A 50869-nucleotide genomic window follows, 5' to 3' on the forward strand; every position below is an offset into this window, starting at 1 on the left:
AGAACCCCACCGGCACGACCAACCTCCCCGATCAGCGCGACAACCGCGGCCTAGGGGAAGCACGGGAAGGATACCGCATGGACACCGCAGACCCGCGGATGCTGTGCCCGCCAGCCAGCTTGCCCTCGTCAGCGCCTACCAAGCGCCACCTCGCCCCACCCTCCGATCCGTTGCGGTGTGTCCTTAGACCGGTTCTCTGTTCCAATCCTCTTCGGAGCCCTGATCAGAGCGCGCCTAAGCCGATTTTCCTCCGGTACGGTGGGCCAGCGATCGCAGCCTGCGCCGAAGGGTTGCCAGCCACGGCGTCGACCACACGACCTGGTTGGCTCGGTGACGGGCGTGCTCCCAGCTCCGCAGCGGCCGCAGACGGCCGGCGACGAGCTGATGTGTCGCGTCTTCGATCGTGAAAACGACCCGCCCCGCGAGCTCACGGTTGCGCTGGGCTTCGGGACCCGTCCACCGGACGGACCTCTCCCCAGTGACACCCAGACCCGGGTCCTGGTGGATCAAGGGCACGTCATAGGTGGCATCGACGATAGTTATGCCACGTTCACGCGCGTGGCGGATCATCCAGTTGTCCCAGGCCGGGCGTCCCACTGCGAATGGCGGGACTGCCTCGTACAGACCGCGCGGGAACAGGAACACGTCGATCGCCGCCTTGCCGTCAAGCTGCCCGTGGTCGGCCACATCCAGGAGCCAACGGTCGACGTCCTCCCGCTGGAAAGGCAGCGGCTCGGTCACGTCGAGATTCCGCCTCCGCGCCACGAGGAGGAACTGCCTGCGCTGCTGGGCCACGGCTGCGGCACCCGTCCGCAGATCAGCGGTCACCACGATGTCGGCGTTCAGGTAGCAGACCAGCGACGTGGACGCCTCTGCCTGGGCGGTGGCGAAGACGTCGTGGAGAAGTGGCGTGCCGTACCCGTTGCATTCCACACCAGGCCGATGCAGTACGCCGAGGTCGTGAGCCGCGTCGGCGACGCCGGGATCGTCCCCGAAGAGGATGACGGCGTCGGCAACACGCGCCCAGCTGGCCACGGCGTTGCGCTGCCGCACGTCGTCCAGGCCCCGGAAGGCCTTCGCGACGGCGAAGATGGTCAGTAGCGATGAATAGGGATTCACGTCGGGCTGCCAAGTGCTCACCTAGTGCCCCTTCAAGTCCCACGCATCCACAAGACCGGCTTCGTGCGCGGCCGCCCACGCGTCCTCGACAATCTTCCAGTTGGACTGATTGGCCAGCTCCACGTATCCAGCGCCGTCGTCCCACACTCGCCAGTAGGTCGCTTGCTCAGCCATGGGATCCCTCGGTTGACGCGTCGACCTAGTCGTAGCGAGCGACCTCATACCGCCGAGAGCGGCATGGCACTGTAGACGTTGGCGGGGAGCGGAGGTTGGTGCGGGTCGGCCATCCGTAGCCTTCGAGTTGGTGAACTCGGAGGCGTCGGGATGGCCGACTACGGGAGTCTACTTCGCGATCGGGTGACGTTGGCCGACCAGCACGGCCAGCCCAGCGATCCCGGCACGGTCGGCGGCCTGGGCCAGACGGCGTCCCTGCTGCGGGTGCAGCGCGCGGCTGCGCAGGTTCCGGGACTTGCGGGGCAGCGGCATCGCCGGTGACACGTCGTCGACCTCCAGCATAGCGCACAGGTGGGCGATGACGGCGCGGGCCTGCCCGATCAGCGACCCGGTCCCCTCCATCGACGCAGCCCAGACGCGCACCGTCACCGGGTCGGGCCGCATCGGGTCGCGGTGGCGGGCCCGGGCGAAGTCGCACCAGCGCACGGTCGTGGTTGACCACTTCCACGCGATCCGGCCTCGTCAACCAGGTGGTTGACGAGGTGCGTCGCCGCGTCCAGCACGAAATCCAAAAGCTGCTGTTGGTCGCCGTCGACGGCTCGACGACTGCGCCCACCAGCGCATCCGCCAAGCCCTCGACGTCGGCGATCCGTACTTCGAAGCGTCAGGGGCTGCACCCCCTCGATAGCTGCGTAGAGCCAACAATCCGCCCGATAATGTGCCCAATCTGATCAGCGTCGGCGACGGTGGTGTTTTGGACCGGATCGCCGTGACGGTTCGTCGGTCGATCAATCGAACAACGGCGCGCGCTCGGGCTGAGTTGGGGCTGTTGACATTCCGCTGCACCAGTTACCCGCGACGAACGACCATCGAGGCCCTTCCGGCAACGGGCGCGCAGCGAAGACTGCCCGTGGTCGCGTTGTCGGAAATGCGTAGCTCGACCCTGGTCGACGAAGCCGCGATTCGGGCTGACGGGCGCGGATGAACTCCCTATCATCCCGGCGATCAGGTGGATGAAGGCGGATGACAAAGCGTGCACTGATTACGGGGATCACCGGCCAGGACGGCTCGTACCTTGCGGAGCTTCTGCTAGAGCGCGGGTACCAGTTGCATGGGATCATCCGGCGCGCGTCATCGTTTAACACTGACCGGATTGATCACCTCTACCAAGATCCACATGAGGAGGACCGGCGCTTGGTCCTGCATTACGGGGATCTCACCGACGGTTCGCAGCTCGCACGTCAGATCCGCACCTTCGAGTCGGACGAGATCTACAACCTCGCCGCGCAGTCGCACGTCGCTGTCAACTTCGAACAGCCGGAGTACACCGGCGACGTTGATGGACTTGGAACGGTGCGTCTACTGGAGGCCATCTGCGAGTCGGGCGTTCCCTGCAAGCTGTACCAAGCTGGAACCTCGGAGATGTTCGGCGCGTCGCCGCCTCCACAGTCGGAGGAGACGCCGTTCTCGCCCAGATCGCCGTACGCCGCTGCCAAGCTCTACGCCTACTGGATGACGCGGAACCACCGCGAGGCCTACGACATGTTTGCGGTGACCGGCATCCTCTTCAACCACGAGAGTCCCCGTCGCGGGGAGACGTTCGTCACGCGCAAGGTGACGCGCGCAGTCGCACGCATCGTCGCTGGCACGCAGGACAAGGTTTACCTCGGCAACCTCGATGCTGAGCGGGACTGGGGTCACGCTCGCGACTACGTGGAAGCGATGTGGATGATGTTGCAGTGTCACAATCCGCGTGACTACGTCATCGGAACCGGCGAGGCACACACCGTCCGCGAACTCTGCCGAACCGCTTTCGGACACGTCGGACTCGATTGGGAGCCGTTCGTGGGGATCGATCCACGTTACTACCGGCCCACGGAAGTCGAACGCCTCCAGGCGGATCCGACGCGCGCCTTGAGCGCGCTCGGCTGGAAACCCCGGGTTACGTCAAAGGAGCTCGTCGAAGAGATGGTCGAAGCGGACCTCGCGGACGTCAATCTCGATATAGATGGCGCGTGGGCTCGTGTCGCCGAACGCTTCCCGGATTCCGCTCGTGTCTGATTCCGGTGCCGCGTTCGACCTGCAGGGAGCCCGCGTGTGGGTCGCGGGTCACCGGGGGCTCGTGGGTTCCGCTCTCGTGAGACGGCTGAGCGATGAACCCATAGCGGAGCTCATCACGGCGACCTCGGATGAGATGGACTTGCGGCGTCAGGAGGCCACAGAACGTTTCGTCTCCGATGTGCGTCCCGACCTCGTCCTGCTCGCTGCCGCCCGCGTGGGTGGCATCCACGCCAACAGGTCAGCGCAAGCGACGTTCCTCTACGAGAACCTCATGATAGTCGCCAACGTGATCGAAGCGACCCGTCAACACAGCGTTTCTAGGGTCGTCATTCTGGGATCCTCGTGCATCTACCCCCGCGCCGCTAAACAACCGATACGCGAAGACTCCCTGCTGACCGGTCCTCTCGAACCGACGAACGAGGGCTACGCCATCGCGAAGATCGCCGGACTCTCCCTCGCCAAGATGTATCGGCGCCAGCACGGCTTCGACGCGATCAGTCTCATGCCAACCAACCTCTATGGACCGGGCGACAACTTCGACTTCGAAACCTCGCACGTTCTTCCGGCGCTTCTTCGCAAAGTGCATGAGGCGAAGACGTCTGGAGCCCAAGACGTGACGATCTGGGGCACGGGCGAGCCGCGCCGGGAGTTCCTCCACGTCGACGACCTCGCTGATGCCGTCATGTTCGCCGTCCGGAACTACGCCGACGAGCAACATCTCAACGTAGGTACCGGATGCGACGTTTCCATCCGTGAACTCGCCGAGCTCATCGCCGATGTCGCCGGATGGGAAGGCCAGTTCGCCTTCGATACGTCGATGCCCGATGGTGCGCCGCGCAAGCTCTTGGACGTGACGCGTCTTCAGCAACTCGGCTGGTCGCCGTCGATCGACCTACGTTCGGGTGTAGAACAGACATACGACTGGTTCCTCAAGAACATCGCTGAGGCTCGGGGCGTCGCCTAAAAGAGGCGTTCCTGTCGTTTTCGTGGGTAACCCGGAGTTCGACAGTCGAGGTGTGGGGCTGGGCATGCGCACGTGGCGTCTTTGGGCGCGTAGGTGCGGGTTGTGGCCAGATTTCGGGCTCTCCCCGTATGAAATGTGGGTGATCTCACGCGCGTTGCACCCATGGGAGGGTGAGATTGATGGGGCCGCAGGAGAGCATCACGAGGGCGAGCGCGGCAGCGGCGGAGTGGAACGCGAACGCGCGCCGCACGATCAAACGCACTCTTTGGTTGAGGCCCTCGAGTCTCGCGTTCGAGAGACCGAGTCGGATCGCGGCGAGGATCCCGTCGCGGTGTTTGCGAATGGTGCGCCCGGCCTTGACGAACGGTTGCAGGCTCGAACGCTGTACGCGGGCGCACCAGCGATCGAGCATCTCGGCGACGTCGTGCTCGTCGAGTCCGCCAGCGAAGATGGCCCGCAGTTCTTCCTTCCGCTGGTAGGCGCGCCCAAGGGCACCGCCGTGCCGGCTGACCGCGGCCAGGGTCTGCGCCTGGCGTTGGGTGAGGGTCCCCGGGGTTCTTCAGCAGCGCCCAGCGGGCACCCTTGAACTTGCGGGCAATGTGGGAGGTCGGGCAGATGCCGCAGCTGCTGCCAGATGTCGCGGCGCACCACGTTGAGCGCGTCGGTGGCGACCTTCACGACATGGAAAGGATCGAAGCAGATGACCGCCTGCGGGGCATGCCCATCGGCGGTCACAGATTTTCGGAACGCCGGACCCATATCCATCGACACCGCCTCGACCTGGGCGCTACGGGCGGCTCCGAGCTCATCGAAGAAACCGTCGAGGGTCTTGGCGTCACGCCCTCGGCGCCCCACACGACCTTGTTGGTGTCGTGGTTGACGACCAGGGTCATGTAGTTGTGGTGGCGCTTCCAGCTGACTTCATCCACACCCATGTGGAACAGCCCGTCGAGCCGGCCGGGGTCCAACTCGTCGGCCACGACCCGGTCGCAGATCCGCCCCACCGTGTTCCAGTCGATGCGCACCAGTCGGCGCACCGCGTCCTTGTCCATCTTGGTGGCCAGCCACGCGACCAGACACTCGAAGTCGCGGGTGAACCGCGACCCGGCTCGGGCAAAGTTCACCGCTCCGACGCGCTGGCCATGCTGGGGGCACGACACCCATCGCAGCTCGCGGCAGACGACAGCACAACGCGGGTCGAGGTCTCGCCCAGATCCTGTGCCAGCTCGGCCATCTCGAGGAACATGCTTCGGTTTTCCCGAGCCCTCAATTGCGTATAGAGCAGGGAGTGAGCGAGGTCCCTCTTAGGAAGGCGCGGCTCACGCACCTACCGCGTCAGAACGGCCCGAGCGGCGGGCGCCCACCACACGCGGCTGGCAAGTGACAGCTGTACTCGGTGGTGCTACGCGCACCACCGAACACGGATCAGTTGACCGACGAGGGCCGTCATGCCCACGATGTTGTTGCGGTTCCTCGGTCCGATCCTGCTCGCCCTAGCCGTGCCATTCGTCCGCGGTCGCGTCAAGCGCTAACCAGGTGTAGCCAGGAGGAAGCCGTCAACAACACGGCGCTAGCACGTGCTACTTGACATAACGCTACTTATGGGGGTATGACAAGGTTGGGGGGCCTGTCGCAAGTCGGCGGCGTGCACGGCCGTCGAACGCCATCCACCTGAGAACGGTTCGCAACAGGCGCTAGGCTGTGTTGCGAACCGGTCGCAGGAGGAAGGCCGTGATCCGGGTGACCGCCGCCCTCGTGGGGGCGAGCCTGCTGCTGGTGGCCTGCGGCTCCGTCGGCGGGGCGCCGCCCCGCGAACGGCTGTTGGTCGTCACCACGGTCGCGCCGATCACCGACATCGTGGCGCAGGTCGCCGGCGACGACGTCGAGGTCCGTGGCCTGGTCCCGGAAGGCGTCGACAGCCACACGTTCGAGCCGTCGCCCGACGACGCCCGGCTGCTGGCCGAGGCGGACGCCATGATCGTCAACGGGCTCTTCCTGGAGGAGCCTTCGCTGGAGCTCGCCCGACCGAACCTGCCGGAGGGCGCCCCGATCGTCGCGCTCGCCGAGCGGACCATCGACCGCGACGAGTGGATCTTCGACGTGTCGTTCCCACGCGAAGAGGGCCGCCCCAACCCGCACCTGTGGACCGACCCGCGGCTGGCGCGCGCGTACGCCGGCCACGTCCGCGACGTGCTGAGCGAACTCGACCCCGACCACGCCGAGGGCTACGCCCGGCGCTTCGAGCTCTTCGCGGACATTCTGGACCGTCTCGACGCCGCCATCGCCCGCGCGTGGTCCACCGTCCCGACCGACCACCGCAAGCTCGTCACGTACCACGATTCGTGGCCGTACTTCGCCCGCCGCTACGGCATCGAGGTGGTCGCGGCGGTGCAGCCGTCCGACTTCTCGGAGCCGTCTGCGCGGGAGGTCCGCGACGTGATCGAGCAGGTCCGGGCGGCCGGTGTCCCGGCGATCTTCGGGTCGGAGGTGTTCCCCTCTCCGGTGCTGCGGCGAATCGCCGAGGAGAGCGGCGCGCGGTACGTCGACGATCTGGCAGACGACGATCTGCCGGGCGCGCCCGGCGACCCGGATCACTCCTACGTGGGCATGATGGTGGCCAACGTCCGGGCGATGGTGTCGGCTCTGGGCGGCGACCCGGCCGCTCTCGGCGAGCTCGACCCCACGCGATGAGTACGACCCCGGCGGTCGAGCTGCGCGGAGCCGACTGTGGCTACCGCGGAACGACTGTCCTGGCCGACGTCGACCTGTGCGTCCAGCCGGGGGAGTTCCTCGGCGCGGTCGGCCCGTCGGGATCCGGCAAGACCACCCTGATCCGGGCGTTGACCGGCCGCTGCGACGTCGAGGGCACGGTCCACGTCTTCGGCCGTCCGGTCGACCCGCGACGGCCGGGCGTGCGCCTGGGATACGTCCCCCAGGTCGGAGGCGTCGATCTGGCCTTCCCGATCAGCGTCGGCGAGATCGTCCTGCAGGGGCTCGGCGACCGCGGCAGCCCCCTCCCGCGCGGCCGCGCCGCCGATCGTCGTGCGGTCGGCGACCTGCTGGAGCGGCTGCACATCGGCCAGCTGAGCGGGCGGCCGCTGGGGGAGCTGTCCGGTGGGGAGCTGCAGCGGACGTTGCTGGCACGCGCGCTGATCGGCCGCCCACAGCTGCTCCTGCTCGACGAGCCCACGTCGGGCGTGGACCTCAAGACCCGCCACGACGTGCTCCACCTGCTGGGGGACCTGCACGAGCAGGGGATGACGATCGTGCTCACCACCCATGACCTCAACTTCGTCGCGGCGCACCTGCCGCGGATCGTGTGCCTGGCGGGCCGGGTCGTGGCCGACGGGGCGCCGGCCGAGGTCTTCCGCCCCGACGTGATCCGCGCCACGTACGGTGCCGAAGTCAAGGTGATCGCCGACCACGGCCTGGTGTTCGTCGCCGACCCCACCCACCTGCTGACCCCGCGCAGCCACCACGACCCCCACGACCACCGCCTCGCTCCGGTCCCGGGTGAGCCGTGAGCTGGCTGACCGGCCCGCTGTGGGACTACGCGTTCTTCCGTGACGCGTTGGCGGTCGCGATCCTCGCTGGCGGGATCGCCGGGGCGCTCGGCGCCTACGTGGTCGTGCGGCGCATGTCCTACATCGCCCACGGCCTGTCGCACGCGGTGCTCGGCGGGGCGGCGGTGGCCGGGGCGCTCCGGGTCAACGTCCTACTGGGCGCGGGCATCTGGGCGTTCGTGTCGGCGCTGCTGATCGAGCGGGTCGCTCGCCGGCGCGGTCTGTACGCCGACACCGCGATCGGGATCGTCACCACCGCCTCGTTCGCGATCGGTATCGCGGTGATCAGCGCGGCGGGGCGGTGGCAACGCAACCTCGAGAGCTTCCTGTTCGGCAACGTCCTGGGGGTCGACGACACCGACATCGTCCTGGCGGTCGTGGTCGCGGTCGCCGTGGCGGCGGTCCTCATCGGGCGGTACCGCCCGCTGCTGTTCGTGACCTTCGACCGGGACGTCGCCGCCATCCACGGCGTCCGGGTCGACCGCTACGAGGTGCTGTTCGCGCTCCTGCTCACCGCCGGGGTGGTCGCGTCGATGCGGATCCTGGGTGTCCTGCTCGTCGCGGCCGCCGTGGTGATCCCTCCGGCGACCGCCCGGGTGCTCACCGACCGCTTCGAGGTCCTCGTCCCGCTCGGGGCGGCCCTGGGTGCGGCATCCGCTGTCCCTGGCCTGTACCTGTCCTGGTACGCGGGCATCGCGTCGGGCGCGGCGATCGTGCTGGTCCAGGCCGGGATTCTCGCGGTTGCCGCCGCGGTCCGAGCCGGACAGGAACGGCGACGCCCGCGGCGTCGCCAGCGGTCGCCGGCCGGGGCGGTCCCGACCTAACAGGTGACCGAGAGGACTACAGCCCCAGGTCCAGCTGCGTCGGCGGTGGCGGGGACGGTGCGGCGGTCACGCCGAGGGTGGTCAGCGGCGCGTCGGTCCGCGCGGGGCGGGGCGGGACGCGCCGGGCACGGCGTGGGGAGGCTGTCACGCCCCCGTGCCGCTTGACCAGGTCGGCGATCAGGTCGGCGATACGGGCCTGCTCCCGCTTGGGGGCGTAGGAACGCGGGTAGAGGCGCCGGTAACGCTCGACCAGATCCGGACGGTGGGTCTCCAGCCAGGGCAGGAACTGCTCCTTCACTCCCGGGCGGAGATGCAGCACGATCGGAGAGATCGACCGCGCCCCGGCCTGCACGCACGCTGCGACGACCGCCTCCAGCTGTTCCGGGGCGTCGGAGACCCCGGGGATCACCGGCGCGACCAGCACGCCGGCACCGATCCCGGCCTCGCGCAGGGCCGCCACGGCCTCGACCCGGCTGGTCGGGTGGGGGGTGCCCGGCTCGGTCGCGCGCCACACGTCGTCGTCGAGCGTCCCGATCGAGAAGTTGACCGCCACGTCGGTGCGCTCATCGGCGTCGCGGAGCAGATCGAGGTCGCGCAGGACCAGCGATGACTTTGTCAGGATCGAGAACGGGTTGGCGTGCTCGGTCAGGACCTCGAGCACGCCACGCGTGAGGCGGTAGCGACCCTCGGCCCGCTGGTAGGGGTCGGTGTTGGTCCCCATCGCGATGTGCTCGCCCGACCAGCGGCGCGGGTGGATCTCGGCGCGGAGGGCTTCAGCTGCGTTGACTTTGACCACGATGACCCGCTCGAAGTCCCTCCCGGCGTCGAGGTTGAGGTACTCGTGGGTCGGCCGAGCGAAGCAGTTGTGACTGACGACACCGTTGGCGATGAAGTCACCCGTCTCCGTCGTGATGTCGTACATCGGCACGTCGACGTGCAGCGCGTCGACGGCGACGACGTCGAGCTCGGCATCGCTGTTCAAGGCGACGCCGTGGATCACGCGCTTCCGCCTGATGGCCGGGTCCACCGTGTGGAAGAAACGCAGGTGCTCGCGCAGTCCGCCGCGCAGTCGGATGGAACGGCATCCGTCCGGCCGCGGCGGCTCGGGCACGGCGTCGAAGCCGAACGCTTCGAGAGATGCGCTGATCCGGTCGAGGATCTCGTCGTCGATGTTGACGATCCTCAGGATCCCGCGGCTGTAGCTGCCCTGCGCGTCGAAGATCCCGGCGAGGAGCCCGCGCGTCCACGCCTCCGACGGCTCCTCGGGCCACGCGATGAGCGCCCGCACCGCGGCGACAGCCGGGCCGGACGAGGTCCTGATCGCCTTCATCGCCCGACGGTCGCCGGCCGCAGGTGAGAAGTCGAACTCGCGCGTCGCGATGGCGTCTCGGGTGAGGTAGCGACGGACTCGGGCCAGAGCCCGGACGTCGGTGAACGCCAGAGCGAAGTGGTGGTGGACCGCGCCGCCGGTGGGAGGGCGGTCCGGATAGGAGTACGTCGCGAGGTGGCCGTCGCCGCGGACGATCCCGCACAGGTAGCCCCGCCGGTACTCCGCCGTCTCCTTCGGCGGCTCGGCGAACGCGCCGGTGCCGACCAGCGCGTCGTTCGTCGTCAGGTGGGGACGTCGGCTGGCACCGCTGGTCGCACCCCAGACGTGCTTCCACCCGCCTTCCGTCAGGAAGCGGTGGTCGCCGCTCGCGATCAGCTGCGTGCCGTCGGAGAGGAGGATCCGGTACGCCGGCTTCACGGTGCGCCAGTGCGCCGTGACGCGGGTCGGCACATACCGCCGGTCGTTGCCTATCCGCAGGGTGCCGTACACGGTATCGCCGACGCGCAGGTCGGCGATCGGCTTCGCCGTGCCATCCGCCATGAGCACAGGCGTCTCGCCGGTCAGGCAGTAGGAGCACGCGTGGCTGCAGCCCCGGTAGACGTTGATCGTGAAGCGGAACGGCACGCGCGAGGCGGCCGAGACCTCGTTGATGATCCGCTTCGCGCGGACGTGGATGAACTCGAGTCCGGCGAACTCGGGATGACGGACCCGTTCGGCGGCGTCTGCGAACAGCGGCAGCTGCGGCCCCTGCCCGCCCACCGCCTCCCACCGCAGCTGCTGTCGCTTCGCGTTGTGGTCCACACCCACAGCCTAGCCGAACGTACGTTCACGCGGTGGTCCGGGTGCTGCTGTCCGCCGACGCCGGCTCGGGGGGCGGCGTGCTCAGTCGAGGAACCCGTGCTCGCGCAACCAGTCCTCGGCCACCGCCGAGGGATCCTCCTTGTCGACCTCGACGCGCTTGTTCAGCTCGGTCAGGCCGTTGGTCGTGATCTGAGCGGTGACGGAGTTCACCAGCTCGCGGAACGGCTCGCCGTACGCATCCAGGATCCCGTCGCGGACGACCGGGACGATGTTCTGGGGGAGCTGCAGGTTCTTGTCGTCCTCGAGAAGCACGAAGTCGTTCGCGGCGACGACGCCCTGCGTGGTGAACAGGTTGGCTGCGTCCACCTCGCCGCGCGCGAGCGCCGCGACCGTGACGGGGCCGCCGGCGTCCAGCTCCTTGAACTCGACGTCCAAGCCGTACACCTCCCGCAGGCCGCGGAGGCACGACAGCCGCTCGGGGCACTCCGGGCTAGCGCCGAAGGTGATCGTCCCCGGCACCGTCGCCAGGTCGCTGATCGTGTCCAGGTCGTGCTGCTCGGCGAACTCCCGCGTCACTGCGACCGCGTCGACGTCCTGCGCCGACGCCATCTGTAGGGATGTGATCCCCTCGTCGCGGTACTCCTCCTGCAGCGCGTCGTAGACCTCCTGCTCTTCGCGGAGGTCGACCTGCTCACCCTGGCGCTGGAAGCGGAGCGCGTTCCCGGTGTACTCGATGATCATGTCGATGTCGCCTCTGGCCAGGGCCGGCTGGGTCACCTCCCGCGATCCGATCCCCTGTTTGGTCGCAACCGGATAGCCGTGCGCGTCGAGCCCCTGGGCGTAGATCTCGGCGAGGATCTCGCTCTCCGGGAAGTTGAACGACCCGATGTCGATGGTGGGGCCCTCCTGCCGAGCGGGCGGGCTCTGGCCGTCGGCGCCGGGGCCTGCGCCGGTCCCGCCGCCACCGCAGGCGGCCAGCAGCGCCGCGACGGCCGCCACTGGCACGACGGTGGCCCGCCAGTGCGTGTACCTGCGAATCATGGTGCGCCTTCGGTTGGAGGGGACGCCGCCGAACACTACCGCGGTAGTAGAAGTCCGACGCTGACGGCCGTGCTGCGACACCCGCGAAGTGTCACGTTCACACCGCTCGCGCGGTTTGGGCCACCGATCCAGCGCTGGTCCGCTGGATGCCGGTGGGGACCGCCGCCCGTTCAAGCAGATCGAAGAGCCGTTCAGTGACCAGGGCCACGACCGCGATCAGGGCGATGCCACCGAGCATCTCGGCGAAGTCCCGCTGGTAGAACCCGTCGATCACGTACCGACCCAGACCGCCGCCGGCGACGAGAGCCCCGATCGGCGCCGTCGCGACGATCTGCACCGCTGCGACCCGCACAGCTGCGAGGATGACCGGCGAAGCGAGCGGTAGCTCGACGTGCAGCAGGACGTCGCGTTCCCGCAGGCCCATCCCACGCGCGGCTTCGACCGCGGCGGGATCAGCGTCGCGGACCGCGGTGTAGGCGTTGGTGAACATCGGGTGGAGGCCGACGAGGAACAGGGCCACGAACGTCGGCCAGTACTCCATCCGCAACCCCAGCGCCAGCGTGATCAGGAGCGCGATCACCAGCAGCCCGAGCGTGGGGACGGCTCGGCCGAGGTTCGCGATCGCGGCGGCGATCGTCCCACCGCGCCGTGCGTGTCCGGTGACCACGCCGGTGGGGACAGCCAGCGCTGCGGCCGCGAGGATCGCGGGGACGGTCACCTGCGCATGCTCCACGAGCCGCGTGGGGATGCCCTGCCGTCCGGCCCAGTTCGCAGGCTCGACCAGCCACCGCAGCACCTCGAAGACGATCACGCAGCCCCGCCGCGCCGTGCCCACGGGGTCAGGGCACGCTCGATGCCCAGAAGCAGGCCGTCGAAGGCGACCGCGAGTAGGAAGGACAGCACCGTCCCGACCATCAGTGGGGTGAGGAACCACCGGCGCAAGCCGTCGAAGATGAAGTGTCCCAGCCCCCCCAGGGCGATCAGCCCGGTGATCGTGACGAGCCCAACGGTGGTGACGGTCGCGATGCGCACGCCAGCCACGATCACCGGCACGGCCAGCGGCAGCTCGATCTCCCACAGCAGGCGCGCACGGCTGTATCCCATCCCCACGGCCGCTTCGTGGACGTCGGCAGGGACGGCGTCCAGCGCGGCGACCGTGTTGCGCACCAGCATGATCAGGGTGTAGGCAACCAGGCCGATCTCGGCCGTCAGGATGCTCAAGCCGGTGAACGGGACAAGCGCGGGGAAGACCGCGATCGACGGGATCGTGTACATCACGCTCGTCGCCGCCGTGATCGGGCGGTAGGTGCGTCGGAAGCGCACGGCGAGGACCGACAGGACCAGGGCGATCGCGAACCCGATCGTCACCGCGATCACCGTCAGGACGACGTGCTCGACGAGTCGATCCCAGACGTCGCCGCGGTGGCGGACGATCCACGCCCAGTCGATCGTCCACTCGATCAGGCCGCCATTCTGGGCCGCGAGCGTCACTCGAGCAGCTCTCGACTGATCTGGTCGACGAAGAGCATCCCCACGTAGCGGTCATCGTTGTAGACCACGGCCACGTGGTTGCGGGTGTGGATGATCGCGTCGAGCGCGCGACGCAGCGTCCCGGACACTTCGACCCACACCCGGAAGTCCCGCGTGTGGTGTTCGCCGATCGGGCGGCCGGGTTCCAGGTCGTGGCCCCACAGCCAGCCGCGGAGTCGGTCGCCGTCCAGGACCCCGACCCAGTCCAACCCGTGGTCGGCCATCACCTGCTTGGCGTCTTCAATCGGAGCGGCGGCATCCACGACCGGTCCGCGGGGGAGGTCCACGTCGGCCAGACCGATCAACGACAGCCGTTTCAGGCCCCGTTCCTCCCCGAGGAAGTCCTGCACGAACGGGCTGGCAGGGTCGCGCAGGATCTCCGCCGGCGTGCCGTACTGCTCGAGGACGCCACCGATGTTCAACATCGCAATCCGATCGCCCAGACGGATCGCCTCGTCGATGTCGTGGGTGACGAACACGATCGTCTTGTGCAGCGACGCCTGCAGCCGCAACAGCTCATCCTGCAGCCGCGTGCGCACGATCGGATCCACCGCCCCGAACGGCTCGTCCATCAGCAGCACCGGTGGGTCGGCTGCCAGAGCGCGAGCAACGCCGACCCGTTGGCGTTGACCGCCCGACAGCTCCGAGGGGTAGCGGTCGGCCACGTCGGCCGGCAGGTCCATCACCTCCACCAGGTCCTGCACCCGCCGGCGGATGCGTTCGCCGTCCCAACCGAGTAGACGCGGCACGGTGGCGATGTTGCGGACGACCGTCTGGTGGGGGAACAAGCCGATCTGCTGGATCACGTACCCGATCTCGCGTCGAAGCTCGTGCGGCGCGAGGGCTGTCACGTCGCGGCCGCCGACCTCGATCATCCCCGACGAGGGTTCGATCAGACGGTTGATCATCTTCAGCGTGGTGGTCTTCCCGCATCCGGACGGACCGACGAGCACGACGATCTCGCCCGCAGGGATGTCCAGGCTGAGGCGGTCCACCGCCGCTGGGGGGCCCCCGGCGAAGCGTTTCGTGACCTGCTTCAGCCGGATCATGGCGTCGCTCACGGCGGGCTGATCGCCTCGTACGCCGCTGCGGTCACGACCCCGTACAGCAGGTGCGGGATGATGTCCGACACCCACGCTGACACGCCCCACTGGCGTGGATCGGTCACATCCAGCGTGGTCGCGGGGACGTCACTGCCTGCCATGGCTGCCAGGCCGAGCGCCACCCCCGCAACCGGGACAGGGACCTCGGCGGTGCGTGGCCGGACGACCCCGTACACCGCCCCGATGCCGATGCCGGTCACGTAGCCCAGGAGCGCGCCCAACCCTTGGCTGCGGTTCTGTGCGGTCTGATCATCGCCTCGAGGGGCGAGGTCGGCCCCTGCCTCATCGGCGAGCCGCTGGGCGGTCTGGGCGGGGATCTTGCTGGACGGCCGTCCCCGCACCGCCATGTCCAGGTAGGTCACGACGTTGAGCGCCGCTGTCCCGGCGGCTCCGGCGAGGATCCCGCGCTGCAGGTCTGTGGCGATCGTCACGACATCCTCCTTCGGCACGCTTCAGCTGCTCTCCGCGGCGGCGACCAGGTCCCGACCCGCCGTCGTCGTTCGGTACAGATGACGGCGTCCGGTGAGGAACGCCAGCCCGTACAACAGGCCCGCCGCCACCAGCAGCGCACGGTAGCCCACCACGATGGCGCCGTACTCGAGCACCCCACCGAGCATCGCGCCGAGCAGGTTCGCGCCGAACGCCGTGGTGGACGCGCCGACGTGCTTGAAACGCTGCGCGAACACAAGGTTGGCGACGAAGATCGGAGCGAACGCCAACGCCGACGCCGCCGCGAACCGGGTCACGGGCTCGAGCTCCAACAACGCGCGCTGCGGCACCGCCAGTGCGATCCCGAACGCCACGGCCAGCACGACGTACAGGCGCGCAGGGGCACGGAACTGGACGCGTTTGGCCACCTCGATCGCGAGGTAGACCGCGAGGAGCACGCCGGCGAACACCAGCGCGTTGACGAACCACGTCGTGCCGAACAGCAAGGCGAACTGCACGACGTACATGGTCTCGAGGAGCAGGAACGCCGCGCCCATGAAGAACAGGTCGAGGTAGCGCCCCACGGTCCGAAGCGGACCGCCGGCCACGCGCACCGCCGCCACCGAAGCGGCCAGGATCAGGCCCAGGGCCAGCAGGTACATGCCGGGCAGGCGTCGGGTGCGCAGGTACAGGAACGGTCGATCGTCTTGGACCGGCGGGGGTGCGGCGTCCGCGCCCACCCAGAAACTCGGGCAGCGCAGCACCGTGGGATCATCGCTGGCGGTCAGGAGCGCCAAGCCCACGTCGGTGCCGACCGCGTCGATGCACGGTGGCCGGCCGAACGACTGTTGCAACGTGCGCGCGAGACGGTCGATCAGCCACCCCTCGCGATAGTAGTTGTACATGGCGAACACCCCGCCTGGCGCGAGGTGGGCACGCGCTTCGTCGATCGCTTCGCGGGTGAACAGGTAGCTCTCCAAGCGCAGCGAGGACTGGCCCGAGACCAACGTCAGCGAGTCGGGCAGCGCGAACAGGATCAGGTCGTAGCGGCGGTCGGTGCGTTCCAGGAACGCCCGTCCGTCGTCGACATGTACGGTCACACGATCGTCTTGGTAGGGCCGGTCGGGGTTCAGGTCGCGGCCCAGCTGCTGCAACCGTGGATCGATCTCCACGGCATCGACGCGGTCGGCGCCCTCCGCCAGCGCGATGGCGACGTCGGATCCGTTCCCCGCCCCGACCACGAGGACGTCGCGCGGTGCGGCTCCCGGGCGCCGCTCGTAGGGCAGGAAGTAGATCGGCTCGATCTCTCGCCGGAGCGCCGTGGACTCGATCACCTGGTGGGGGATGCCGTTGACGTTGACGCGGACCTGCTCGCTGTCCCCGGACCCGAACCGGCGGGTCGTGATCTCGTAGTACGGCGACCAGATGGTGTCAGGCGTGAACGACTCGATCGCGAGGAACCCGCCCAACGCCACCAGGGCGGTGAGCTGCACGGCGCCGGCGCGGCGACCCAGGAGGACGACCAGCAGGACCGCGACCACCAGGCCCCAGGCCAGGGGAGGGGCGTGCAGGAACGACAGCAACGAGAACGCTGCGATCCCGAGGATGGCCCCGAGGATGTCGAGCCGGTAGGCCTCGAGCGGCTCGAAGCGTTCGAAGACGCGCGCGACGCCTTCTGCGAGCAGCGCCATGACCGCGGCGGCGGCAGCGAACACGACCGGGAGCGTGATCCACATCGGCAGACCGGACGCGGTGATGCGCCCGAAGTACAGCACGTCGCTCCCGCTGCGGTCGATCTCGACGGGGAACACCGACACGAACGCGACGAGCGCCGCCAGCGCGACCGGGGCCCAGCGCAGACCGTCACCGTCGTGGCGCGCCCGCAGAAACCCGATCCCGATCCCGAGGAACGAGCCGAGGAGCACGAAGTTCGAGAAGTAGGACAGGTACATCACGTTCGCGCCGGTCCAGCGGATCAGCGCTAGCTCGGTCAGCAGCAGCGTGAAGCTGAGCAGGATCAAGCGAAGTCGGTCGCTCACGCGGTCAGTCGGCGGCCGACAGGTCGACCTCGTAGGCCTCCCACAGCAGGTCCGAGCCGCGCTGGCGGTGCCTGGCCGCCTGCCCGAGCAGTTCGAGCGCGTCGCGTCGCAACCGTTCGACCTCGTCGCTGTCGGGGATCGCCCCCCGGCACTGCGCCAGGAGCGCGTCGATGGAGGCCGCGAGCTTACGATGGTCTTGGCGCAGGCGCGCCACCGACGGTTCCAGGCGTGGAGCCTCCGCCAGGATCTGGTCGAACAGCCCACCAGGCGCCTCGGTCTGGTCGGTGTGGTCGTCGAGGGTCGCGCGCAGACGGGTCAAGGCCGCTGCGACCAGGTCGCGCCACGGCTCAGGCCGGCCGGCCGTGGCGGCGAGCGCCTGCTCGAGCTGGACCAGGGCAGCGTGGAGCTGGCGTCGCCGGTGGCGGACCGAACCGAGTTCGGGGCGCGCGTCGAGCTGCATGGCGGGTCCTTTCCGGCCTGTTAAGTGAGCGACACGGACCGCCCCGTCGTCAAGTGCCAACTGCTGTGGTCGGTCGTCCCGGCCCGTGTGACGCTACTGCCTACACTCGCGCCGCATCCGGCGAGGAGCTCACATGCGGGTCTGGACGGGGAAGCCCTACCCACTGGGGGCTACCTACGACGGAGTCGGAACGAACTTCTCGCTGTTCTCCGAGATCGCCGAACGGGTCCAGTTGTGCCTGTTCGACGACGACGGCGCCGAGACGCGGGTGGATCTCCCCGAGGTCTTCGGCTTCTGCTGGCACGGGTACCTGCCCGACGTCGGCCCGGGCCAGCGGTACGGGTTCCGTGTGCTCGGCCCCTACGCCCCCGAGGCCGGGCACCGCTGCAACCCCCACAAGCTCCTCCTCGACCCCTACGGCAAGGCCGTCGATGGGCAGGTGACGTGGAACGAGGCGGTGTTCGGGTACCGGTTCGGGCGGGAGGACGTCCGCAACGACGACGACAGCGCCCCGTTCATGCCGAAGTCGGTGATCGTCAACCCCTTCTTCGACTGGGGGAACGACTACCACCCGCAGACGCCGTGGCACGAGACAGTGATCTACGAGACGCACGTCAAGGGTCTGACGCGCCTGCATCCCGACGTCCCCGAGGACGTGCGCGGCACCTACGCCGGGTTCACCAGCGACGCGGTGATCGAGCACCTCAAGAGTCTCGGCGTCACGGCGGTGGAGCTGATGCCGGTTCACCAGTTCATCCACTCCGACCGGCTGCTGTCCCACGGGCTGCGCAACTACTGGGGGTACGACTCGATCGGGTACTTCGCCCCGCACAACGAGTACGCCGCCAGCGCCCACGTCGGCGGGCAGGTGCAGGAGTTCAAGCAGCTGGTCAAAGCCCTGCACGGCGAAGGCATCGAGGTGATCCTCGACGTCGTGTACAACCACACCGCGGAGGGCAACCATCTGGGGCCCACGCTGAGCTTCCGGGGGATCGACAACGCCGCCTACTACCGGCTCGTCGACGACGACCCGCGCTACTACATCGACTACACCGGCACCGGCAACTCGATGAACATGCGCCACCCACACGTGCTGCAACTGATCATGGACTCGTTGCGGTACTGGGTCCTCGAGATGCACGTCGACGGGTTCCGCTTCGACCTCGCGGCGACCCTGGCTCGCGAGCTGCACGACGTCGATCGCCTCTCGGCGTTCTTCGACCTGATCCAGCAGGACCCGGTCGTCAGCCAGGTCAAGTTGATCGCCGAGCCGTGGGACGTGGGGCAGGGCGGCTACCAGGTCGGCAACTTCCCGCCCGGGTGGTCGGAGTGGAACGGCAAGTACCGCGACACCGTCCGGGATCACTGGCGCGGGGAAGAGGCCACGCTGGGGGAGTTCGCCAACCGGTTCACAGGATCGTCGGACCTGTACGAGTCCTCCACCCGGCGACCGTTCGCGAGCATCAACTTCGTCACCGCCCACGATGGCTTCACGCTGCGCGACCTCGTTTCCTACGACCACAAGCACAACGAGGCCAACCAGGAGGGCAACCGCGACGGCGAGGATCACAATCGGTCGTGGAACTGCGGCGCGGAAGGGCCGACCGACGATCCCGACGTCCTTGCGTGCCGGGCGAAGCAGCAGCGCAACTTCCTGGTCACGTTGTTGCTGTCGCAGGGCGTGCCGATGTTGCTGGGTGGGGACGAGATCGGCCGGACCCAGCACGGCAACAACAACGCCTACTGCCAGGACAACGAGATCTCCTGGTACGACTGGGACGAGGTCGACGAGCAGCTGCTGGCGTTCAGCCGCTGGCTGATCGGCTTCCGCCACGAGCACCCGGTGTTCCGCCGCCGCCGCTGGTTCGAAGGACGGTCCATCCGCGGCACGCAGCTGTCCGACATCGGCTGGTTCCGGCCGGACGGAACCGAGATGACCGACGAGGACTGGCAGTCGGGGTTCGCCAAGTCGCTGGGTGTGTTCCTGAACGGGGCGGGGATCCCCAGCCCGGGTCCCCGCGGGGAGCAGATCGTCGACGACAGCTTCTACATCGTGTTCAACGGGCACAACCAGCAGCTCGACGTGACGCTCCCCCCCGAGTGCGGCGGCGAGCGGTGGACCGTGGTGTTGGACACCACGCAGCCGGTCCCCGAGGAGGGCGAAGAGGTCAAGACCGGCGAGTCGCTAACGGTGCCGGCCCGCTCCGTGGTCGTGTTGCAGCGGCAGGAGGAGGAGTGAGCCACCCCTTCGCACCGCCGGTCGCGCCGATGGAGGCGCGGACGCGGGAGGGGTGGCCGCGAGGGCCGTACGCGTACGAGCCCAAGTGGGACGGCTTCCGGTGCTTGATCTGGTCGGCGGACGACGGACAGCCCCGGCTCGACAGCCGCAACCAGAAGCCGCTGTTGCGCTACTTCCCGGAGTTGGAGGCAGCTGCTCGAGCGCTCCCCGATGGCACCGTGGTCGACGGCGAGGTCGTGGTGGTCCGCGACGGCCGGCTCGATTTCGATGCCCTGTCCGAGCGCATCCATCCGGCCGACAGCCGCATCCGGATGCTGTCGCAGGAGACGCCCGCCGAGCTCGTCGCGTTCGACGTGCTGGCGACCCGGGGCCGTGACGTGCGTTCGGCGCCGTTCGAGGAGCGTCGGGACGCGTTGGAAGCGCTCTCCGGCGTGCTGCGTCCACCGTGGCACATCACACCCTCAACGGCCGACGTGGCCGTCGGCCGGCGATGGTTCGACGAGTTCGAGTCCGCCGGCTGCGACGGCATCGTCGCCAAACGTCTCGACGGGCCCTACGTCGAGGGCAAGCGAGACATGATCAAGATCAAGCACAGGCGGACCGTCGACTGTGTGGTGGGCGGCTACCGCGTGCACAAGGACGGCCCCGGCGCGGGCGTCGGTTCGCTGTTGCTTGGCCTCTACGACGCTGCCGGCGAGATGCACTTCGTTGGGCACTGCTCGAACTTCTCCGACCAGGAGCGGATCGCGCTGTACGAACGCCTCCAGCCGCTGCGGGTGGCGGTCGGCGGGCCGTTTGGTGACGACGCGCGGCGACCAGGTGAGCCCAGCCGCTGGACCGGTGACAAGGACCTGTCCTGGGTGGCGTTGGGGCCACAGTTGGTGTGCGAGGTGTCGTACGGGCAGCTGACGGCGGGGCGGTTCCGCCACGCCACCCGGTTCGAGCGGTGGCGCCCGGACAAGGACCCTCGAGCGTGCACCATGGACCAGCTGGAGCGTCCGGAGGGCCCCAGCTTCCACGACGTCGTGGTGGGGTGACGCGGTGGCGAAGGACGAGACCTGGCTGGATGTGCCCGGCGGTCGGGTGCGGGTCACGAGCCCCGCGAAGATCATGTTCCCCACGCAACGCTGGACCAAGCTCGACCTGGTCGAGCACTACGTCACCGTGGGAGAGGGAGCCCTGCGGGCGGTGTACGGCCGCCCGACCGTGCTCAAACGTTGGAACCGTGGCGTGGCCGGGGAGCCGTTCTTCCAGAAGCGTGCACCCAAGGACAGCGACCACGAGTACGCGACGATCCGGTTCCCGTCGGGGCGTTCGGCCGACCTGTTGGTCCCCAGGGCGGTGCGGGACATCATCTGGATGGTCCAACTGAACTGCATCGACCTCAACCCGTGGCCGGTCCGCGCCGAGGACGTCGAGCACCCCGACGAACTCCGCGTGGACCTCGATCCCACACCCGACGCCACCTGGCACGATGTGCGCGCGGTCGCGTTGATCTGCCGTGACGTGCTGTCCCAACACGGGCTGGTGGGCTGGCCCAAAACATCAGGGTCGCGCGGCATGCACCTCAACGTCCGGATCCCCGCTGAGTGGTCGTTCACCGCGGTCCGGCGTGCGGCCCTGGCCCTGGCCCGCGAGGTCGAGCGGCGATCGCCGGATCGGGCCACCAGCGCATGGTGGAAGGAGGAGCGGCACGGGGTGTTCGTCGACTACAACCAGAACGCCCGCGACCGCACGGTGGCGTCGGCGTACTCGGTCCGGCCCACGGGTTGGGTGTCGACGCCGCTGACATGGGACGAGGTCCCCGACGCAGAACCGCAGGACTTCCCCATGGATCGGTTCGGCGAGCGCTGGACGGCGGTGGGGGACCTCACCGCCGGGATCGACGAGGCAACGGGCCCCCTGGACGGCCTCCTGCAACTGGCGCACCGAGACGAGGAGCAAGGGTTGGGCGACGCTCCGTGGCCGCCTCACTTCCCCAAGCACGAAGACGAACCCCCCCGGGTACAGCCGTCACGCCGCCGCCCCAGCTAGGGCTAGGGTGCGCACGACCTCGTCGCTGGTTGACGGCGACGGCGAGTTCCAGGACCGCGAGAAGGGGACCCCATGGCCGACCAGGAGTTCGAGTACCACGAGCACGACGAGGTCGTGCACTCGCACCCGCACTACCACGTCACGCACAACCACAACCGCATGACGGGCGGGTTCGATCACCTGTACTCAGACCACGAGCACGAACACGACCATGCGGCGATCGCCCACGCTCACGTCGCCCACCAGGACTTCGACGCTGAGCACCGCGGGGAGGCCCACATCCACGACCACGGCGAGCCGGTCAAGACCGAGCGGGCCACCAAGAAATCAGCCAAGAAAGCAGCCGCCAAGAAGTCGGCCAAGAAGGCGACCTGAGCGCTCCGGGGGCCGTCAGCGCTCCAGCAGCCGTCGCAGCCCGCTGCTGACCGGCGGCGGGGCGTACTTCACCAGCGCCCACTGGACCCGCTTGAGCAGCCCGTCCTCGGCAGCGCCGTCCGTCCCGGCCAGCCCATCGGCGTTGGCTGCGTCATCGGCTGGTGCGTCCGCGTACGGAGGACGTGGGTCCGCGGGCGGCTCAGGTGCAGAGTCCGCGACCGGCCCGCCATCCGCCGGTCCGCCAGCTGACGGCGGGAGCGCCGCCGGTGGCGGGGCCGTGATGTCCGGGCTCCACGCGACCGGGGGTCCACTCAGCAGGACCGAGTCGGTGTTGCCCGCCCCGACGTCCCACGAGACCCCACCGGGCAGCTCGGTTCCGTTGCCCCCGGCCACGATCGTGTAGGGGCCGTCGGCGCGGACGGTGACCTGCATGGCGTCCCAGCTCAGGCCGACCCGGACCCGTGCCGGCAGATCCGAGGTCGTGTCCGGTCGCAACCCGCCGTAGTAGGCGGCGAGGATGTCGTCGTAGGTCATCCCGCGTTCGGCCTTTCCGCGCGCCCCCCACTGGCTCATCCCCACGCCGTGGCCCCAGCCTTTCCCGGTGATGACTGCTTCGTCGGCAGTGAGCGCGAAGTCGAAGCGGCTTGAGGGGAGCCCATCGGGCAGCGCCTTCCCGCTGGGTGTGCGCGGCGGGAACCGGTTGGGCAGCAGCCGTGGGCCGACCTCCGAAACCCACGCGCGGAACTTGCTGGCGGACAGCTCGACCACGTGCCCGTCGGTGCGGGTGGCACGGACCTGGTCGACGCGGGACCCGTCGCTTGGGATCCACTCGACCCGAGCCACCGGGACAGCTGCCGACAGGGACGTCCCGTTGGCGAACAGCCGGTCGAGTTCAACACGGGTGAGGCGGAGCTGCCAGCGGTGATGGGGTGAGATCGCCTCGTCGGGGTCGGGAACACCGACCAGGTACGGTCGCGGCCCGGCCGTGCGGCCGTCGTTGCCGTAGACGTGCTCGTTGTTGCGGGTGTGGCCCCCGGACGACGAGAAGAAGCGGGCGAGGATGGGCTGACCTTCCCAGGTCAGGACCTGCCCGGCCGTGGCCTCAACGGCTTCGCGCCAGCGGCCGCCGTTGGGGCTCTCCACGACCGCGCGACCGTGGAAGACCTGACAGTCCACCGTGGCGCAGATGTCGAAGTCGTACCCACGGCTGCGGAAGGTGCCCAGGGTGATCGAGTACCAGGCGTAGGTACGCGCGGCCACGGCTTGGGCCTTCAGCGTCTCCATCGGCCAGCTCGCCGGTACCTCCGCGAGCCCGTCGACGTAACGATCGATCGACAGCTCGTTGACGACGACGAGGCGTCCGTCGGGTCCCGGGACAACGTCGACGCGGTCCGTGAACCGGCCGTGGCCTGGCACCGTGAAGGTCGTGCCCGGGGCGCCGAGGAAGCTGACTGAGCCCCCCACGGGCTGCCATGCGGGTGCCTGCGCCGCGGCGGCCGGGGCGAGGACGCTCAGCACGACCATGCCGACGAACGCGGCCAACGCAGCGCGAGCAGCAGAACGAGATGACACGAGATCCCCCGTCGTGATGTGTGGCCGCTGGCGGCGGCCTTACGTGGTGCTTCGACCGCAACCAACTGGTTCCTGAAGGAGGCTGTTCCGTCGCGACGTGCGGAGACGCCCGGTGTGCGGGGAGCGAACAGGGTGGCGAACCGCCTGGTCAGGTCCGCGCTTCCGCCGCCTGCAGCGCGGCGATGCGCGCGTCGAGCTTGTCTCGGAGTCGCCGCAGCGCCCGGCGCTCGTCGTCAGGCGACGCCAACGCCTCGACGATGTGAGCGACGGCGTCTCGGGCTGCGCGTCCTGCATCGCCCGGAAGCATGGTCGCGGCGCGGTCCGCGGCGGCGACGTCGGGATCGTCGGGGACGATGCCGACCAGGTGCAAGCCCTGATCGACGGCGGCGGAGGTGAGCAGCGCCGCGTCCTTCGGCGACAGGGCGCGGTTGCCGACCGCATAGATGCGGGGGATGCCGAGCTCCTCGGCGAGGTCACGCGCACGACCAGCGGCGAGTGCGGAGTTCCGCGCCGGCGTGACAACCACCAGGAGCACGTCGGCGTACGCCAGCGTCCCGGCGGAGCGACTCAGGTGCTCGAGCCCCGCCTCCATGTCGACGATGGTGACGTCGGCCTCCTCCTCGGTCGCGGCCGCAAGCAGGCTGCGCACCACGGCGTGGCCGCCGCACGCGCACCCCGCACCTGCTTCGTCGACACGAGCGGCGTGCAGCAGGGTCGCGCCGGCCGGCGTGGCGACGCCGTAGGTGCGGATGAGCTCGGCGGGTGTCAGCTGGCCGTTGCCGGCGCCGGCGACCAGCGATCGGGGCAGGACGGGAACCTGCTCCGCGGCGGTCAGGTCCAGACCGAGACTCAAGCCCAGGTTGGGATCCGAGTCGGTGTCGATGGCGAGAACGCCCGCGCCCCGCTCGACGTAGCACTGGATCAGGAGCGCTGCCAGACTGGTCTTTCCTGTCCCGCCCTTCCCGACGATACCGAGCTTCACCTGCTGTCCTTGTCCCACGGGTAGGTCAGGGTACGGCAGCGTGGCGGGGGGGACCGATGGCCCACGGTGCCACGACGGTTGCAACTGGCGCGACGCTGCCGGTCGCCGTGGCGGGGCCAAGCCGTATGCTCACCGGGTGGCTTCGATCGATCGCAACGCGGTGACGTTCGTCGTCGTCGACGACGACGACGACATCCGCCTCCTCGTCCGCATCCTGTCGCGGACGACCCCGGCAGTTGAGCTGGTGGGGGAGGCGGCCGACGGCGACCAGGGGCTGTCGGTCGTCGCTGAGACGCAACCGCATGCGGTCCTCCTCGACCTGCACATGGCGGTCAGCGGCATCGAGATCCTCCGGACGATCAAGCACGTCGCTCCCGACACCGGTGTCCTCGCCTGGACGGGCGATCCCGTGGCCTTGCGGACGGCCCTTGCCGGCGGGGCGGACGACGGGTGTCTGAAGACGACCCCGTGGCAGGAGGTCGTCGATCGGTTGGTGGCGCTGGCGACCTCCTACGGGGGATCGGTGAGTTCCGATCTGGCCGGGGGTCGCACGCCGGTCTACGGCAAGCTCGACACCGCGGCGGTCACCGTCCTGAACGCCGCCCCGTTCCAGGTGGTCGCCGCGTCGAACACCCTGTGGCCGTGCCCGTCGTGCGGGACCCGGCGCCCACTCGCGGGCAGCTGGTCGATGACCGTCCGCAACCGCCAGGGGCCAGCCATGCAACGGACCGTCCTGGTCTGTGCGGTCTGCGCCGAGACCCTCCGGCCGGTCGGCGCGGGCAAGCAGCCGGATCGCCGTCGCGGCAGCTGACGTCCCGTTACGTCAGCGCGGGGTTGTGCTCGTGTGGGACGCGCTCGTCCGGTGGTGGAGGGCCGGGGGGAGTGCCGTCGCCGAACGGACGACCCCCTAGCGTGTCCCGGTCGTGGGGCGAGCTCCAGTTCGTCAGTTCCGGGCCGGCCGGAACGATGCCGGTGGGGTTGATATCGGTGTGCACCTCGTAGTAGTGGCGCTTGATGTGGACGAAGTCGATCGTGTCGCCGAACCCGGGGGTCTGGAACAGGTCGCGTGCGTAGCCCCACAGGACCGGCATCTCGGTCAGCTTGTGCCGGTTGCACTTGAAGTGGTTGTGGTAGACCGAGTCGAAGCGCACGAGCGTCGTGAACAGCCGCACGTCCGCCTCGGTGATCGTGTCGCCGACCAGGTAGCGCTGGCCCTCGAGCCGCTGCGACAGCCAGTCCAGCCGGGAGAAGAGCCGACCGTAGGCCTCCTCGTAGGCCTCCTGGCTGCCGGCGAACCCCGCTTCGTACACCCCGTTGTTCACGTCGCGGTAGACCCGGTCGATCACCTGGTGGATCTCGTCGCGGAGGTGCTCGGGGTACAGGTCGGGCGCCCCTTCGCGGTGGTAGTCGGTCCACTGGGTCGACAGGTCGAGGGTTATCTGCGGGAAGTCGTTGGTGGCGACCTGACCGGTGGGGACGTCCACGATCGCGGGGACGGTGATACCCCGGTCGCCGCGGTCGTAGTCGGGGAAGCGCTTCAAGTAGGCCTCGCGTAGGCGCTGGATCCCGAGGACCGGGTCGACCCCGTTCGGGTCGAGGTCGAACCTCCAGCTGCGCCAGTCATGGGTCGGCCCGGCGATGCCCATCGACAGGACATCCTCCAAGCCCAGCAGGCGACGGACGATGATCGAGCGGTTGGCCCACGGACACGCCCGGCTGACGATCAGGCGGTAGCGGCCGGGCTCCACCGGCCAGTCGCCATCGCCGTCCGAGGTGATGCGGTCGGAGATGTAGTTCGTGTCGCGGTCGAAGCGATCCTTGACGTCCGTGCCCATGTCTTGGTCTGGTCGCTGTCCTGTCATGTTGGCGACCGTACCGGCGCGCTGCGGCGCGGCTGTGGTCGTCCGTCGTGGGCGCTGCTGGAGCCGGTCCGCCAGCGACCCGGCCGTGCGGGCGAAGCACGTTCCCAGCACGCCAGCCACCATGGGAGCGTGGCGCTCATCGCCGATGGTCCGATCGCCTCCGCGGAGCTCGCGGGGCTCGTCCACGTATGCGACGACCAACCCGGCATCACTCGTCGGGGGCGGGGGCGGGGGTTCTCGTACCACGATCCGGACGGTGGGCTCATCCGCGATCAGTCACGGCGCGGGCGGATCGAGGCGCTCGCCATCCCACCGGCGTGGACGGACGTGTGGATCTGTCCCGATCCCAACGGGCACATCCAGGCGACGGGCCGCGACGACCGTGGACGCAAGCAGTACCGCTACCACGACCGCTGGCGGGAGGTCCGCGACGCGGTGAAGTTCCACCGCCTGGGTGCCTTCGGCGGGGCGCTGGGTGACGTCCGTCGCCGCGTGGACAGGGATCTGTCGCTGCGTTCGATGTCTCGCGAGAAGGTGCTCGCGATCACCGTCGCCCTCCTCGACGAGTCGCTGGTTCGCGTGGGCAACGAGGAGTACGTCGAGGAGAACGGCTCCTACGGCTTGACCACGCTGCGTCCCGAGCACGTCGACGTGAACACGCGCCGGGTGCGCATCGCGTTCGTCGGCAAGGGCGGCAAACAGCAGGAGGTCGAGGTCAGCGACCGGCGGCTCGCGCGTGCGGTGCGGCGCTGTGAGGAGATCCCGGGGCAGTGCCTGTTCACCTACGCGGACGACGGCGGCGACTACCGCGCGGTCGAGTCGGGTGACGTCAACCAGTGGCTGCGCGAGACGACGGGCGCGAACTTCACCGCCAAGGACTTCCGGACCTGGGGCGGGACGGTCGTCGCAACCACCGCGCTGCACGCTTGCGGACCGTGCGACGATCAGCGGGAACGCGATCGGAACTGGCTGTCGAGCATCGACGCCGCCGCCGAACAACTCGGCAACTCCCGGGCGGTCGCCCGCAGCGGGTACGTCCACCCGGCGCTCGAGGTGGCCTACGCCCAGGGTGTCGTCGAAGAGGCGTTCCGCAACGTGCGTGCGCGGCGATACCACGCCCGTGAGGAGGTCGCGCTGATGCGCATCCTCGGCTGGGTAGCCAGCTGACGGTGGTGGGAGATGTCCGTCAGGTCCGTCAGGTCTTGTAGGACGCGCCGAAGAGAACGACTGTGCGCGGCGATCTGTCCTAGCGCCGCTGCGACCGGCGGGCGCCGACGATCTGGGCGATGCCCCATGTGCCGCGGTAGGTGATCTCGAGCCGGCGGTCGGCGAGTTCTGCGGTCACCTCGCCGGGGCGGAAGATCCGCACCCCACCGGCACGTCCGGCGACATCTGCGATCAGCGCACCGGCCCGGCTGCGCGGCTGGATGGTCGTGAGGATCGCGAGGCGTCCCCCAGGCCGCAGTGCCCTGGCCATGTCGTCGAGCGCAGCCCACGGGTCGGTGAACAGGTGCAGAGCTGCGACGCAGGAGACGGCGTCGACGCTGCCCGACCGGAACGACAGGTCGGTGACGTCGGCTCGGACGTAGACGACTTGTCTCGCGTCGGTGTCCGAGACCGCGCGGGCGAGCATGGTGGCGGACAGGTCGATGCCGATCACGGCTCCCTGCTCGCCGACGTCTTCGGCGAAGGCTCGCGTGTAGTTGCCCGGACCGCAGGCGACGTCCAGCACGGTGGCGCCTTCCTCGAACGCCAGAAGCTCACGGATCAGGTGCTGTTCTTGTCGCATCGAGGGACCGCGGAGGCCCTTCATGACGCGGCCGAGTGCCGGTCGCCACCAGCGTTCGTACACGATCGGCACGACGCGGGTAACCATGAGCATCTGGGCGACCCCGGTCGGAGACGGTTCGCTCCCGACGAGGTCCAGATAGCCGCGGGGCGCGCGTACAGCGTCCGGATCGAGGTCGAGCACCTGTCGCGCACGCGACAGCGCCACGGCACTCGGTCCTGCCAAGGTTAGCTCCTGATGCATCCTGCACCGGCGTCGCGCCCGCAACCGACTGCGATGACGCTCCGCGCCCACATGGTCGCGCCAAGCGCCGCGGGAACCCTCACCACGGAACGTCTCTGGGCTGCGCGGCCTGGATGCGCGATCAGGCGGGGATCTCGACGCGTAGCGCTTCCTTGGGGAGCGCAAGCGCGGCCGTTGGCTGGCCGAACGCGATCGTCTCCACGTTGCCGTAGACGCCTTGATCCACGTCGGGATCGCGGTGCACAACGGTGGTGCGCTGCTGGAGGTCGACCACCCAGTAGTCGTCGATGCCGGCGGTCGCGTACCGGGCGGCCTTGTCGCCCAGGTCCTTCTCGCGGCTTGCCCCGGCGACCTCCACGATCAGTGCGACGTCGGCCGGTTGGGGATGCCCGCCCGCGTAGTGGTCGACACGCGCTGTCACGACGGCTAGGTCCGGTTCGGGTTCGTCGATAGCCGACAGCGCCAACGGATGGGCGACGCGGACGGCGAGGCCCGCCTGGCTGGCCGGCTGCCGCAGCTGGGCCGCGAGCACTTCGATCATCGCAGCGTGCAGCGCGGACTCTGGAGACATGCGCACCTTCCGACCGGACAGCAACTCCACGGGCTGGCCCTCTAGCGCGCCCGCTTCGACGAGCAGTTCGTACTCCGCCCGGGACAAGGGCACCGTCGTGGTCGACATGCGGAGAGCATAGAGCGCGACGGTCGCGTCGAGCTCTCGCCGTCGCGGTCGCCGGACGATCGAGTGGAGGAAGGAGAGGACGCCCAGCGAGGTGGGGGAGTTGGCTCTGTCGCGATCCCGAGCTGATGACGCGCGCTCGTTGCAGTTCGTCGCAGTTGCGGCTGACATCGATCTGAAGGAGGGCGACACAGGCCGTTTGGACGTCTGGGCGGAAGTCGTGTCACGCCTTGCCGCCCATCTTCCGGTGGCCGAGCTTCCCCTCCGCATCTTCCTAGACCCCCTGACCCGTGAGCACCGAGACGGCCTGGACCCAGACGATCTGGCTGGTGCGGCCGAGCCGCACGTAGCTACCTCGCTTACCTGTGGGGACCAGCCACCGTCGCGAGTGACGCGGCTGCGATTTAGCCGTGGTCGCCACCGCGGCCACCGATTTCTCACGTATCGGACGAGGTGCTGCGCGAAGTACTCGACACCGCCCGACCTTCCGAGCACGGGCAACCGTGCTGCACGCACCTCACAGAGGGCGTGCCCGAACTCGCAAGACTACTGCCCGAGTTCGTCGACGACCTCCATGTGACCCTCATGGCTGCATGAGGACGCGCCAGGAGTTCGCCCACCTCGTCGGGCTCCATGCCGCCTACGTAGACCCTCAGCGGGCGCCAGTTCGGCCGAGAGCGCTTCCGACCAACCTGGTTACCTTCGCATCGACTCGCTGGCTGCGAGAGGGTCAGGTTCGTGGAGTGCTAGACGGTGCGATGCCGGGGCTGGGGCTGGTGGCGGTGTTGGGGGTGCTGGCGTTCGTCGTCGGCGTGTCGACGCGCCGTTGGGTGTCGGAGGTGATCGCGTTCTTGGCGGTCGGGATCCTGGCGGGTCCGGATGTGCTGGGGCTGGTCGACGAGCAGACGTTGGAGGCGTTGGGGCCGGTCGTGTCGGTGTCGTTGGGCGCGATCGTGTTCGGGTTGGGGCAACGTCTGGATCTGCGTGTTCTGCGGAGGATCCGCAGGTCGCTGTTGCCGGTGGTGGTCGCGGAGAACCTGCTGGTGTTCTCGTTGGTGTTCGTGGGGGGGTGGTTGTGGTCGGGGCAGGCGGCGGTGGGGTTCCTGCTGGCCGCTGTGGCATTGTCGACGTCGCCCACGACGGTGGTCGCGGTGATGGGTGCGGAGCGTGCCCGGGGGGCGTTCTCCGAGCATCTGTTGGCGGTCACGGCGGTCAACAACGTGGTGTCTGCGGTGTTGTTCGGGGTGGGGTTGCCGCTGGTGTTGACGGGCGCGACGTCGTTCGGCGCGGATGAAGCCGCTATCGCGTTCGGACAGTTGCTGATCGTGTCAACCGTGATCGGTGCCGCGGGTGGGCTGGCGTTGCGGCGGTGGGGCCATCTGGTGCATCGGCCCGGCGAGCGTCTGCTGTTCGTGCTGGTGGTCCTGGTGGCCGTGGTCGCCGCCTCGCGGCTGGCGGAGGCTCCGGTGGTGGTGTCCACACTGGTCGCCGGAGCGGTCGTGGCCAACGACCGGCGTGACACGGGTCCGCTGTTCGACGCGTTGCGGATGCTGGACGAGCCGATCTTCTTGGTCTTCTTCGTGGTGGCCGGGGCAGGGGTGCACTTCGGTGAGCTGGTAGCGACGGTGGGACTCGTGACGGCCGTGGCGGTAGGCCGTGCCGTCGGGAAGGTCGGCGGCGGCTGGCTCGGTGCGGAGCTGTCCGGTGCGGCCCGCCGCAAGGGTTGGGGTCCCCTGTTCGGCGCCGGGTTGATGCCCTTCGCGGGGATGGCGATCGGGTTGGCGGCGTTCACGGTCGACCAGGCGCAGCTGGCCGGTTTGGACGAGCTCGGCGGAGTCGTGTCTGCGGCGGTCCTGGGTTCGGTGGTGGTGTTCGAGCTGGCGGGTCCGGTGACCGTCGGATGGGCGCTCAACAGGTCCGGTGATGCTGGCCGCGCGGATGGCTACATGCAGCCGCTGGAGCGTCAGCATCTGGTTCGGCACGTGCTGGTGCCGTTGTCGAGCGTCGAGATGGCACGGCGGAAGGCCCCGCAGGTGGTCGATCTTGCAGCCTCGGCCGGATCATCGTTGACGGCATTGGTCGTGGCAGAACCGGGCCACGGTGATGACGAGTCGGTGTCGAGTCCGTTGCGAGTGGTCGCGCGCTTAGCAGCAGAACGTGGCGTGCAGTTCCAGGAGGTCGTGCGCGAGTCCGATGACGTCGTTGAGACGGTCGTCGACGAGGCACGGCTGGTGGGCGCCGATCTGGTGGTCATGGGTGCGCCGCTGCCCACTGGAGTGGCTGATCGTTCCCGTACGGGACTGCGCGCGGTCTCCGGGACCGCTGCAGTCGTCGACCGCGTCGCAGAGCGGTTGGCGCCCGACGTGCGTGTGATGGTGATCCCAACGGCGTTCGACGAACGCACGCAAGACCCGACCCTCGAAGACCGTGGGGGACGTAGCCGGTAGCCGCCGTTCTCAAAGGCAGCACCCGGGACTGGTTGACATAAGGTCCCTTATCGGCGTGTCGTTGCGCTGACGCCCTCGAGCCGATGCGATCGTGCACCCCGCACGCGACAGCCGACAGCATCGACATCGGACCTGTTCGCGACGGCCAAGGCCTGTCCTCGCTCGGCCGCGTTGCGGGACCCACGGGAGAGGTCGGGCGATTCTGCTCCTGTCGCGCCGGCCGCCAGTGAAAGCGAACGCGGATGGGCAGGTGGAAGCATCGCCGGGTCGCAGGTGTTGTCAAGCCCAGATGGGAGAGGAAGAACCGTGCCCACGGCCTTGACCGCCGAGACGTACCCGACGATCGTCACAGAACCCACTGTCGTGTTGGACTGCACCGCATCCTGGTGTCATCCGTGCCACACCTTCGCCCCGGTGTTCGCGCACGTCGCGGGCAACAACCCCGATCTCGTCTTCGCGACGGTCGACGTCGACGCCGAGCCGGAGCTCAGCGCACGCTTCGACGTCCGCGCCGTGCCGACGATCGTCGCGCTGCGCGACGGGGTGGTGGTGTTCCGCCGTCCGGGCGTGCTGTCCCCGGATACGTTGCAGTCGCTCGTGGACCGTCTGCGTCAAGTGGTTCCGGCGCCAGGGGCCGGACGTAGGCTATGACGGCTGGAAGTGACGGAGGCACGGCGGAGGTTGCCCGGACGTGACGGAACGAACCGGCCGCGAGCAACGTGCGCCCTCGCCGGCGGATGTCGCCACCGACGACGCGACCCGCAACGCGGCGTTCCGACGCTACGTCGAGCCGGAGCTCGAGGTGCTCCTGCGGGTCGCGCGCCGACTGACCGGTGACACGAGCGACGCCGAGGACATCGTCCAGGACACCCTCGTGCGCGCCTACCGCGCCCTGCACCGCTTCGACGGTCGGCACCCGCGCGCGTGGTTGCTGACGATCCTGCGCAACACCTGGAAGAACTCGCTGAGGAAGCGTCGACCGGTCCTCGTCGACGATGCTGACCCCGACCTCGCACGGACACCGGCACGTGGCGCAGACGGACGGGGCGGGGCGGAGGAACACTTCATGCTCGGGATAGTCGACGCAGCGATCACTTCGGCACTCCGGTCGCTGTCCAGCAAGAAGCGTGACGTCGTGATGCTCGTCGACGTCGACGGGCTGAGCTACCAGCAGGCCGCTGACGTGCTCGACATCCCCGTCGGCACGGTCATGAGCCGCCTGCACCGTGCCCGTACCGAGCTGCGAACGCAGCTGCAGGACAACGGCTTCGTCCGGGCAGGTGGCGCATGAGGCGCTGGCTGCGACGTCGTCGCGACGAACTGCGCTGCAAGCAGGTCGCCCGCGTTCTGCAGAGCCACATCGACGGTGAGCTCGACCCGATGACGGCCGAGAAGGTCTCCGCGCACCTGGATGCGTGCCTGCGTTGTGGCATGGCCGCGTCCTCCTACCGGGACCTGAAGGCGCGCATCGCCAGGTTGAGCGAGCCGGTCAATGTCGACGCGGTCGAGCGGTTGCGTGCGTTCGTGGACGAGCTCACCGCCCACGAAGCCGACTGATCATCGTCGCTAACTAACGACTGCTGGCGGCACCCGGCGACGAAGGAGTGCCCGTGACCCACGACGAGGAGTCGTTCGAGGACTTCCGGCGGTCCTTCTATTACGGATCCCGCAGCGATCTCAACTTCAAGTTCCTCGCGAGGCTGTCGGACGCGGACGGGGCCGAGTTCCTGCGGCAGCTGCTCGAGACGCTCGGCGATGCGTTCGACACCGGCGAGTACGACAGTGTGCGCGAGCTCGTCTACAACTGGCAGGTGCGGGCCTACGCCGGAGAAGCGGAGTACAGCTACGACAGTGGACCGTTCGTCGCGGTGGGCCGCCGACTGCAGGACATGACGATCACGATCGTCGGGGCCGGAGGCGTGTTCGTCGAGGACGACGACCCCAACCCCGGCGAGAGCCAGGAGGACGCCGAGGCGCGCATCAGCCAGTATCTCCGCGAGCCGCCCACACTTTGCCGCATACCCGGCGACACGCCGGGGGATGAGATCCGCGTCCGTCATCCCGGCTACGACATCCGCGGCGCCCGCCGGGACATCAACGCCGTGTTTCCGATCGACGTGGTCGGGGACCTGGCCGCCGACGGCGTCGTCGGTGGTGTCGCCGCCACCCACTACGGGTTCGTGGGTGCCGCGTCCCAGCTGCAGCTGCGTAGCGAGGTCGCACCCCGGTGGGCGGATGAGCTGCGCGCCGACGAGGTCGACGTCTGCCTGCTCGTCGCCACCTGACCGGTGTGCCACGTGTCGGTCGGGCACGTCGCACGGGCCTTGGAGGAGGCGGGCATCCCGACCGTCGCGGTGTTCATCCGTGCGTTCCGCGATGTCGCGGAGGCGATGACGCTCCCCCGCGTGCTCGTCGCCCCACACCTGATGGGCCGGACGATCGGCCCGCCCGGGGCGGAACCGCGTCAACGCGAGGTCGTCACGTCAGCTCTCCGCCTCTTCGAGACCGCGACCGGCCCGGGGACGGTCGTCGACCTGCGACCTGCGACCGCGGCCTGGCACGCTGAGCGGTCGAGGCGGGAGTAGAAGGTCTGGTGGGTTGAAGCGCGCGACACGAGCGGGTCATACAAGTAGAGAGGCGTGATCCCGGCGATCGATGAGGACACGCTGGAGCAGGTGCTCCGACCCCGGACGGATGCTCGTGTCCTCGCGCAGGCGGGATCTGATCGACGCGTCCGCGTCGCCTCGGTGTCATTCGTGTCCGCCCAACCGCGACGCCTCAGCCCCACCCGCCCCGGATCCTGTGGGCGGTCACCGTCCCCCGCCGTGCGACGGCACCTCACCGCCGTTCCACTCTCGGCTCCTAGGCGTCGCGGAGCTAGCCGCTCGCCATGCTCCTTCTCCTCCCCCGCCGTCGTCGCCGTCGTCGCGATGGCGTGGACGACCCGAACCGGGTGCGGTGCGAGGTGCCTGGGTTCCAAGAGGACGAGGACGGTGTACCTCCACGCCCGTGATCCGTCTGAAGCGGGCCTCGTGAATGAACCACCCGCGCCGAGGGTTACCTCGGTAGAGCGGGAGGTGCGAGATGGAGTTCAGCATCGTGGCGGCGCTGGTCGCGGGGTTGGTCGCGACGATCGTCATGACGCTCATGATGAAAGGATCGACTGCGGCGGGGATGACAGACATGCCCCCGATGCCGCTCGTCGTCGGCACGATGTTCAGCGGAGACCGCGACACCGCCAAGCGCATCGGGGCCTTCATCCACTTCATCATGATGGGCATGGTCGTCTTCGGCATCGGCTACGCCGTGCTGTTCTCGGCTTTGGGAACCGCGAGCTGGCTAGCCGGTGTCGTCATCGGGCTCCTCCACGGGGCGATGGTCGGCGTCGTCGCGATGCCGATGATGGGATCGGTCCACCCCCGCATGACGGCCAGCACCGAGCCCGGCGGGCGGATGGTCGTCGAGTCCGCCGGCGAGGTCGCGGTTGTCGCGCCGGGAGTGTTCGGGAAGAACTGGGGTGGGATGACCCCGGCGGGGATGCTCATGGGCCACGCGATCTACGGGCTCGTGCTCGCTCTGGTCTACAGCGGCATCGCGTAAACCCTTCCTGCAGCCTGGCGATCGCGGTGCCGCGGTTGCGGGACAGGGTCTGTGGGATGGTCCTGCCGTGTGCTGGAGCGCTCGGCACTTTTGTCGATCGTCACGGCCGCGACTCCGCCTCGTGGATCGCCCAGGCGGCGTTGACCAGCCCAACGTGGCTGAACGCCTGCGGCACGTTCCCGATCGGCTCACCGGTCTCGGGCTCCACCCTCCTCGCAGAGCAGACCGAGGTCTTGCGCAAGTCGATGGCACGCTCGAACACCTCACGGGCGTGGTCGACGTCGCCGGCGAGCGTGTGGCAGCCGAATCGCTCCAGCCGCGCTCGAGGATCGCCGCCCGGATGTCCGAGCGAACGCCGGCCCAGCGCTCGACCCGGTCGGCTGCCCGAAGCCAAATCGGCCATGGCGATCGCCCGATCCAGCGCGACCAACACGAGACGTTGCGCCGGCGGCGGCCTTGTCCATGCTCGAAAACTGTGCAGATCTGGCAACGTCGGAAAAAGAGCAGCGGCCGCCGCGAGGTAGTAGCGCCTGTGCGCACATCGGAAGGCCTTCCCGCCGCTCATCACGTTGACGCACCCTAGAGACGATCATCCGGCCAGCGTGGCAGAAAACCGACCCGCAATTGTGGAGCGCCGCTGGCTGAGGCGACGCCCCAGATGCGGTTGAGTTAGCCCACAGAGCGCCGCAGCCACGGGTCTGGCTCCTGCTGCTGTTGTCGTGCGGCGGCCGGGGTGTTGGAGCTCCTGACGTGGGCGTCTACCAGCGTCTCCCCGATTACGTCGTCTAGGAGACAGTGTCGGCATCCGGGACTCGGCCGCGCCGTTTCTTCCTGTGAGTCGCGCTCGTGAGAGCCGCGAACAGAAGCGGTGGCGAGCAGCGGTCGCCGAGGCAAGGAGCCAGCATGACAGCACAGGCAACGGACCGCTACCTGCTCTCAAGATCGTTCGACGACTACGCGTACCTCTGGGTCGCCGCCCTGGGCGTGGCGACTGTCATGGCGTCGCTCGTGGTCGGCATCGCTCTCGGGTACGAAGCAGGTGATCTGTTCGCACAGGACGCTGCGGCCCGCGCCGCCGACACCGGATCGCAGGGAAGCATCGCCGCCGCCGCGGCGTGGAACCCCGCCCTGATGCTGACGGGCGCGTCCCTGCTGATGGTGTCGGTCGTCGTCGTGCTCCGGCGGATCATCACCACGATACGGATGCGAGGCAGGTCGATGGCAGCGACCCTACCGGGCCTGCTCACAACAGAAAGGACCAGCTGACATGGCTGCACAACTGAAGGCAATTCTGTACAAGGGCGACGACGTACCCCAGCGTATGGCCCGTACCATGTGGCTACCGATGCTGCTGATGGGCGCCATGGCGGTGGCGGTCGGGTTCACCGCCAGTATCGCCGCCGGAGTGAAGATTGGTGACTTCTTCGGCGGAGAGGCGGCGGAATCGCTGCGGACGGGTCAATCCGTGGCTGCGTGGGCGATCGCCACGGTGTTCCTGGGGATGGCCTTCATCCTGTCGTCGATCACGATGGTGCTCGTGAACATCATCCGCACACTGCGCGACACCGGCCGTGACGTGCAGCAGGCTGTGGGTGCGGCGCAGGTAACCCAGCTGCGGAAGCCCTGGACCGGCGTTTTCATTCCGCACGTGATGATGATGGGCCTGATGCTGGTGGTGGCCGCGTTCGTCATCGGGCTGATCCAGGCGGCTGTGATCAGCGATATCCCGGCGGACGCGTTGGCCGAACCGGCGCGCCTGCAGGGCCAGAGCCTGGCCGATTTCGGCACCGTGCAGGCGATGGCCCAGTGGCTGGGCCCGTTGCGCCTACTCGGGCTGGCCCTGATCTTCGTGTCGATCGTGCTGGCGCTGCGCACCATCATCCGCGCCATCACCTTCCAGGCGCAGCGGGTCTACGAGTTGGCCGACGAGCGGCGGGCAGCAGGCTGGTCAGCGCAGCGGCCCGCGACCAGCGGGTGGCAGCCCCAATCGAGGCCCTACGCCGCACGCTGACGCGGTCCGTCGTCCGGGCATCCTGCGGCTGGTTCCTTCCGCAGGGTGCCCGACGGCTGCGGCGTGCAGCAGCCGGGATCAGGGGGTGCGCACCCGGTCGGGTCGGCGCGTCCACTCCGTGGGCGGGAAGGTGGGTGCGCGTTCGCAGGGGACCTCTGTGTCGCACGTCTCGATGCTGACAACACTCGGCGTAGGTCGTCGCCACGGTTGGTCGAGCCGGGGTCGGGAGTATCAGGTCCCCACCAGACACGAGCACCGCTACACGGCATGGCTGCCACGCCCGTCGCACGTGCTCGTGCGCAACCGGGCCGTGGGCGTGCTCGTCACCGTCGCCGCGACAACCCTGACGGTGCTGGCGGCCGTGGCGCACCATCGCCTTCTGGTGGTCGACCGGCCGCTGTCGGAGGCACTGCGGCGCGACGACCTGCTGGTCGTGATGAGGTGGATCACCGAGGCCGGGTCGCCGACTTCCGCGGCGGTCTTGAGCCTGCCTGGTCGCTGCCGGGGCGCTCTGGCCGCTGCGCCGCGCCTTCGCCAAGCCACCGGTGGCAGGAGGCAAGGTCGCGCCGTCCAGTCACCCCTTGTGGGGCGACAGATGCGGTTCGTGGGACCGCAACCTGGATGTCGCCGATCTCGAGGGTGTGCAGGGTCTGGGGTTACGCATCGAGCAGGCGTTTTGGGAGGGATCGACCGGGGGCTGATCATCGTCAGCGACGGCGGCACCTTCAGGATGCAGGGTGACGCCCGCGACCGTGAATTGCACTTCTTGTCCGCGGCCACCTGGATCCGGCATTGACTGGCCCGCCGCGGCCGGTACTCAGCTGGGAGTGGTACGTGAAGGTCGCCGCCTATGTGGAACTGATCGAGTTCGGCTGGTTCAACCACGCGCCGTTGGTGACGGACGCCGCCACCTCGAACCGCTCGGCCAAGGTGTCGTCCTGGAGCGCCGGTGGCCACGCGGGCGGGAGGTTGGGGCGTGTTCGAGCTGGCCGGCGCCGTCGTGCAACCGGCCCGGTAGCCCGATCACCGCCCGCTCGACCCTCCCGGCCTGCAGCACGTCACCCGCGAGCGCCAGCAGCGCGTCGGGGCACTCGGCGTCCTGGGGGGTGGGCTGCGAGCGACGCTCGCGGATGCCGCCGTCTGCGGACACGATCGCGGCGCGCATCCGGGTGCCGCCCAGATCCACCGCAAGGACTCGGCTAGCCCCCGTCGGGGAACTCGGGGCAGTGCCACCCGCCCCGCTCGGCGATGAGCTCGTCGGCTTCCTTGGGTCCCCAGCTGCCCGGCTCGTAGGGGCGCACCGGCGGAGGGTCGTCAAGAACCCGGTCGACGATCCGCCAGGCCTCCTCCACCGCGTCGGGGCGGGCGAACAGGCGCTGTTCGCCGTCCATCGCGTCGTCGAGCAGGCGCGCGTAGGCGTCCTCGCGGGCACCTTCGCGTTGCTCGTCGTAGCGGTAGGTGAGGTCGACGGGGCGCGAAACCAGCTGGTCGCCGGGCTCCTTGATCTGTACGGAGATTGACACGCGTTCGCCCGGTTTGAGCCGGAACAGCAGGTGGTTGGGGTGGGGAGGAGGGGAGTCGGCGCGGACGAAGAACTGCCGTGGGGGCCGTTGGAACTCCACCAGTACGTCGGTCGCGGTGACCGGCAGGCGCTTGCCCGCGCGCACGTAGAAGGGCACGCCCGCCCACCGCCACGAGTCGATCTCGGCCTCCAGCGCGACGAACGTCTCGACGTCGGAGTCCGCAGCGACGCCCTCCTCGTCGCGGTAGCCGGCGAACTGGCCGCGCACGACCTTGTCGGCGTCGAGAGCCGGCATGGAGCGCAGCACCTTCACCTTCTCGTCGCGTAGCGCCTGCGCGTCCGCGGAGGTGGGCGGTTCCATCGCCACCAGCGCGATGACCTGGAGCAGATGGTTCTGGAACACGTCGCGCAGCGCCCCGGTCTCCTCGTAGAAAGCTCCCCGGCCTTCGACCCCGAAGTCCTCGGCCAAGGTGATCTGCACGGAGTCGACGTAGTGGCGGCTCCAGGCCGGGGCGAGGAAGGTGTTGGCGAGACGGAACACGAGCAGGTCCAGGACCTGCTCCTTCCCCAGGAAGTGGTCGATGCGGTGCACGGCCTCTTCGGGGAAGGTCTGGAGCAGGCAGCGGTTGAGTTCTCGCGCCGAGGTGAGGTCGCGTCCGAAGGGTTTCTCGATGACCACCCGTCCGCGCTCGTTCAATCCCACGTCCGCCATGCCCTGAACCACCCGTTCGAACAGGCTGGCGGGGATGGCGAGGTAGAGAAGCGGGCGTTCGCTGGCGGCGAGCGCGTCTGCGAGGCGTTGGTAGGTGTGGTCCTCGTTGTAGTCGCCCTGCACGTAGGCCAGTGCGGAGGTCACCCGCTCCACCGCGTGGGCATCGGGGGTGGGCGGGCCGAACTCGTCGATCGACCGGCGCGCGTAGTCGCGCAGGTCCCGGTCGTCCCAGTGGGAGGAAGCCACGCCCACCACCCGTTCGGGGAGCCGGCCGTGGTCAGCGATGGCGAGCAGCGCCGGGAAGATCTTCTTCCTGGCCAGGTCTCCCGTGGCGCCGAACAGCACCAGTGCGTCACAGCGCTCGCTCATCGGTCCTCCCTCTCCTCGTGGCCGCCGAACCGATGGCGCATGGCCGACAGCACCTTGTCGGCGAACCCGGCGTTGCCGCGTGAGGAGAAGCGCTCGAACAGCGCCGCGGTGATGGCGTGGGCGGGCACGCCCTCGTCGACCGCTGCCAGCACCGTCCAGCGGCCCTCCCCCGAGTCCGACACGCGCCCGCCGAACCCGTCCAGGTCCGGGTCGTCGAGCAGAGCTGCGGCGGTGAGGTCCAGCAACCACGACTGGATGACGCTGCCGCGACGCCACACCTCGGTGACCGCGGCGACGTCGATGTCGAACCGGTAGTACTCGGGGTTGGTCATCGGGGTGGTCTCGGCGTCGGCCTGGCGCTCCTCGGCGCCCACGTCGGCGCGTTCGAGGATCCCCAGCCCCTCGGCGTAGGCGGCCATCACCCCGTACTCGATGCCGTTGTGCACCATCTTGACGAAGTGGCCCGCACCCACCGGACCGCAGTGGAGGTAGCCGTGCTCGACCGCGTCCGGCTCGCCTTCGCGACCCTCGGTGCGCGGTGCGGCGTCGACCCCGGGCGCCAGCGACCGGAAGATGGGGTCGAGCTGGTCGACCGCGGCGGGCTCCCCACCGATCATCAGCGAGTAGCCACGCTCCAGACCCCACACCCCGCCGCTGACCCCGACGTCCACGTAGCGGATCCCGGTGCGTTGCAGCGTGGCGGCGCGGTCCATGTCGTCGCGGTAGTAGGAGTTGCCGCCGTCGACGATGATGTCGCCCTCGTCGAGGAGAGTGGCGAGCTCGTCGACGGCGTCGCCGACGAACGCCGCGGGCACCATCAGCCATGCGACACGGGGTGCCTCGAGCGCGCCGACGAGCTCCTCCAGGGAGCCCGCCCCGGTCGCGCCCTCGGCCTGCATCTGCTTGATGGCCTGCTCGTCGATGTCGTGCACGACCAGCTCGTGGCCGTCGCGTTGCAGGCGCCGAACCATGTTGGCGCCCATGCGGCCCAGCCCGATCATCCCGATCCTCATGGGGTTCTCCTCACGGCGCGATGCCGACCAGCTCGTCGATGTCGACCCTGCCGGCGCGCCGGCCACGGGCGCGCAGGGTGGTGAGGTCACCGCCGGCCAGGGCGCGCTCGAGGGTGGCGAACCCGAAGGCCTCGCCGGGGATCCGCGGGTCGTGGTCGTGGTCGGCGACCACCTGGACGAACACCCCGGTGTTGGGTCCGCCCTTGTGCAGTTGCCCGGTCGAGTGCAGGTAGCGCGGCCCGATGCCCAGGGTGGTGGCGACCCGGTGGCGGTCGCGCAGGACCACCCGCACCCGTTCGAGCTCGTCGACGAGGTCGGCGGCCGGGTCGAGGTAGGCCTGGATGGACAGGTAGTCACCGGCCTCGAGCTGGTCCAACAGCGGGGCGAGCGGTTGGGGTTCGACGTCGGGGACGCCCCGATCCAACGCGCGACGCGCGGCGACCTCGGTCGCTTCGGCGTCGGGCTGGTCGAAGGGGTTGACACCCAACGCCGCCCCGGCGAGGGCGGTGGCGATCTCCCAGCGCAGCACCTCCCCGCCCAGGTCGACCGGCTCGTCGACCCTCAGGTGGACGACCGGGTACCCCGCGTCCGCCAGCTCCGCCAGCACCTCGGGGTCGACGCCGATGCCGACGAACAGCCGATCGTCGCCGTACACGTCCGCGCCGCCCAGGGGCTCGCCGACCACGGGGACGATGCCGGTGGCTCGCTTGCCGGTGGACTCGGCGATCAGCTGCTCGATCCACCGCCCGAACGAGGTGAACCGTTCGTCGATGACCAGGGTGAGCTTGTCGCGTCCGGCGCGCGCGGCCCCGGCCAGGATCGCGCCCAGCTGCACGCCGGGGTTGTCTTCGGGATCGACACAGCCGGCGCAGGCGGCGGCGACCCGCCCGACGCGGTGCAGCAGCTCGCCGACGTCCACCCCCGCCAGCGCGGCCGGGACCAGTCCGAAGTGCGACAGTGCCGAGTAGCGCCCGCCGATGTCGGGGCGGTTCTCGAACACTGCCCGGAACCCGCGCTCGCGGGCGAGGTCGGCGAGCGGGGTGGCGGGGTCGGTGATGACCGCGAACCTGTCGGGGTCAGCGCCCCGCTGCCACAACCACTCCAGCAGCGAGCGGGTCTCGACGGGCGTGCCCGACTTCGACGAGGCGATCACCAGCGTCGTCGCCAGCGGCAGGTGCTGCTCGATCCGGGTGATGGTGTCGGGGTCGACCGAGTCGAGCACGTGCAGCTCGAGGGCGTCGGCGCTGGGTGGGAAGCAGGTGGCGGCCACGAGCGGGAACAGGCTGGAGCCCCCCATGCCCACCACCAAGGCGTGGGTGAGCCCGTCCGCGGCCGCCTGCTTGGCGAAACTCACGAGTTCGTCGACCTGCTCCTCCATCTCCTCGGGGCTGGTCAGCCACCCCAGCCGGTCGGCTATCTCGGTCGGGTCGTTCTGCCACAGGGTGTGGTCGTGGCTCCACAGCCGCCGCACCGCGTCACGCTCGGCGAGCTCGTCCACGACCTGCCCGACCTGGTCGGTCACCGGTCCCAGCCGGCGCGCCTCCCATGGGCCCCGTTCGAGCTCGCGCGCCTTGTTCCCGATGCACTCGAGCAACCGGCGGAAGGAGTCGGCGAACTTCTCGTCGCCCTCCTCCTGGAGCTCGCGGCCCAGCTCCTCGAGGCTCACCCCGGCGTCCTCGGCGCGGCGGGCGATCCTCTCCGCCTCGGGTGCCTGGGACGGCAGCGGCTCGCCGACCGTGCCGTCGCGCGCGAAGGCGAGCAGCGTCGACTCGGGCATGGTGTCGACGGTGTCGGGCGCGGCGAGCGCCTCCACGTAGTACGTGTCGGCCAGAGCGGGATCCTTGGTCGAGGTGCTGGCGAACAGCACCCGCTGGGGTCGCGCACCGTCCTGCTCGAGGCTGCGCCAGCGCTCGGAGACGAGCAGCTCACGGTAGGCGACGTAGGCGAGATGCCCGTTGGCGACCCCCAGGCGGTTACGCAGCTGGTCGGGCAGGCGCTCGTTGGCCTTGCCGTCGATGCGTGAGATGAAGAACGACGCCACCGACGCGACGTCGAGGTCCTCGCCTGCCTCGCGGCGGCGTTCGAGCCCGCGCAGGTAGGCCTCCGCGACAGCGCGCCACTGGCCCAGCGAGAACAGCAGGGTGACGTTGACGTTGACGCCCCGGAAGGTCAGCTCCTCGATCGCCGACACCCCCTCGGGCATGCCCGGCACCTTGATCATCACGTTGCGGCGCCCCACCCGGGAGAACAGCTCCTGGGCGAGCGCGATCGACCCCTCGGTGTTGCGCGACAACCGCGGCGGCAACTCGAGCGACACGTACCCGTCCGCGCCGTCGGTGTCGTCGTACACGCCGCGCAGGACGTCGGCGGCGTCGCGGATGTCGTCGACGGCCAGGCTCCAGAACAGCTCCTCGGGATCCTCGATTCCCTGCTCGACCGAGGTACGCAGCGTGTCGTCGTAGTCGTCGCCGCCCGAGATCGCCCGCTCGAAGATGGTGGGGTTGGAGGTCACGCCCGTCACGGCGTAGTCGCGGTGGTAGCGCGCCAGCTCCCCGCTGGTCAGCATCGCACGCCGGATGTTGTCGTACCAGACGCTCTGACCCAGTTCCTGCAGCTCGTGCAACGGGTTGGTCACGGCACTTCTCCTCTTCGGCCTACCTCTTACGGTGGGTGGCGTGCCACGTCCGCGCAACCATCGGACGCCCGGTGACGATCGGCCCCTGCGCACGGCGCACGCCCGCGATGGATGCGGTGCGGTAGCCCTCGTGGTCAGCAACCCGCCGCGCCTCCCGCGCGATTCCACAACCCGCGGCATGCTCGCCGCGCCGTCAACGTCGTTGCATGCCGAGTCGAACGGCGACTTTACGGACGAGCGCCCTCTCCTCGGGCGAGCCGTCCTTGCGGACCGCCGCTAACGGGATGCATTCGCCGACACAGAGGCCTGTTACGCGCACGTCTCGATGCTGGAACACTCGGGGGCCGGGGTCGGGAGGGTCCGGTGCCCACCAGACACGAGCACCGCTACACGCATGGCTGCCACGCCCGTCGCACGTGCTCGTGCGCAACCGGGCCGTGGGCGTGCTCGTCGCCGCCGCCGCGACAACCCTGACGGTGCTGGCGGCCGTGGCGCACCATCGCCTGCTGGTGGTCGACCGGCCGCTGTCGGAGGCACTGCGGCGCGACGATCTGCTGGTCGTGATGAGGTGGATCACCGAGGCCGGATCGCCGACTTCCGCGGCGGTCTTGAGCCTGGTCGCTGCCGCGGCGCTCTGGCCGCTGTGCCGCGCCTTCGCCATGGCACTACCGACCACGGTGGCCGCGGGCATCGCGGTCGACCTGAGCCTCAAGGTCCTGATCGACCGGCCGAGGCCAGCGGATGTGGTGATCGGGACGGCGCTGGGGTCGTTCCCGAACGGTCACGTGATCCAGGCGACGGTCGTGCTCGGGCTGCTCGTCCCGGCGCTGTACCTGGTCACCGGCAGGATCGTCGTGTTCTGGTCATCGGTGGTGCTGTCCGTCGTCATGGTCGCAGGGGTGGCGTCGAGCCGCATCGCCCTCGGTGCGCACTGGCCCAGCGACGTCCTGGCCAGCATCCTCATCGCGGCTTCCCTGCTGATGCGCAGGGCGCGCAGCGTGGCCGGCAGGGCACGCAGGCGGACCAGCACCCCGCCGGTCTCCTGCGGGGTCTCGGACAGGAGCTCCCCGAAGTACTGGCGCTCCATCTCCGCGCCGGTCCCTCCCGGCATCTGCGCCGCCGCGCTCTTGAGGAGGTCGAGGTTGAGGGCGGCCCGGCCGCGGAACCGGCCGATCACGGCCAGGGGGGCGTCCAGCGGCTCGGGCAGTGCGGCGAGCTGGTCGAACAGCTCGCGGAACCCCTCTCCAGGATGGTGGTGCGGTCGTCGGCGTCGAGGGGAGCTGCCAGGAACAGCTCGTCGACGCGGCGGCGTGCCGTATCATTGATCGGCCGGTACGAGATCCGTCGTCCGCAGCTCGTCGATCAGGTCGGCCACCTGCGGGGAGGACACGAAGCGGCGGTACGCCGCGATGGTGATCACCCCGGTCGCGGGGACGGGCACCCCCGCGGCGATCAGCCGGTCGAGCGCAGCCGCCTTGCCACCCACCACGGTCGCGTCCGCGCCGTGGCCTGTCAGCTGGAGGCTGACGGCAGCCCCAGCCTCATCGGCGTCGGGGTCCTCGCTCTCCTGGTGCGCCGCCCCGCGGCGCCCCGCGCGGCGCGGTTGCCGGGCACGGCGGAAGATGGCGGTGTGGCCCTCGGCCGGATCGATGCGGCGCCGGTAAGAGGCGATCGCCCGGTCCGCCGCGATCTCGGGGCGCTGGCCGGTGCGGTCGGCGTGGTCCTGCAGCCAGACGGCGAGGTCCGCGCGCAGCGTGGTCGGCCGGCGGTGCCCCAGGCTGCGGCCAGCCCGACCAGCACCAGCAGGTCCGCCAGGGCGAACACCACCGCGAGGTCGGCCAGACCGCCGACGATCGCATCGATGAGCCCGACCGTCACCACCAGGGCCGTGACACCCAGCAGGAACGTGTCGGTCACAAGCCGCTGCATGCGCACCTCGCCAGTCTCAGACGCCAACGGCGCCGGTGACACTTGCCTTTCCAGTGCTGGCTCAACAGCGCCCCCCCGTCACTCCCTCCTGCCCGGCCAACGCGATGAGCCGGCGCGGGTCGATGACCTCGACGCCGCCATACCCGGTCGCGATCACGCCCTCGCCGACGAATTCGTGGAGCACGCGGTTGACGCTCTGACGTGTCGCACCCAACAGCGCAGCCATCTCCGCCTGAGTCAGATCGACATGTCTCCGCTCGTCGCCCGCCAGTTCGTCGGCGAGGAGCGCCAGGACGCGGTCGCGTAGGTCGCCGATCGTCAGGGCCACGATGCGGCGGTTGGCGTGCTCAAGCCGACGCACGGTGCTGGTCAGCCACCGCAGGGCAATCGCCGGGTGGGTGCCCAGCAGGTCGAGTAGGGCGCCATGCTCTATAACCAGCACGGTGGCGTCGCGACGCGCCACCGCTGTGTAGGGGGCCGGCATCTCGCACAGCAGGGGGATGTCCCCGATCACGCCGCCGGGGCGGTGAATGGCGACCAGGTGGCGGCTGCCGTGCCGCGGTAGGAACAGCTCGATCTCGCCGTGCTCGACGACGTAGGCCGCGTCGGCGACCTCACCTGCCGTCAGGAGCTTCTCGCCCGCACGCAACCCGACACGCTGCAGCGTGGTCGTAAGAGCCGCGACGTCCGAGACCGTGAACGGGGCCAGCTCCGGGCGACCGAATCGACGTGCCAACCAAGCCACATGCGTGGCCATGCCCTCCCGGCCGGTGGGCAACAGTCGGGAGATGGCTCCGCGGACGTCCACAGCGTGGCCCCTTCTGTCGCCGACCGATATTCAGGGAACCCGGCGGGCATGACACCTGTTCCTTTTCCTTCGGTGCGGGTGATCTGGGAACGAGCCACGCGGGGTTCCCGCGCCCGCGTGCCATTGGAGTTGGGCGGTACGGGAGTTTGGACTAGCCCTGGACCAGACCTGGACTGGACGCTGGCGAGCTCTGTTGCCACGGTGAGATCGACCCGCCGGACTGGCCGACAGCGTCGTGATGACCGCGATGTGAAGACAGGTGCTCACATGGGCATGGCGCGCACGCGCCAGACGTTCCGGATTTCGACGGCGCGATAATCGCCGACCGAAACCTCTCACCCGTGGACTCGCCCAACCCGCGCACATGATCCCCCCAACCACTTCGCGCACCGTCCGCCGTCATGGCGTTGAGGACGCGCGCGAGGCCCCCCGTGTGGCGTGGTCTCGGCTGCGACCAGCGTTGCAACTTTACGGGCATGCCTGCTTCGCGACAGCCACCGTGGATCTGGTCGGGACGTCATGATCCAGAGCGGAACACGAGAGGCAGCGCGTCGGGTGAGCCACCATCCGAGCCGTCGGGGCGCCAGTTCGTCGCAGCGTGCTGCCGCGCCGATGGCTGGAGTCTCAATCGTGCCACGGTCGTGGAAACATGATCTCGCGTCAGGTGTTCCCCGTTGGAGCCACCCCAGGAACGTCCGTGACCGAGCCGACGGAACTTGGCATTGACGGCCGGCGGACAGGAGTTCTCGACGGCCACTGTAGAAGGCAGAGGGTCGTACGGCACCGCGCCGAGTTGCCGTGCCGCGGTGGCCATGGGTGAGTCGGCGCCACACCAGGTGCTGCGGTGGATCGTCCGGCTTCTCGGGGCCTTCTACGTCGAGGTAATCGACAACACCGATCTGGCGGTGTTCCAGCCTTGCCAGTCTGTGAGGCTCACGGCTCGCCAGCGACCGCAAACCAGGGCGACCACCTCGAGGGTCCGGAGGTCGCCCCCGTGAGGCTCCCTGCAGCGCTGCGGCGCCTAGCCGAGATCGAGCGGGGAACGCGCCCGACCGACCCCGAAGTCACGGCCGCTCTCGCTGCGCGCTGGGAGCAACTCCCTGCCGCGGTGCGCTCACCGTCGCAGATGCTGGGCCGCAAGTTCACCGGGTGCGAGGCCACCCACGGGGTCTTCCCTGCGTGCAACTTCGGCTGCCGGCCGTGCTACCTGCCCTCGAACTCCAACCGCGTACCACTCGACCCTGACCACGCGCTGGCTGAGATCGAGCGACAGATGTCCTACCTGCGCCAGAAACGCGGGCCGGGGCAGTACGCACAGCTCATCGGCGGCGAGGTTTCCCTGCTGCCGCCCGACGTGCACGCCGAGGCGCTGCAGGTGATGCGCCGCCACGGGCGCTTCCCGATGAGCTTCTCACACGGCGACTTCGACTACGACTACCTCGAGCGACTGGCCGTTGGCCGCGACGGCACCCGGCGCTTCCACATCCTGTCGTTCGCCGTGCACATCGACACGACGATGTACGGTCGCCGCGCCGCTCCCCGCCCCTCGGATGAAGGCCAGCTGCACCCGGAACGTCGCCGGGTCAAGGACATGTTCGAGCGCCTGCAACGCGAGCACGGGGTCCGCCACCACCTGGCGCACACCATGACGGTCACACCCGCCAACGTCGACGAGGTCGCCGACGTTGTCCGCGTATGTCGCGACCTTGGATATCGGATGTGCTCGTTCCAGCCCGCCGCCGAGGTCGGCGACCGGCGCCGATGGGACGGCTCCTACGCGGCGCTCACCGACGACCGCGTCTGGGCCGAGATCGAGCGCGGCGTCGGTCGGCACCTACCTCACCGTGTCCTGGAGGTCGGCGACCCGCGCTGCAACCGTGTGACCTGGGGCCTGTGGTCAGCTGGCCACTACGTGCCGGTGGCCGAGGACGACCACCCCGGCGACCTCGCGGCCCGGGACGCGTTCTTCCGTGTGCTGCCGGGCAACCTGCTGTTCGCGTCACGGCCACGGACGGTTGCGCGAGTGGCCCGTGCCATGTTCGCCCACCCCCGCGACATCCCGGTCGCACTGCGGTGGGGCGCCAGGCTCGCACGCCGACTCGGCGCACGTGGCCTCGTGTCCGGCGTTCAGCCCGCGACCTACGTCATGCACAGCTTCATGGACGCAGACGACGTCCAGGCAGCCTGGCACCTGCTCCAACGTGACCAGGTGGCCGGCGATCCGCGGATCCGTGCGACACAGGAGCGCCTGTCCGCGTGCGCCTACGGCATGGCGCATCCCGACCGCGACGAGGTGGTCCCGGCCTGTGTGCAGCACAGCGTGCTCGACGAGGTCGAGAACGCGCACCTGTTGCGACGGTTGCCGCTGCTGACCTGACGCGCCCGAACCGGGGTTCGGCTGTATCCGCTGAGCCCGCCGAGGTGTCGGCGTGCCCCTGCGATGTCCTTCTGCTGGTCGGCCGCGATCCCGAGATCGTGGGCCTTCGCGCACTGCGCCAGGTCGGGCGATAGACGGACGCGGTGGTGTGGTCGCTCGGCGCGCTGGTGTCGTGGGGCGTGGGAAGCATCCTGGCAGCACAGCAGCTTGGCGAAGATCAGTAGGTCGTGGGCGATCCAGAACGAGCTGGACCACAGGGGCGTTGCGAGCGAAGGTCTCCAGCGGGAGCTTTGTCAGGCCGACGTCTTTGGTGGCGTCGGTGACCGGATAGGACACCGAGAAGGCCAGATTCGTATGGTTAGCGAGGTGGTCCATGAACCTGTGGGTGGCCAGCGCCTGATCGCCGGGCACCACCAGACTCACTCCGTCGGGCAAGACGGGAAGCCGGGCGAGGGCCGCGTCGAGCACCCCGAGGTTGTCGCGTGCGACGTGCGCCGGAACTCGCCCCGGGTGGAGCATCGCGGCCAAGGCCTCACCGGGGCCGTCGCCGCAGTCGAGGTAGCCCAGGATCGGGTGGAACCCGAAGCTGCCTTTGAACGTCGGGGCGGCCCCGTCTTTGTCGTCGGAGCCGGCGGGTGACGACCGTCGCATCCACATCGACCAGCAGCGGCTCGTTCGGATGGTCCACATCGGGTCGGCGGCCTGCTGAACGACCGGCGGTGCGCCGCCCGCCTGCCACACAGGTTCGCGCATCGCGCGCCGCGCCTGGGCGATCGCTGCCATCGCGACGGGATCGTCGGCGACGCAGCCATCGTCCGTCAAGTCGTGGCCGGCGACGCCACCTCACCAAACAGCGCGTCCTGGCCGTCCAGCACCCGCCGGTGCATTACTGCGGTCGTCGTACGATGGTCGCCCGGGACCGCCGGTCACGCGGCGTGACCGGCGGTCCCGCCCCCGCAGCAAGACGCCTCGACGGTCATGGCTATGACGGAGCCCGAAGGGAACCCATCTTCCTCTCCGCGTCCGCATCCCTGTCCGAAGCCGTCTTGACCCCGCGCGTCTCCGACCGAGGTCGGACGATAGAACAGACTGCGGTATCGCGGTAGATGTAGGGCGCACCTAGTAGCTCCGCTCGACCTCTGCGTCCGCCTACCCGCAGACCCCCCGAGGACCAACTCAACGTGGACGGTTCGGTCCGCAGCTTCCGCCCGTTCGTGCCGGCCACGGCCGGCGAGACGGCGGCGGCCGTGATGGTGCTGCATGACGCCGGCGGGACCCCCGTGGTGTCGATCCCCGACGGGTCTACCTCGTGGGGGTCTCTAACGGTGCGGTGATGGCCTACCGCTCTGCCTGTGAGCGTCCGGCGCGCATCGCCGGGGTCGGATCGGTCGCCGGCACCATGGTGACGGACCCGTGCCAGCCAGCCCGTGTCGGTGATCGAGATCCGTGGGGCAGCCGACCCCGTCGTGCCCGTTGACAGCGGGAACGGCCGGCCTTCACTCAGGCAAGCCGGCCGGTGCTGAGCGCGCGCGCAGGACTGGGCCGACCTCGGCGGCTGCCCGGCGTCCACCACCGACACCGACGGCCCGATCACCACGACGCCGTGGCAACGCTGCCGAGAGAACACGTCTTGTTCGTCTGGTCGCTACTCCGGGGAGCTCGATGCGTGGTGCGTTGCGGCATGGCCGCGTCCTCCTACCGGGGCCTGAAGGCGCGTATCGCCAGGTTGAGCGAACCGGTCAATGTCGACGCGGTCGAGCGGTTGCGCGCGTTCGTGGACGAGCTCACCGCCCACGAAGCCGACTGATCATCGTCGCTAACGCCTGCTGCCGGCACCCGGCGACGAAGGAGTGCCCGTGACCCACGACGAGGAGTCGTTCGAGGACTTCCGGCGGTCCTTCCACATCAACGCCGTGTTTCCGATCGACGTGGTCGGGGACCTGGCCGCCGACGGCGTCGTCGGTGGTGTCGCCGCCACCCACGACGGGTTCGTCGGTGCCGCGTCCCGGCTGCAGCTGCGTAACGAGGTCGCACCCCGGTGGGCGGATGAGCTGCGCGCCGACGAGGTCGACGTCTGCCTGCTCGTCGCCACCTGACCGGTGTGCCACATGTCGGTCGGGCACGTCGCACGGGCCTTGGAGGAGGCGGGCATCCCGACCGTCGCGGTGTTCATCCGTGCGTTCCGCGATGTCGCGGAGGCGATGACGCTCCCCCGCGTGCTCGTCGCACCACACCT

52 protein-coding genes are annotated in these 50869 nt (G+C 69.3%); 26 read left to right on the forward strand and 26 right to left on the reverse strand.

Annotation, left to right across the window (positions count from 1 at the left end; genetic code table 11):
* Positions 1-234: 234 nt before the first annotated feature.
* The 3 genes from KY462_09710 to KY462_09720 all read right to left on the reverse strand — a co-directional run bounded on the left by KY462_09710 (position 235) and on the right by KY462_09720 (position 1779).
* Positions 235-1140 (reverse strand): hypothetical protein, encoded by a 906-nt coding sequence (locus tag KY462_09710; protein ID MBW3577991.1) that lies wholly within the window; start codon positions 1138-1140, stop codon positions 235-237.
* A complete protein-coding gene (locus tag KY462_09715; GenBank protein ID MBW3577992.1) occupies positions 1141-1293 on the reverse strand; it encodes a hypothetical protein in 153 nt (50 codons plus the stop codon).
* A gap of 168 nt (positions 1294-1461) precedes the next feature.
* A complete protein-coding gene (locus tag KY462_09720; protein MBW3577993.1) occupies positions 1462-1779 on the reverse strand; it encodes a hypothetical protein in 318 nt (105 codons plus the stop codon).
* A gap of 232 nt (positions 1780-2011) precedes the next feature.
* Here KY462_09720 and KY462_09725 point away from each other — a divergent pair, with 232 nt between their 5' ends.
* Genes KY462_09725 through KY462_09735 form a run of 3 tightly spaced genes read left to right on the forward strand, consistent with a single transcriptional unit; the run spans position 2012 to position 4318 of the window.
* Positions 2012-2278: a hypothetical protein gene (locus tag KY462_09725; GenBank protein ID MBW3577994.1), complete on the forward strand. Its 267-nt coding sequence runs from the start codon at positions 2012-2014 to the stop codon at positions 2276-2278.
* Positions 2279-2316: 38 nt separating this feature from the next.
* Positions 2317-3354 carry a GDP-mannose 4,6-dehydratase gene (gmd, locus tag KY462_09730; GenBank protein MBW3577995.1) on the forward strand — a complete coding sequence of 346 codons (1038 nt, stop codon included), beginning with the start codon at positions 2317-2319 and terminating at the stop codon, positions 3352-3354.
* A gap of 19 nt (positions 3355-3373) precedes the next feature.
* Positions 3374-4318 carry a GDP-L-fucose synthase gene (locus KY462_09735; GenBank protein MBW3577996.1) on the forward strand — a complete coding sequence of 315 codons (945 nt, stop codon included), beginning with the start codon at positions 3374-3376 and terminating at the stop codon, positions 4316-4318.
* Between the two features lie 145 nt (positions 4319-4463).
* On the opposite strand, the gene KY462_09740 is transcribed toward KY462_09735, so the two are convergent.
* Entirely contained in the window at positions 4464-4838 is a 375-nt protein-coding gene (locus KY462_09740; protein ID MBW3577997.1) for a transposase, read from the reverse strand.
* A gap of 211 nt (positions 4839-5049) precedes the next feature.
* Positions 5050-5442, reverse strand: a complete 393-nt coding sequence (locus KY462_09745; protein ID MBW3577998.1) for a hypothetical protein — start codon at positions 5440-5442, stop codon at positions 5050-5052.
* Between the two features lie 607 nt (positions 5443-6049).
* On the opposite strand from KY462_09745, the gene KY462_09750 reads away from it, so the two are divergent.
* Genes KY462_09750 through KY462_09760 form a run of 3 tightly spaced genes read left to right on the forward strand, consistent with a single transcriptional unit; the run spans position 6050 to position 8705 of the window.
* Entirely contained in the window at positions 6050-7009 is a 960-nt protein-coding gene (locus KY462_09750) for a metal ABC transporter substrate-binding protein (GenBank protein ID MBW3577999.1), read from the forward strand.
* Positions 7006-7842, forward strand: coding sequence for a metal ABC transporter ATP-binding protein (locus KY462_09755; protein MBW3578000.1), 837 nt, complete (start codon positions 7006-7008; stop codon positions 7840-7842). Before KY462_09750 ends, KY462_09755 begins: the two co-directional genes overlap by 4 nt.
* The gene (locus KY462_09760) at positions 7839-8705 is read left to right on the forward strand and encodes a metal ABC transporter permease (GenBank protein MBW3578001.1); all 867 of its coding nucleotides are present in this window, start codon (positions 7839-7841) and stop codon (positions 8703-8705) included. The genes KY462_09755 and KY462_09760 overlap by 4 nt, the downstream gene beginning before the upstream one ends.
* A 16-nt stretch (positions 8706-8721) precedes the next feature.
* Here the strand turns inward: KY462_09760 and KY462_09765 are convergent, their stop codons facing one another.
* The 8 genes from KY462_09765 to KY462_09800 form a co-directional block, all read right to left on the reverse strand.
* Positions 8722-10836, reverse strand: coding sequence for a radical SAM protein (locus tag KY462_09765; protein ID MBW3578002.1), 2115 nt, complete (start codon positions 10834-10836; stop codon positions 8722-8724).
* Positions 10837-10917: 81 nt separating this feature from the next.
* Positions 10918-11877 carry an ABC transporter substrate-binding protein gene (locus KY462_09770; GenBank protein ID MBW3578003.1) on the reverse strand — a complete coding sequence of 320 codons (960 nt, stop codon included), beginning with the start codon at positions 11875-11877 and terminating at the stop codon, positions 10918-10920.
* A gap of 97 nt (positions 11878-11974) precedes the next feature.
* The gene (locus KY462_09775; protein MBW3578004.1) at positions 11975-12688 is read right to left on the reverse strand and encodes an ABC transporter permease subunit; all 714 of its coding nucleotides are present in this window, start codon (positions 12686-12688) and stop codon (positions 11975-11977) included.
* The gene (locus tag KY462_09780) at positions 12685-13326 is read right to left on the reverse strand and encodes an ABC transporter permease (GenBank protein MBW3578005.1); all 642 of its coding nucleotides are present in this window, start codon (positions 13324-13326) and stop codon (positions 12685-12687) included. The genes KY462_09775 and KY462_09780 overlap by 4 nt, the downstream gene beginning before the upstream one ends.
* Before the next feature lie 38 nt (positions 13327-13364).
* The gene (locus KY462_09785) at positions 13365-14456 is read right to left on the reverse strand and encodes an ABC transporter ATP-binding protein (GenBank protein ID MBW3578006.1); all 1092 of its coding nucleotides are present in this window, start codon (positions 14454-14456) and stop codon (positions 13365-13367) included.
* Positions 14457-14464: 8 nt separating this feature from the next.
* Entirely contained in the window at positions 14465-14935 is a 471-nt protein-coding gene (locus tag KY462_09790) for a hypothetical protein (GenBank protein ID MBW3578007.1), read from the reverse strand.
* A 27-nt stretch (positions 14936-14962) separates the two neighbouring features.
* On the reverse strand, positions 14963-16891 hold the full coding sequence (locus tag KY462_09795) for a spermidine synthase (protein ID MBW3578008.1): 1929 nt from the start codon (positions 16889-16891) through the stop codon (positions 14963-14965).
* A 91-nt stretch (positions 16892-16982) separates the two neighbouring features.
* Positions 16983-17438 carry a hypothetical protein gene (locus KY462_09800; GenBank protein ID MBW3578009.1) on the reverse strand — a complete coding sequence of 152 codons (456 nt, stop codon included), beginning with the start codon at positions 17436-17438 and terminating at the stop codon, positions 16983-16985.
* Between the two features lie 133 nt (positions 17439-17571).
* On the opposite strand from KY462_09800, the gene glgX reads away from it, so the two are divergent.
* The 4 genes from glgX (at position 17572) to KY462_09820 (ending at position 22086) form a co-directional block, all read left to right on the forward strand.
* Positions 17572-19677 carry a glycogen debranching protein GlgX gene (glgX, locus tag KY462_09805; GenBank protein MBW3578010.1) on the forward strand — a complete coding sequence of 702 codons (2106 nt, stop codon included), beginning with the start codon at positions 17572-17574 and terminating at the stop codon, positions 19675-19677.
* The gene (locus tag KY462_09810) at positions 19674-20714 is read left to right on the forward strand and encodes an ATP-dependent DNA ligase (protein ID MBW3578011.1); all 1041 of its coding nucleotides are present in this window, start codon (positions 19674-19676) and stop codon (positions 20712-20714) included. Before glgX ends, KY462_09810 begins: the two co-directional genes overlap by 4 nt.
* Before the next feature lie 4 nt (positions 20715-20718).
* Positions 20719-21711: an ATP-dependent DNA ligase gene (locus tag KY462_09815; GenBank protein ID MBW3578012.1), complete on the forward strand. Its 993-nt coding sequence runs from the start codon at positions 20719-20721 to the stop codon at positions 21709-21711.
* Between the two features lie 72 nt (positions 21712-21783).
* The gene (locus KY462_09820; GenBank protein ID MBW3578013.1) at positions 21784-22086 is read left to right on the forward strand and encodes a hypothetical protein; all 303 of its coding nucleotides are present in this window, start codon (positions 21784-21786) and stop codon (positions 22084-22086) included.
* A 15-nt stretch (positions 22087-22101) separates the two neighbouring features.
* On the opposite strand, the gene KY462_09825 is transcribed toward KY462_09820, so the two are convergent.
* Positions 22102-23628, reverse strand: coding sequence for a SpoIID/LytB domain-containing protein (locus KY462_09825; protein MBW3578014.1), 1527 nt, complete (start codon positions 23626-23628; stop codon positions 22102-22104).
* A 178-nt stretch (positions 23629-23806) separates the two neighbouring features.
* Positions 23807-24640, reverse strand: a complete 834-nt coding sequence (locus tag KY462_09830) for a hypothetical protein (GenBank protein MBW3578015.1) — start codon at positions 24638-24640, stop codon at positions 23807-23809.
* A 160-nt stretch (positions 24641-24800) separates the two neighbouring features.
* Between KY462_09830 and KY462_09835 the strand changes: the two genes are divergently transcribed.
* On the forward strand, positions 24801-25451 hold the full coding sequence (locus KY462_09835) for a response regulator (GenBank protein MBW3578016.1): 651 nt from the start codon (positions 24801-24803) through the stop codon (positions 25449-25451).
* A 7-nt stretch (positions 25452-25458) separates the two neighbouring features.
* On the opposite strand, the gene KY462_09840 is transcribed toward KY462_09835, so the two are convergent.
* A complete protein-coding gene (locus KY462_09840; protein MBW3578017.1) occupies positions 25459-26475 on the reverse strand; it encodes a glutathione S-transferase C-terminal domain-containing protein in 1017 nt (338 codons plus the stop codon).
* Between the two features lie 180 nt (positions 26476-26655).
* Here KY462_09840 and KY462_09845 point away from each other — a divergent pair, with 180 nt between their 5' ends.
* On the forward strand, positions 26656-27669 hold the full coding sequence (locus tag KY462_09845; GenBank protein MBW3578018.1) for a DNA topoisomerase IB: 1014 nt from the start codon (positions 26656-26658) through the stop codon (positions 27667-27669).
* 79 nt (positions 27670-27748) lie between these two features.
* Here the strand turns inward: KY462_09845 and KY462_09850 are convergent, their stop codons facing one another.
* The gene (locus KY462_09850; GenBank protein ID MBW3578019.1) at positions 27749-28516 is read right to left on the reverse strand and encodes a class I SAM-dependent methyltransferase; all 768 of its coding nucleotides are present in this window, start codon (positions 28514-28516) and stop codon (positions 27749-27751) included.
* Positions 28517-28655: 139 nt separating this feature from the next.
* Positions 28656-29213 carry a Uma2 family endonuclease gene (locus KY462_09855; protein ID MBW3578020.1) on the reverse strand — a complete coding sequence of 186 codons (558 nt, stop codon included), beginning with the start codon at positions 29211-29213 and terminating at the stop codon, positions 28656-28658.
* Between the two features lie 740 nt (positions 29214-29953).
* On the opposite strand from KY462_09855, the gene KY462_09860 reads away from it, so the two are divergent.
* From KY462_09860 to KY462_09890, 7 genes are all read left to right on the forward strand, one after another.
* Positions 29954-31657, forward strand: a complete 1704-nt coding sequence (locus KY462_09860) for a cation:proton antiporter (GenBank protein ID MBW3578021.1) — start codon at positions 29954-29956, stop codon at positions 31655-31657.
* A 306-nt stretch (positions 31658-31963) separates the two neighbouring features.
* Complete coding sequence (locus tag KY462_09865) at positions 31964-32308, forward strand: thioredoxin family protein (GenBank protein ID MBW3578022.1); 345 nt, start codon at positions 31964-31966, stop codon at positions 32306-32308.
* A 40-nt stretch (positions 32309-32348) separates the two neighbouring features.
* Positions 32349-32948 carry a sigma-70 family RNA polymerase sigma factor gene (locus tag KY462_09870; GenBank protein MBW3578023.1) on the forward strand — a complete coding sequence of 200 codons (600 nt, stop codon included), beginning with the start codon at positions 32349-32351 and terminating at the stop codon, positions 32946-32948.
* Complete coding sequence (locus tag KY462_09875; protein MBW3578024.1) at positions 32945-33214, forward strand: zf-HC2 domain-containing protein; 270 nt, start codon at positions 32945-32947, stop codon at positions 33212-33214. The genes KY462_09870 and KY462_09875 overlap by 4 nt, the downstream gene beginning before the upstream one ends.
* 53 nt (positions 33215-33267) lie before the next feature.
* Positions 33268-33942, forward strand: a complete 675-nt coding sequence (locus KY462_09880) for a hypothetical protein (GenBank protein MBW3578025.1) — start codon at positions 33268-33270, stop codon at positions 33940-33942.
* Positions 33943-33954: 12 nt separating this feature from the next.
* Positions 33955-34242: a hypothetical protein gene (locus KY462_09885; protein MBW3578026.1), complete on the forward strand. Its 288-nt coding sequence runs from the start codon at positions 33955-33957 to the stop codon at positions 34240-34242.
* Between the two features lie 499 nt (positions 34243-34741).
* A complete protein-coding gene (locus KY462_09890) occupies positions 34742-35257 on the forward strand; it encodes a hypothetical protein (protein ID MBW3578027.1) in 516 nt (171 codons plus the stop codon).
* 100 nt (positions 35258-35357) lie between these two features.
* Here KY462_09890 and KY462_09895 read toward each other — a convergent pair whose 3' ends face one another.
* Positions 35358-35822, reverse strand: coding sequence for a hypothetical protein (locus tag KY462_09895; protein ID MBW3578028.1), 465 nt, complete (start codon positions 35820-35822; stop codon positions 35358-35360).
* A gap of 338 nt (positions 35823-36160) precedes the next feature.
* Between KY462_09895 and KY462_09900 the strand changes: the two genes are divergently transcribed.
* Together KY462_09900 and KY462_09905 are read left to right on the forward strand one after the other, a co-directional pair.
* Positions 36161-36523, forward strand: coding sequence for a hypothetical protein (locus KY462_09900; GenBank protein ID MBW3578029.1), 363 nt, complete (start codon positions 36161-36163; stop codon positions 36521-36523).
* Position 36524: 1 nt separating this feature from the next.
* Positions 36525-37268, forward strand: a complete 744-nt coding sequence (locus KY462_09905; GenBank protein MBW3578030.1) for a hypothetical protein — start codon at positions 36525-36527, stop codon at positions 37266-37268.
* Positions 37269-38145: 877 nt separating this feature from the next.
* Here the strand turns inward: KY462_09905 and KY462_09910 are convergent.
* From KY462_09910 to KY462_09925, 4 genes are read right to left on the reverse strand one after another with little or no spacing between them, the layout of a single operon-like run.
* The gene (locus KY462_09910; protein MBW3578031.1) at positions 38146-38454 is read right to left on the reverse strand and encodes a hypothetical protein; all 309 of its coding nucleotides are present in this window, start codon (positions 38452-38454) and stop codon (positions 38146-38148) included.
* A 13-nt stretch (positions 38455-38467) separates the two neighbouring features.
* Positions 38468-39871 (reverse strand): glucose-6-phosphate dehydrogenase, encoded by a 1404-nt coding sequence (gene zwf, locus KY462_09915; protein ID MBW3578032.1) that lies wholly within the window; start codon positions 39869-39871, stop codon positions 38468-38470.
* Positions 39868-40884: a decarboxylating 6-phosphogluconate dehydrogenase gene (gnd, locus tag KY462_09920; GenBank protein ID MBW3578033.1), complete on the reverse strand. Its 1017-nt coding sequence runs from the start codon at positions 40882-40884 to the stop codon at positions 39868-39870. Before gnd ends, zwf begins: the two co-directional genes overlap by 4 nt.
* Positions 40885-40894: 10 nt before the next feature.
* On the reverse strand, positions 40895-43519 hold the full coding sequence (locus KY462_09925; protein MBW3578034.1) for a bifunctional transaldolase/phosoglucose isomerase: 2625 nt from the start codon (positions 43517-43519) through the stop codon (positions 40895-40897).
* A 422-nt stretch (positions 43520-43941) separates the two neighbouring features.
* On the opposite strand from KY462_09925, the gene KY462_09930 reads away from it, so the two are divergent.
* Positions 43942-44844, forward strand: coding sequence for a phosphatase PAP2 family protein (locus KY462_09930; GenBank protein MBW3578035.1), 903 nt, complete (start codon positions 43942-43944; stop codon positions 44842-44844).
* Here KY462_09930 and KY462_09935 read toward each other — a convergent pair.
* The 3 genes from KY462_09935 to KY462_09945 all read right to left on the reverse strand — a co-directional run bounded on the left by KY462_09935 (position 44838) and on the right by KY462_09945 (position 46205).
* A complete protein-coding gene (locus KY462_09935; protein MBW3578036.1) occupies positions 44838-45035 on the reverse strand; it encodes a hypothetical protein in 198 nt (65 codons plus the stop codon). The genes KY462_09930 and KY462_09935 overlap by 7 nt on opposite strands.
* The gene (locus KY462_09940) at positions 45032-45448 is read right to left on the reverse strand and encodes a hypothetical protein (GenBank protein ID MBW3578037.1); all 417 of its coding nucleotides are present in this window, start codon (positions 45446-45448) and stop codon (positions 45032-45034) included. Before KY462_09940 ends, KY462_09935 begins: the two co-directional genes overlap by 4 nt.
* Before the next feature lie 61 nt (positions 45449-45509).
* Positions 45510-46205 (reverse strand): Crp/Fnr family transcriptional regulator, encoded by a 696-nt coding sequence (locus KY462_09945; GenBank protein MBW3578038.1) that lies wholly within the window; start codon positions 46203-46205, stop codon positions 45510-45512.
* A 1045-nt stretch (positions 46206-47250) separates the two neighbouring features.
* On the opposite strand from KY462_09945, the gene KY462_09950 reads away from it, so the two are divergent.
* The 4 genes from KY462_09950 to KY462_09965 all read left to right on the forward strand — a co-directional run bounded on the left by KY462_09950 (position 47251) and on the right by KY462_09965 (position 50729).
* On the forward strand, positions 47251-48633 hold the full coding sequence (locus KY462_09950; protein MBW3578039.1) for a radical SAM protein: 1383 nt from the start codon (positions 47251-47253) through the stop codon (positions 48631-48633).
* Positions 48634-49814: 1181 nt separating this feature from the next.
* Positions 49815-49967, forward strand: coding sequence for a hypothetical protein (locus KY462_09955; GenBank protein ID MBW3578040.1), 153 nt, complete (start codon positions 49815-49817; stop codon positions 49965-49967).
* A 332-nt stretch (positions 49968-50299) separates the two neighbouring features.
* Positions 50300-50440 carry a hypothetical protein gene (locus KY462_09960; protein MBW3578041.1) on the forward strand — a complete coding sequence of 47 codons (141 nt, stop codon included), beginning with the start codon at positions 50300-50302 and terminating at the stop codon, positions 50438-50440.
* Positions 50441-50489: 49 nt separating this feature from the next.
* Complete coding sequence (locus tag KY462_09965; protein ID MBW3578042.1) at positions 50490-50729, forward strand: hypothetical protein; 240 nt, start codon at positions 50490-50492, stop codon at positions 50727-50729.
* Positions 50730-50869: the final 140 nt, after the last annotated feature.

The sequence above is a fragment of the Actinomycetota bacterium genome, from assembly GCA_019347675.1.
Classification (GTDB): Bacteria; Actinomycetota; Nitriliruptoria; order Nitriliruptorales; family JAHWKO01; genus JAHWKW01.

Excerpts from the sequence above, each read along its gene's own strand:
- KY462_09940 (MBW3578037.1), bottom strand. The coding sequence starts at position 45,448 with ATGCAGCGGCTTGTGACCGACACGTTCCTGCTGGGTGTCACGGCCCTG.
- KY462_09945 (MBW3578038.1), bottom strand. The coding sequence starts at position 46,205 with ATGGCCACGCATGTGGCTTGGTTGGCACGTCGATTCGGTCGCCCGGAG.
- KY462_09820 (MBW3578013.1), top strand. The coding sequence starts at position 21,784 with ATGGCCGACCAGGAGTTCGAGTACCACGAGCACGACGAGGTCGTGCAC.
- KY462_09755 (MBW3578000.1), top strand. The coding sequence starts at position 7,006 with ATGAGTACGACCCCGGCGGTCGAGCTGCGCGGAGCCGACTGTGGCTAC.
- KY462_09905 (MBW3578030.1), top strand. The coding sequence starts at position 36,525 with ATGGCTGCACAACTGAAGGCAATTCTGTACAAGGGCGACGACGTACCC.
- KY462_09795 (MBW3578008.1), bottom strand. The coding sequence starts at position 16,891 with ATGTACCTGTCCTACTTCTCGAACTTCGTGCTCCTCGGCTCGTTCCTC.
- KY462_09900 (MBW3578029.1), top strand. The coding sequence starts at position 36,161 with ATGACAGCACAGGCAACGGACCGCTACCTGCTCTCAAGATCGTTCGAC.
- glgX (MBW3578010.1), top strand. The coding sequence starts at position 17,572 with ATGCGGGTCTGGACGGGGAAGCCCTACCCACTGGGGGCTACCTACGAC.
- KY462_09715 (MBW3577992.1), bottom strand. The coding sequence starts at position 1,293 with ATGGCTGAGCAAGCGACCTACTGGCGAGTGTGGGACGACGGCGCTGGA.
- KY462_09895 (MBW3578028.1), bottom strand. The coding sequence starts at position 35,822 with ATGAGCGGCGGGAAGGCCTTCCGATGTGCGCACAGGCGCTACTACCTC.
- gnd (MBW3578033.1), bottom strand. The coding sequence starts at position 40,884 with ATGAGGATCGGGATGATCGGGCTGGGCCGCATGGGCGCCAACATGGTT.
- gmd (MBW3577995.1), top strand. The coding sequence starts at position 2,317 with ATGACAAAGCGTGCACTGATTACGGGGATCACCGGCCAGGACGGCTCG.
- KY462_09785 (MBW3578006.1), bottom strand. The coding sequence starts at position 14,456 with ATGATCCGGCTGAAGCAGGTCACGAAACGCTTCGCCGGGGGCCCCCCA.
- zwf (MBW3578032.1), bottom strand. The coding sequence starts at position 39,871 with ATGAGCGAGCGCTGTGACGCACTGGTGCTGTTCGGCGCCACGGGAGAC.
- KY462_09855 (MBW3578020.1), bottom strand. The coding sequence starts at position 29,213 with ATGTCGACCACGACGGTGCCCTTGTCCCGGGCGGAGTACGAACTGCTC.
- KY462_09840 (MBW3578017.1), bottom strand. The coding sequence starts at position 26,475 with ATGGGCACGGACGTCAAGGATCGCTTCGACCGCGACACGAACTACATC.
- KY462_09770 (MBW3578003.1), bottom strand. The coding sequence starts at position 11,877 with ATGATTCGCAGGTACACGCACTGGCGGGCCACCGTCGTGCCAGTGGCG.
- KY462_09890 (MBW3578027.1), top strand. The coding sequence starts at position 34,742 with ATGGAGTTCAGCATCGTGGCGGCGCTGGTCGCGGGGTTGGTCGCGACG.
- KY462_09875 (MBW3578024.1), top strand. The coding sequence starts at position 32,945 with ATGAGGCGCTGGCTGCGACGTCGTCGCGACGAACTGCGCTGCAAGCAG.
- KY462_09800 (MBW3578009.1), bottom strand. The coding sequence starts at position 17,438 with ATGCAGCTCGACGCGCGCCCCGAACTCGGTTCGGTCCGCCACCGGCGA.